47 protein-coding genes and 5 pseudogenes (1 of these 52 running past the window's edge) are annotated in these 57671 nt (G+C 71.8%); 26 read left to right on the top strand and 26 right to left on the bottom strand.

The features are described from left to right. On the bottom strand, nt 1-654 hold the 5' portion of the coding sequence (locus AMK21_RS08400; RefSeq protein ID WP_079181133.1) for a rod shape-determining protein. It extends 54 nt beyond the left edge of the window; only the first 654 of its 708 coding nucleotides appear in the window; its start codon is at nt 652-654; its stop codon lies off the left edge, out of view. Nucleotides 655-1069: 415 nt separating this feature from the next. After that, nucleotides 1070-3319 (bottom strand): NAD-dependent DNA ligase LigA, encoded by a 2250-nt coding sequence (gene ligA, locus AMK21_RS08395; RefSeq protein ID WP_073875789.1) that lies wholly within the window; start codon nt 3317-3319, stop codon nt 1070-1072. A 149-nt stretch (nt 3320-3468) separates the two neighbouring features. Between ligA and AMK21_RS08390 the strand changes: the two are divergent. Next, a pseudogene (locus AMK21_RS08390) lies at nt 3469-3707 on the top strand (LacI family DNA-binding transcriptional regulator); the annotation flags it as partial. 16 nt (nt 3708-3723) lie between these two features. Here the strand turns inward: AMK21_RS08390 and AMK21_RS08385 are convergent. Next, nucleotides 3724-5928, bottom strand: coding sequence for a phage holin family protein (locus tag AMK21_RS08385; RefSeq protein ID WP_073875787.1), 2205 nt, complete (start codon nt 5926-5928; stop codon nt 3724-3726). A gap of 273 nt (nt 5929-6201) precedes the next feature. Here AMK21_RS08385 and AMK21_RS08380 point away from each other — a divergent pair, with 273 nt between their 5' ends. After that, nucleotides 6202-6984, top strand: a complete 783-nt coding sequence (locus tag AMK21_RS08380) for an MBL fold metallo-hydrolase (protein ID WP_199863143.1) — start codon at nt 6202-6204, stop codon at nt 6982-6984. Then, nucleotides 6981-7631, top strand: coding sequence for a DedA family protein (locus AMK21_RS08375; RefSeq protein WP_073875784.1), 651 nt, complete (start codon nt 6981-6983; stop codon nt 7629-7631). Before AMK21_RS08380 ends, AMK21_RS08375 begins: the two co-directional genes overlap by 4 nt. Before the next feature lie 13 nt (nt 7632-7644). On the opposite strand, the gene AMK21_RS08370 is transcribed toward AMK21_RS08375, so the two are convergent. Next, nucleotides 7645-8850: an aminotransferase class I/II-fold pyridoxal phosphate-dependent enzyme gene (locus AMK21_RS08370; protein ID WP_073875783.1), complete on the bottom strand. Its 1206-nt coding sequence runs from the start codon at nt 8848-8850 to the stop codon at nt 7645-7647. A 210-nt stretch (nt 8851-9060) separates the two neighbouring features. Here AMK21_RS08370 and AMK21_RS08365 point away from each other — a divergent pair, with 210 nt between their 5' ends. After that, nucleotides 9061-10566, top strand: a complete 1506-nt coding sequence (locus tag AMK21_RS08365) for a bifunctional phosphatase PAP2/diacylglycerol kinase family protein (RefSeq protein WP_107429890.1) — start codon at nt 9061-9063, stop codon at nt 10564-10566. A gap of 107 nt (nt 10567-10673) precedes the next feature. Beyond that, nucleotides 10674-11483, top strand: a complete 810-nt coding sequence (locus tag AMK21_RS08360) for a class I SAM-dependent methyltransferase (protein WP_073875779.1) — start codon at nt 10674-10676, stop codon at nt 11481-11483. A gap of 30 nt (nt 11484-11513) precedes the next feature. Here the strand turns inward: AMK21_RS08360 and AMK21_RS08355 are convergent, their stop codons facing one another. Next, a complete protein-coding gene (locus AMK21_RS08355) occupies nt 11514-11987 on the bottom strand; it encodes a GNAT family N-acetyltransferase (protein ID WP_199863142.1) in 474 nt (157 codons plus the stop codon). Between the two features lie 132 nt (nt 11988-12119). Here AMK21_RS08355 and AMK21_RS08350 point away from each other — a divergent pair, with 132 nt between their 5' ends. Next, nucleotides 12120-12473 carry a VOC family protein gene (locus AMK21_RS08350; protein WP_073875775.1) on the top strand — a complete coding sequence of 118 codons (354 nt, stop codon included), beginning with the start codon at nt 12120-12122 and terminating at the stop codon, nt 12471-12473. A gap of 139 nt (nt 12474-12612) precedes the next feature. Here AMK21_RS08350 and AMK21_RS35855 read toward each other — a convergent pair. From AMK21_RS35855 to AMK21_RS08305, 9 genes and pseudogenes are all read right to left on the bottom strand, one after another. Then, nucleotides 12613-12839: pseudogene (locus tag AMK21_RS35855) on the bottom strand (arginase family protein); the annotation flags it as partial. Nucleotides 12840-12903: 64 nt separating this feature from the next. Further along, nucleotides 12904-13494, bottom strand: coding sequence for a GNAT family N-acetyltransferase (locus AMK21_RS08340; RefSeq protein WP_073875773.1), 591 nt, complete (start codon nt 13492-13494; stop codon nt 12904-12906). 62 nt (nt 13495-13556) lie between these two features. Next, nucleotides 13557-13796, bottom strand: a complete 240-nt coding sequence (locus AMK21_RS08335) for a LapA family protein (protein WP_073875771.1) — start codon at nt 13794-13796, stop codon at nt 13557-13559. Nucleotides 13797-13900: 104 nt separating this feature from the next. Next, on the bottom strand, nt 13901-15658 hold the full coding sequence (locus tag AMK21_RS08330) for a CocE/NonD family hydrolase (protein ID WP_073875769.1): 1758 nt from the start codon (nt 15656-15658) through the stop codon (nt 13901-13903). A gap of 177 nt (nt 15659-15835) precedes the next feature. Continuing rightward, nucleotides 15836-16765: a S66 peptidase family protein gene (locus AMK21_RS08325; protein ID WP_251074243.1), complete on the bottom strand. Its 930-nt coding sequence runs from the start codon at nt 16763-16765 to the stop codon at nt 15836-15838. Nucleotides 16766-16791: 26 nt separating this feature from the next. Next, entirely contained in the window at nt 16792-18807 is a 2016-nt protein-coding gene (locus tag AMK21_RS08320) for a prolyl oligopeptidase family serine peptidase (protein ID WP_073875765.1), read from the bottom strand. A gap of 53 nt (nt 18808-18860) precedes the next feature. Further along, nucleotides 18861-20204 carry a M20/M25/M40 family metallo-hydrolase gene (locus tag AMK21_RS08315; protein ID WP_073875763.1) on the bottom strand — a complete coding sequence of 448 codons (1344 nt, stop codon included), beginning with the start codon at nt 20202-20204 and terminating at the stop codon, nt 18861-18863. Next, complete coding sequence (locus tag AMK21_RS08310; RefSeq protein WP_073875761.1) at nt 20197-21030, bottom strand: M55 family metallopeptidase; 834 nt, start codon at nt 21028-21030, stop codon at nt 20197-20199. Before AMK21_RS08310 ends, AMK21_RS08315 begins: the two co-directional genes overlap by 8 nt. A 52-nt stretch (nt 21031-21082) precedes the next feature. After that, nucleotides 21083-21730, bottom strand: a complete 648-nt coding sequence (locus tag AMK21_RS08305) for a TetR/AcrR family transcriptional regulator (RefSeq protein ID WP_073875754.1) — start codon at nt 21728-21730, stop codon at nt 21083-21085. A 133-nt stretch (nt 21731-21863) separates the two neighbouring features. Between AMK21_RS08305 and AMK21_RS08300 the strand changes: the two genes are divergently transcribed. From AMK21_RS08300 to AMK21_RS08250, 11 genes are all read left to right on the top strand, one after another. Beyond that, complete coding sequence (locus AMK21_RS08300; protein ID WP_073875752.1) at nt 21864-22625, top strand: SDR family NAD(P)-dependent oxidoreductase; 762 nt, start codon at nt 21864-21866, stop codon at nt 22623-22625. Nucleotides 22626-22787: 162 nt separating this feature from the next. After that, nucleotides 22788-24257, top strand: a complete 1470-nt coding sequence (locus AMK21_RS08295; protein WP_234421871.1) for an MFS transporter — start codon at nt 22788-22790, stop codon at nt 24255-24257. 108 nt (nt 24258-24365) lie between these two features. Next, a complete protein-coding gene (locus tag AMK21_RS08290) occupies nt 24366-25862 on the top strand; it encodes an FAD-dependent monooxygenase (RefSeq protein ID WP_073875748.1) in 1497 nt (498 codons plus the stop codon). A 219-nt stretch (nt 25863-26081) separates the two neighbouring features. Beyond that, complete coding sequence (locus AMK21_RS08285; protein WP_073875746.1) at nt 26082-27749, top strand: FAD-binding oxidoreductase; 1668 nt, start codon at nt 26082-26084, stop codon at nt 27747-27749. A 101-nt stretch (nt 27750-27850) separates the two neighbouring features. Then, on the top strand, nt 27851-28306 hold the full coding sequence (locus AMK21_RS08280; RefSeq protein ID WP_079181113.1) for an AtaL-like protein: 456 nt from the start codon (nt 27851-27853) through the stop codon (nt 28304-28306). A gap of 96 nt (nt 28307-28402) precedes the next feature. After that, nucleotides 28403-30256, top strand: coding sequence for an asparagine synthase (glutamine-hydrolyzing) (gene asnB, locus AMK21_RS08275; RefSeq protein WP_073875743.1), 1854 nt, complete (start codon nt 28403-28405; stop codon nt 30254-30256). A gap of 131 nt (nt 30257-30387) precedes the next feature. Continuing rightward, nucleotides 30388-31560, top strand: a complete 1173-nt coding sequence (locus tag AMK21_RS08270; protein ID WP_073875741.1) for a 3-deoxy-7-phosphoheptulonate synthase — start codon at nt 30388-30390, stop codon at nt 31558-31560. 50 nt (nt 31561-31610) lie between these two features. Beyond that, nucleotides 31611-32381: a 2,3-dihydro-2,3-dihydroxybenzoate dehydrogenase gene (locus AMK21_RS08265; protein ID WP_073875739.1), complete on the top strand. Its 771-nt coding sequence runs from the start codon at nt 31611-31613 to the stop codon at nt 32379-32381. 22 nt (nt 32382-32403) lie between these two features. Then, nucleotides 32404-33060 (top strand): isochorismatase family protein, encoded by a 657-nt coding sequence (locus tag AMK21_RS08260; protein WP_073875737.1) that lies wholly within the window; start codon nt 32404-32406, stop codon nt 33058-33060. A gap of 26 nt (nt 33061-33086) precedes the next feature. Further along, nucleotides 33087-34973, top strand: coding sequence for an anthranilate synthase family protein (locus AMK21_RS08255; protein WP_073875735.1), 1887 nt, complete (start codon nt 33087-33089; stop codon nt 34971-34973). Continuing rightward, nucleotides 34961-35305 (top strand): hypothetical protein, encoded by a 345-nt coding sequence (locus tag AMK21_RS08250; RefSeq protein ID WP_073875733.1) that lies wholly within the window; start codon nt 34961-34963, stop codon nt 35303-35305. The genes AMK21_RS08255 and AMK21_RS08250 overlap by 13 nt, the downstream gene beginning before the upstream one ends. Nucleotides 35306-35443: 138 nt before the next feature. Here AMK21_RS08250 and AMK21_RS08245 read toward each other — a convergent pair whose 3' ends face one another. Beyond that, nucleotides 35444-35950, bottom strand: a complete 507-nt coding sequence (locus AMK21_RS08245) for a pyridoxal-phosphate dependent enzyme (protein ID WP_073875731.1) — start codon at nt 35948-35950, stop codon at nt 35444-35446. Between the two features lie 556 nt (nt 35951-36506). Between AMK21_RS08245 and AMK21_RS08240 the strand changes: the two genes are divergently transcribed. Beyond that, entirely contained in the window at nt 36507-37694 is a 1188-nt protein-coding gene (locus AMK21_RS08240) for a 3-hydroxybenzoate 6-monooxygenase (protein WP_073876727.1), read from the top strand. 237 nt (nt 37695-37931) lie between these two features. Continuing rightward, on the top strand, nt 37932-39167 hold the full coding sequence (locus tag AMK21_RS08235) for a transposase (RefSeq protein WP_073875729.1): 1236 nt from the start codon (nt 37932-37934) through the stop codon (nt 39165-39167). On the opposite strand, the gene AMK21_RS08230 is transcribed toward AMK21_RS08235, so the two are convergent. Then, on the bottom strand, nt 39128-41098 hold the full coding sequence (locus tag AMK21_RS08230; protein WP_073875727.1) for a helix-turn-helix domain-containing protein: 1971 nt from the start codon (nt 41096-41098) through the stop codon (nt 39128-39130). The genes AMK21_RS08235 and AMK21_RS08230 overlap by 40 nt on opposite strands. Before the next feature lie 252 nt (nt 41099-41350). Continuing rightward, nucleotides 41351-42124, bottom strand: coding sequence for an AfsR/SARP family transcriptional regulator (locus AMK21_RS08225; RefSeq protein WP_234421893.1), 774 nt, complete (start codon nt 42122-42124; stop codon nt 41351-41353). 247 nt (nt 42125-42371) lie between these two features. Between AMK21_RS08225 and AMK21_RS08220 the strand changes: the two genes are divergently transcribed. Beyond that, the gene (locus AMK21_RS08220) at nt 42372-42998 is read left to right on the top strand and encodes a TetR/AcrR family transcriptional regulator (RefSeq protein WP_234421870.1); all 627 of its coding nucleotides are present in this window, start codon (nt 42372-42374) and stop codon (nt 42996-42998) included. Nucleotides 42999-43068: 70 nt separating this feature from the next. Here AMK21_RS08220 and AMK21_RS08215 read toward each other — a convergent pair whose 3' ends face one another. Together AMK21_RS08215 and AMK21_RS08210 are read right to left on the bottom strand one after the other, a co-directional pair. Then, nucleotides 43069-43842: an SDR family NAD(P)-dependent oxidoreductase gene (locus AMK21_RS08215; RefSeq protein WP_073875723.1), complete on the bottom strand. Its 774-nt coding sequence runs from the start codon at nt 43840-43842 to the stop codon at nt 43069-43071. A 130-nt stretch (nt 43843-43972) separates the two neighbouring features. Beyond that, nucleotides 43973-44599, bottom strand: coding sequence for a ScbR family autoregulator-binding transcription factor (locus tag AMK21_RS08210; protein WP_073875721.1), 627 nt, complete (start codon nt 44597-44599; stop codon nt 43973-43975). A gap of 120 nt (nt 44600-44719) precedes the next feature. On the opposite strand from AMK21_RS08210, the gene AMK21_RS08205 reads away from it, so the two are divergent. Further along, nucleotides 44720-45661 (top strand): ScbA/BarX family gamma-butyrolactone biosynthesis protein, encoded by a 942-nt coding sequence (locus tag AMK21_RS08205; RefSeq protein ID WP_234421869.1) that lies wholly within the window; start codon nt 44720-44722, stop codon nt 45659-45661. 112 nt (nt 45662-45773) lie between these two features. Here the strand turns inward: AMK21_RS08205 and AMK21_RS08200 are convergent, their stop codons facing one another. After that, the gene (locus tag AMK21_RS08200) at nt 45774-46775 is read right to left on the bottom strand and encodes an aldo/keto reductase (protein ID WP_073875719.1); all 1002 of its coding nucleotides are present in this window, start codon (nt 46773-46775) and stop codon (nt 45774-45776) included. Between the two features lie 110 nt (nt 46776-46885). Between AMK21_RS08200 and AMK21_RS08195 the strand changes: the two genes are divergently transcribed. Then, complete coding sequence (locus tag AMK21_RS08195; protein ID WP_073875717.1) at nt 46886-47797, top strand: LysR family transcriptional regulator; 912 nt, start codon at nt 46886-46888, stop codon at nt 47795-47797. Nucleotides 47798-47830: 33 nt separating this feature from the next. On the opposite strand, the gene AMK21_RS08190 is transcribed toward AMK21_RS08195, so the two are convergent. Continuing rightward, on the bottom strand, nt 47831-50254 hold the full coding sequence (locus AMK21_RS08190) for an MFS transporter (RefSeq protein WP_073875715.1): 2424 nt from the start codon (nt 50252-50254) through the stop codon (nt 47831-47833). Between the two features lie 220 nt (nt 50255-50474). Beyond that, entirely contained in the window at nt 50475-50918 is a 444-nt protein-coding gene (locus AMK21_RS08185; protein ID WP_073875714.1) for an SRPBCC family protein, read from the bottom strand. Between the two features lie 149 nt (nt 50919-51067). Here AMK21_RS08185 and AMK21_RS08180 point away from each other — a divergent pair. Beyond that, nucleotides 51068-51292: pseudogene (locus AMK21_RS08180) on the top strand (radical SAM protein); the annotation flags it as partial. A gap of 626 nt (nt 51293-51918) precedes the next feature. On the opposite strand, the gene AMK21_RS08175 reads toward AMK21_RS08180, so the two are convergent. Beyond that, nucleotides 51919-52191 carry a hypothetical protein gene (locus AMK21_RS08175; RefSeq protein ID WP_199863171.1) on the bottom strand — a complete coding sequence of 91 codons (273 nt, stop codon included), beginning with the start codon at nt 52189-52191 and terminating at the stop codon, nt 51919-51921. Between the two features lie 57 nt (nt 52192-52248). Here AMK21_RS08175 and AMK21_RS08170 point away from each other — a divergent pair. Further along, a pseudogene (locus AMK21_RS08170) lies at nt 52249-52788 on the top strand (RHS repeat-associated core domain-containing protein); the annotation flags it as partial. Between the two features lie 743 nt (nt 52789-53531). Here the strand turns inward: AMK21_RS08170 and AMK21_RS08165 are convergent. Beyond that, nucleotides 53532-53864, bottom strand: coding sequence for an integrase core domain-containing protein (locus AMK21_RS08165; protein WP_158070706.1), 333 nt, complete (start codon nt 53862-53864; stop codon nt 53532-53534). A gap of 531 nt (nt 53865-54395) precedes the next feature. On the opposite strand from AMK21_RS08165, the gene AMK21_RS35045 reads away from it, so the two are divergent. Then, on the top strand, nt 54396-54842 hold the full coding sequence (locus AMK21_RS35045; protein WP_073875712.1) for a hypothetical protein: 447 nt from the start codon (nt 54396-54398) through the stop codon (nt 54840-54842). 555 nt (nt 54843-55397) lie between these two features. After that, nucleotides 55398-56333, top strand: a complete 936-nt coding sequence (locus tag AMK21_RS35040) for a hypothetical protein (protein ID WP_073875710.1) — start codon at nt 55398-55400, stop codon at nt 56331-56333. Nucleotides 56334-56620: 287 nt separating this feature from the next. Here AMK21_RS35040 and AMK21_RS08150 read toward each other — a convergent pair whose 3' ends face one another. Both AMK21_RS08150 and AMK21_RS08145 read right to left on the bottom strand, forming a co-directional pair. Further along, nucleotides 56621-56848 (bottom strand): hypothetical protein, encoded by a 228-nt coding sequence (locus AMK21_RS08150; protein ID WP_073875708.1) that lies wholly within the window; start codon nt 56846-56848, stop codon nt 56621-56623. A gap of 379 nt (nt 56849-57227) precedes the next feature. After that, nucleotides 57228-57527 (bottom strand): annotated as a pseudogene (locus AMK21_RS08145) (integrase core domain-containing protein); the annotation flags it as partial. Nucleotides 57528-57671 lie beyond the last annotated feature (144 nt).

Raw genomic sequence — 57671 nt, 5'->3', positions numbered from 1 at the left:
GCTGAGGATCTGTCCGGCGCCGCACACGACGGTGGTCGACGGATCCTCCGCCAGCCGCACGGGCGTGCCGAGGCACCGGGCGAGGCGTTCGGTGACATCAGGGCGCATCGCCCCGCCGCCGGCGAGCACCGGGCCCTTGCGGAGGGCGCCGCGGATCGCGCCGTGCCGGTCCTGCCGCCACATGGACTTCACCATGTCGAGGACCGCGGCCACGAGAGCGGTGGGCAGCGTCGCCGGGTCCAGGTCGCTGAGCCCGCTCTCGGCCTGCCGGGCGTCGGCGACCCGGCCGCCGACGAGGAGGGTGACCTCCGTGAGCTCGGCACCCATGTCGACGACGAGCAGCGGGCCGGCGTCGCGCGGCCCGGCGTACGCGGCGGCGGCCCGGGCGCTGCTGAGGACCAGGACGCGCGTCGTGCCGAGACCGGCGAGAAGCTCCCGCGCGGCGTTGCGGTGGACGGCACCGGCGAGGACGGGGTGGCTGAGGGCGATCACGCTGTCCGTGCGGTCGGGGCCCAGGGCGGCGTCGGCGATGCGGCCGAGCAGCCGCCCGCAGGACTCGGGGTCGACGATGCGCCCGCGCCGGACGGGCCGCTCGGCGTCCCCGTCGAGGGCGCGGCCGAGGTACAGGTCGGTGACCAGGCCGTGGCCGGGCATCCAGGCCCGGGTGCGGGAGCTGCCGAGGTCCAGGGCGAGTCCCCGGGCAGCCACGGTCCTGCCGCCGAGCCGGCGGTATCCGTGGCGCACCCGGAGCGCCCCGGGCTCACGCCCGGTTCCGGTCCCCTCGGCCCCGCTTCCGTCACGAAGCGGTCCGGGACCCTCGCCGGAGGGGCGGGGTCCCCCACCGAGCGGCCCGCGCCCTTCGCCGGACCGGCCCGGAGGCGGGACGGCACGACCGCGTCGCTGTCCGTCGTACGGAGAACGCATCGCCCCTCACCCCTGGCCGGCCGTCCGAAGCCGTCCACGCACCCATCGGCCCGCTGATAGCGAGGCATGGCCAAGCCCTCACTATGCAATACCGGTTGAGGGAAAGCCACTTCCCTCCCGATTCAAAGGCGCCCCCGAACCGGACTCAGACCTCGACGACCTCCCCGGCGTCCACGGCCTGCACGGCCTCAGCGACCTCCGCCGCGCGCACGGCCGCCGTCGGCTTCCCCTCCACCGCCGGGGCGGCCACGGCCGCCGTCTCCACACCAGCCACCGCAACGATCTCCACAGCCGCCTCGGCCTCGGGAACCTCCCCCGTCTCTCGCGTCAGGAAGTCGGCGATCAGCTCCGCGAACTCCTCCGGCGCCGCGATCCTGATGCCCAGCTCCTGCGCCTTGGTCCGCTTCGACCCGGCCTTCTCCCCCGCGACCAGCAGGCTGGTGCGCGCGGAGACGCTGGAGGAGGACTTCCCGCCCGCTCGCTCGATCAGCTCGTTCATCTGATTGCGCGACAGTTTTTCCAGGGCCCCGGTCATGGCCCCCGTGACCACCACCTTCATCCCTGCCAGCGGCAGCGTTGCACCGGTCCCGCCGTCCTCCTCCGTACCGGGCTCGGGCGGCGGGGTGGCCCCCGGCTCCGTCATCTTCACCCCGGCCCGGACGAGCTTCTCGATCACCGGGGCCAGCTCCACCAGCTCGGCGACGACCGCCGTGGCCTTCTCCTTGCCGATGCCGTCGACCCGCTGGAGCGACTCGGTGTCGGCGGCGACGATGTGGTCCATGGTCGCGAAGTACCGGGCGATCCTGCGGGACATGGAGCGCCCCGTCCCCCGTACACCCAGGGCGCAGAAGACCCGGGAGAGCGGGCGCGAGCGAGCGGTCTCGATGGCGGCGAGGAGATTGTCGGTGGAGGTCTCGCCCATCCGGTCCAGGGCGAGCAGCTGCTCCCGCTCCAGGGTGAACAGGTCGGCGAAGTCCGTGACGAGGCCCGCGTCGACGAGCTGGACGACCCGGGTGGTCCCGAGGCCCTCGATGTCGAGCTGGTCGCGGCCGGCGGCGTACGACACGGAGGCGACCAGACGGCAGTTACGGCCGCGGGTGCAGCGCCAGCGCTGCTCGCTCGTGTCGATCTCGGAACCGCACTGCGGGCAGCTCGCCGGGAATTCGATCGGCGTCTCGTCGCCGGTGCGCAGGTGCGCCACGGGGGCCTCGACGCGCGGGATGATGTCGCCCGCCTTGTAGACCATGACCTGGTCGCCCAGGCGCAGATCGCGGCGGGTGATGTCGGCCGGGTTGTGCAGGGTGGCGTAGCCGACGACGGATCCGTCGATCTCGACGGGCTCCAGGACGGCGCGCGGCGCGATGATCCCGGTGCGCCCCACGTTCCACTCGACGGAGAGCAGGCGGGTGATCTTCTCCACGGCGGGGAGCTTGTAGGCGATGGCCCAGCGCGGCGCCCGGGTGCCGGAACCGGCCTCACGCCGGTCGGCCGCGAGGTCCGCCTTGATCACGATGCCGTCGATGCCGAACGGCAACTCGGCGCGCAGCGAACCTATCTCGGCCACGCGCGCCTGCACCTCCGCCACGGTGGTCACCCGGGCCGGCGCCACCACCGTGGCCGCGGCCGTGTGCGCGCCGAGCCCGGCCACGTACGCGAGGAGCTCGCTGTGGGGCAGCTCGGTGAGGGTCTCGGCGAGCTCCCCGGAGCCGGCGAGCGGCAGGGCTCCGTAGGCGAAGAAGGTCGTCTCCACGCGGTACGCCCGGTCCTTGGCGCGCAGGGTGCCCGCCGCCCCGTTGCGCGGGTTGGCGAAGGGGGCGCCGCCGTGCTCCGTGCGGGTCGCGTTGCCCTGGTCGAACTGCTCGTTCGTCATGAGTATTTCGCCGCGCACCTCGATGGTGACCGGTGCGGCCAGCCGGTCGGGCAGTCCGACGACCGCCGGGGCCGCGTGCGAGACGTCCTCGCCCGCCGTGCCGTCGCCGCGGGTGATCAGCCGCTCCAGGCGGCCCTCCCGGTAACGGGCGGCGACCGCGAGGCCGTCGAGCTTCGGCTCCACGCTCCAGGCGGCGACCGGTCTGCCGATCCGCCGCTCCAGTGATGCCGTCCAGGTGGCGAACTGCTCGGCGGAGAACACGTTGTCCAGCGAGAGCATCGGCACCGTGTGCGGAACGTCCCCGACGGCGGCTCCGCCCGCCACCTTGCCGGTCGGTGATGACTCGTGTATCTCGTCGGGATGATCCGCCTCGTACGCGGCGATCCCCCGCGCCAGCCGGTCGTACGCGTCGTCGTCGAGCGTGCTCTCGCCCGTGGCGTAGTACGCGGCGGCGGCCTGGGAGGCCTCTTCGACCGCGGCGGCATAGGCGGCGGCATCGGCGAGCACGGCGGCTGAGTTCGTCATGGGGACCATCCTGCCGCCCACCACTGACATCGATGCTGATACTCGGGTACCGGTGGTCGAGGCCGCGCTCACCGAGCTGGAAACGCTCCCAGGGGCCGCGCGCGCCCTCTGCCGGCACACGCCCTGGGCTGCGGGTATGAAAGGGCTGCATGACAGCCGGAGTGGAGCCGCCCGTACGCCCGGTCCTGGAGGACGTGGCGGCCGTGGCCGGTGTCCCACGGGCCACCGTGTCCCGGGTGGTCAACGGAGCCACCACGGTGGACCCCGCCCTGCGCACCGTGGTCGGTGAGGCGGTGGCGACGACCGGGTACGTGCCCAACCGGGCGGCGCGTTCGCCGGTACCCGGCGCACCGAGCCGGTGGCCCTGGTACGGCGGCAGTCGGCCAGAGCCGGGGGTCGCGCACTCAGCCGGGTGTCTTTGGCAGCGGGATCTCGCGGAGCACCGGCGGGGTCCGCGCGTCCGGAGCCGGAACACCGACCCGCCCCTGACCGTCGACGGCCCCCTCCGCCGGGAACGGCTCGTCCGCCCGGGTGGCCCCCGTGAAGCCCTCCGTGCGCACCGGCACCTGGGGCCCGGAGAACTCCAGCAGCCAGCGGTTGAGCACCCGGTGCACCGCCTCCGCGCCCACCAGCCCGCCACCCGGCGGTGTCGGCGCGCCTTCGGCGCTCTCCGCGGCCACGATGTCCAGCGGGTCCGTCATCCCGCGCGGCCAGAGCAGGAACGGCCGGGTCTGCTCACCGCCGAGACCGCCGTGCGAGCCGATCTGCTCCTCGAAGGCGTGCACGGTGCCGGTGCCGGGGTCGTACATGGAGTTGACCATGATGTCGGCGACGTGCGGGAACGTGTCGGTGCGCCGTACGGCGGCGGCCGCACCGGTGCCGAAGACCGCGAGCGGGCCCTCGCCGTCGGCCAGTTCGGCGACGGGGATCTCGGTCCCGCCCGGCCCGAGCACCACGGAGCCGTGTCCCTCACTGCGTACGAGGAGGAAGCCGATCCCCGGATGGTTGGCCAGCGTGGAGAGCAGCGCCGGGTTGCGGCGGTCGATCTGTTCGCGCGATGCGCGCCCTTCGATGTCGGGGAAGGAGATCAGGCCGAGGTTGCCGGAGGCCAGCACGATCGGTTCGGAGCGCCTGGCCGCCTGCTCCGCCTCCGGTTCCACCTCCACAGGCGGGCGGTGCAGGGCGATCCGTACCGCGTCACGTGCCTCGGACGCGCTGTGCGTGCCGCGGGCCCGGCGGGGCACGGGGAGCCCGCACCCCGCCCGCACCAGGTCCTTGAGCGTCAGCCCGTACCTCCCGGCGAACGTCTCGCCGGGGCTCTGGCCGTGGTCGGAGAGGAGCACGATCCTGTACGTACGGGGGGTGTGGTCGGCGATCTTGGCGATGAGGGCGAGTGAGCGGTCGAGGCGCTGGAGGACCTTCTCGGCGTCGCGGCTGTGCGGGCCGGAGTGGTGGGCGACCTCGTCGTAGGCGACCAGGTCGGCGTAGACGGCGGTGCGTCCGGCGAACATGTCGCCGAGGACGGCGGCGACGACCACATCGCGCTCCACGACGGTGGCGAAGGCCCGGATGAAGGGGTAGAGGCCGCCGCGCTTGACCCGCGGGGCGGTCTTCCGGGCGCGGGCCCGGGTCGACTGGCCGATCTCGCGGCCGACCTCGGCGGCGAACGAGAGGGCGGTGCGGACGGCGTTGGCCGGGTCGGAGAAGTAGGCGAAGTACCCGGAGCGGGAGCGGCGGCCCTTGCCGCGCCGGGCGGCCATGGACAGGACCAGGGCGAGTTGTCCTGCGCCCCCGCTGAAGAGGTTGCCGCGGCTCGCGCCGTCGATGGTGAGCAGGCCGCCGTCCCGGGTGCGGGCGATGGCCCGGCGCTGCATCTCCAGCGCGCTGGCGGGACGGCTGGAGACCATGACGGTGCCGGTCTCCTTCTCGTACCAGCGGAAGGCGGGGACGTCGTGGTTGGAGCCGTGCAGGATGGCGAGCTGGCTGGCGCCGGTCTGGCTGGACCAGTCGGTGCGCCAGGGTGTGAGGCGGTGTCCGGAGGAGTCGCCGAGCCATCCGGCGACGGTCGGCATGAGCCCGTCGGCGGCCGCCTTCACCAGGACGTCGTGGCCGACGCCGTCGAGCTGGAGGAAGACGGTGCCGGGCGGCCCGTCGCGGTCGGGTCCCAGGACGTCCGGGGAGCCGCGCCGGCGGCGCCGGTCGGCGAGGCGGGAGAGCCTGCGGCGGTAGGCCTCGTCGTCGCGTACGGCGAGCGCGGTGGAGGTGGCGGAGGCGACGGCGGACATCACGGCGGCGACGACGACGGCGGTCTCCGGGGCGGCGTCCCCGCGCCCGTCCGGGATGAGGCGCAGCGCGATCAGCAGCAGCGAACCGTTGAGGAAGAAGACGAGTGCGCCGAGGACGAGCGCGGGGACGATGAGCAGGGACCGGACGAGGACGGGCCACACCAGCGCGGAGAGCAGGCCGAACGCGCCCGCGCCCCAGGCCGCCGTGAAGGCGGTACGGGTGATGGTGTCACCGTCGTCGGACTGGAGCTGGAAGTCGGGCAGGAGGCCGGCGAGGGCGAGCATGGTGAGGCTGGAGACCGCCCAGACCGCGACGACCCGCATCAGCGCGCCGCCCGCCCTACGCCATCGCGCCGTACCCCACCCCGGCGCACGCCGTCTCCGCTCGTCCACGCCGGTCCACCTCACGCCTTCTCCGCTGCGGACCCGCCCGTCAGGAGCCCGCTCCCCAGCTTTTCACAGCGTCGGGCCCGGTCAGGGGCCGTCGTGGGGAAGCGCCCGGGGCGCATAGGCTCGTAACGGCGGCGCTTGCCCCCGCGGGTGTGGGCGGGCCGCTCCGGGGCATGGGGTCGCGGAGGCCGAGCGAGGAGGCGGGACGTGCCGGTGGAGGTCACCTGGTGGGGTCATGCCACCTGCACCATCGAGGACTCCGGGGTACGGGTGTTGACCGACCCCCTGTTCGTACGGCGCTTCGCGCATCTGCGCCGCCGCCGGGGCGAGGTGCCGCCGCCGCAGGCCGCGCTCGCCGAGGTGGTGCTGGTCTCGCATCTGCACTCCGACCATCTGCATCTGCCCTCGCTCTCCCGGCTGGCCCCCGGCACCCGGCTGGTCGTGCCGAGCGGCGCGGTCGCGGCCGTACCCGGGCTGCGCACGCTGCTCCGGAAGCGCCGGCTGACCGTCACCGAGGTGCGGGCGGGCGAAGAGGTCCGGGTGGGCGAGGTGCGGGTGCGGGCGGTTCCGGCGCTCCACGACGGGCGGAGGCTGCCGGTCGGGCCGCGCAAGGTGCCCGCGCTGGGTTACGTGGTGGAGGGCGAGGCACGGACGTACTTCGCCGGGGACACCGGGCTCTACGACGAGATGGCGGAGGCGGTGGGCGCGGTGGACGTGGCGCTGCTGCCGGTGGGCGGCTGGGGCCCCTACCTCGGGCACGGCCATCTGGACCCGTCCCGCGCCGCCGAGGCGCTGACCCTCCTGGAGCCGCGCTCGGCGGTGCCGGTGCACTTCGGCACGTACTGGCCGATCGGTCTGGACGGGGTGCGGCCTCACGAGTTCCACGGGCCGGGCGACGAGTTCGTCCGGCAGGCGGGCATACGGGCGCCCGAGGTGGCGGTGCACCTGCTGTCGCACGGCGAGCGGGTCCGGCCGGAGGCCGGCCGGTGATCCCGGAGATCGAATCCGTGGTGGGGGCGCTGCCCACCGAGTCGACCCAGCAGGCCGTGGGCTACCCGACGCTGTTCCTCCTGGTGGCGCTGGGGTCGTTGGTGCCGGTGATCCCGACGGGGGCGCTGGTGAGTTCGGCGGCGGTGGTGGCGCTGCACCAGTCGTCACCGTTCTCGCTGCTCTTCGTCTTCGCGGTGGCCTCGGGGGCGGCGTTCCTGGGCGATGTCTGTCTCTACTGGCTGGGGCAGCGGGGGGTGCGCTCGAATCACGGGTCGAGGTGGCTGGAGGCGCTCACCCGCCGGGCCGCGCCGGAGCGGCTCGCGCAGGCGCAGGAGAAGCTGGACGAGCACGGCGGGACGGTGCTGGTCCTGTCCCGGCTGGTGCCGGCCGGGCGGATCCCGGTGATGCTGGCCTGTCTGCTGGGGAACATGCCGCTCAGGACCTTCGCCCGGGGCGATGTGCCGGCGTGCCTGGCGTGGGCGGCGACCTACCAGCTGATCGGGATCCTGGGCGGTTCGCTCTTCCCGGAGCCGTGGCAGGGCGTGGTGGCGGCGGTGGCGCTGACCGTGGTGATCAGCGGGGCTCCGGCGGTGTGGCGGAAGCTGCGCGCGTGGTTCGGCCGCGGGACGGGCGACGCGACGGGCTGATGCCGACGCGGGTTCACCGCAGCTCGCCGAAGGCTGCCGCGAACGTGCTCAGCGCCCGCTCGACATGCGGCAGCTCCAGCGGCTCCGCCGCCGTCAGGGACTCCCGCTGCTCCTCGGGCGTCGCCCCGAGCAGCGGTCCGGTGCCGAGGCGTACGCGCAGGGCTCCCAGCTCGTCACCGAAGCGATGGCCGCCCGGCGTCGGGGCGCCGAGCCGGTCGGTGAGGTACTCCTCCAGCTCCATGGAGTCCGTGACGTCAAGCTCCGCCAGCCGGGAGCGGAGCGGGCCGAGGTCCGCGTAGAGGTGGCGGCCCGCCTGCGGGGGGCGGGCCAGGGCGCCGGAGGAGAGGACCGCGCGGTGGGCGGCGGCGGCCACGTGGGCCTGGAGCCCGGCGGCCCGCCGGATCCGCTCGCGTACGGCCTCCGGCTCGCCGAGGGCGTGGGCGGCGGCGGGCGCGAGCGGACCGGCGACCAGGGCGCCCAGCGCGGTCAGGATGTCCAGCGTGCGGGCCCTGCGTACAGCTCCTCGCGCGGTCTCCGGGAAGCGGGCTACGGCGACCGGCCAGGCGGCGGGGGTGAAGGCGCCGCAGAGGTCGCTGATGACGGTGACGTCGTCGGGGCACATCTCGGCGGGGCTGAGCAGGACGGTGTCGCGGGGCCGGTGCACGGTGTCGCGCCAGGTCTCGTCGCTGATGATGTGCATGCCCTCGCCGACCGCCGCCTCGCAGGCCTCCCGCACCAGCTCGGGCGGGGCGACGGTGGCGGTGGGGTCGTCGGCGACGGAGAGCACCAGCAGTTTCGGCCGGCCGCCCTCGGCCCGTACCCGACGCACGGTCTCCAGCAGGGCGTACGGGTCGGGTACTCCCCCGCACTCGGCGGGCGTCGGCACCTGGTAGGCGGGCCGGCCGAGCAGCCGGGCCTGTGGCATCCAGGTGGCCGGGCAGGGGCGGGGCATGAGGACGTCGCCCCCGTGCGCGGCGATCAGCGCGAGGAGGAGCGGCTGGTCGCCGGGGGCGGCGACGATGTTCTCCGGGTCTCCGTTCAGCCCGCGCCGGGCCCAGTAGGCGCAGGCCGCCTCGCGCAGGCCGCGGCCGCCGCCGGGCGGGTCGGGGCGGGTGCGGTCCGCCGCGGCGGCGAGGACGGCGGCCAGTTCGGGGAGGACCGGGAGGTTTGGGTCGGGGGCGGGCGGCCCGTAGCGGACCGGCCCGTGGTCCTCGTGCATTCCGGCCTCCTCCGCCGCCACCGCCGCTTCTACGGCTCCGGGGCACGTCCTGGGCCCTTTATACGGAGGTTCGGAGCGGGCCGCGCGCCCAGTTGTGCAGCCGGGCGAGCCTGGGCCGTTGTGCCGGTGGTCGGCACCGCGTGGTGAGGCTCTCAGCGCGCCTGCTGGTTCATCGGCGGACGGCCGGGTATTCGCTGAGCCATGTCGCCCATGTCGTCACCGAACATCTCATCCGCCTCCCCCGCCGTCGGCCGGGTGCGGAACTGGCTGCAAGGACGGGACCTCGCCGTCTTCCACAGCGTCGCGGGCCGGCACTGGCCGGGCGCCGATCCCCTGCTGCCCCAGCTGAGCCGGAGCGCCAACCACGGGCTCCTCTGGTTCGGGACGGCGATCGGTATCGCGGCCCTCGGCTCCAGCGCGCGGTCCCGCAGGGCCGCCCTGCGCGGGGTCGCGTCGCTGGTCGTGGCCTCGGCGGCGATCAACACCGTCGGCAAGGGCGCGGTCCGCCGGCAGCGGCCGATACTCGATCATGTTCCGGCCATGCGGCAGCTGAAGCGGCAGCCGGTGACCACGTCCTTCCCTTCCGGCCACGCGGCCTCCGCCGCGGCCTTCGCCACCGGGGTCGCACTGGAGTCGAAGGGCTGGGGCGCGGTCGTCGCCCCCGTGGCGGTGGCGGTGGCCGCTTCCCGCGTCTACACGGGGGTCCACTATCCGAGCGATGTCCTGGCCGGGGCCGCCCTCGGCATAGGAGCCGCGTTCGCCCTGCGCGGGGTCGTCCCGACCCGGGGCCAGCTCCCGGCGCCCGGCCGCCCGCCCGCTGAGGCGCCCGCGCTGCCCGGTGGCAGAGGGCTCGTGGTGGTGGTGAACCAGGCCTCCGGCACGGCCACGGCGACCGCGTCGATGGTGCGCGAGGCGCTGCCGCAGGCGGAGGTCGTCGTGTGCGCGCCCGCCGACCTGTCCACCGCCATGGAGAAGGCGGCGGGCCGGGGCCAGGCGCTGGGGGTCTGCGGGGGCGACGGCACGGTGAATCTGGCGGCCTCCGTCGCGGCGACGCACGGGATGCCGCTGGCCGTCTTCCCCGGCGGGACGCTCAACCACTTCGCCTACGACCTGGGCATCGAGACGGTCCAGGAGGCGGCGGTGGCGCTCACGGCGGGCGACGCCATCCGGGTCGACCTGGGGCGGTTCCGCCCCGGCCCGAAGGGACCCGAGGGGGCGGACGGCTACTTCCTCAACGCCTTCAGCCTGGGCGCCTATCCGGAGCTCGTACGGACCCGGGAGCACTGGTCGCCCCGGATCGGCGGCTGGCCGGCCGGGGTGCTCGCCGCCCTCCACGTACTGCGCGGCCAGCGCCCCCTGGAGGCCGAACTCCAGGGCCGCAGACGCCCGTTGTGGCTGCTCTTCATCGGCAACGGCCTCTTCCAGCGGGTCGGCCCGGCGCCCGGCCGGCGCCACAACCTGGCGGACGGGCTGCTGGACGTGAGGGTGGTGCACGGTGGCCGGGGCCCGGGGCTGCGGATGCTGGCGGCGGCGGTGGCCGGGCCCCTGACCCGCTCCCCCGCGCACGCGGCGGTGCGGCGGCGCCGGGTGCGGATCGCCGGGCTGGCGCCGGGGACCCCGTACGCGTACGACGGAGAGGTGGCCCACTCCGGAACCGAGTTGCTGATCGACAAGCTGCCGGAGGCGCTGACGGTCTACTGCCCGATGCCCGTGTAGCACCAGGGCCAGATTTGCCCACATAACAAGACGCCCATCTCACCATCCGGCAGGGCGGCGTACGGTGGTCGCAGCGCGCGACCAGCGCACCGAGAGAGGACGCCGCCATGCCGAAGGAGACCGCCGTCTACACCCACGGCCACCACGAGTCGGTGCTGCGCTCGCACCGCTGGCGGACCGCCGCCAACTCGGCGGGCTACCTGGTGGGAGAACTCCGGCCCGGCATGGCGGTATTGGATGTCGGCTGCGGTCCGGGCACCATCACCGCCGACCTGGCCGCCCTGGTCGCGCCGGGCCGGGTGACGGCCGTCGACACCGGCCCCGGCATCCTGGAGCAGGCCGCCGCGGTGGCGGCCGAACGCGGGCTGGACAACGTCGGGTTCGCGGTCGCCGACGTCCACGCGCTGGACTTCCCCGACGACTCCTTCGACGTCGTCCACGCCCACCAGGTCCTCCAGCATGTGGGCGACCCGGTCCAGGCGCTGCGCGAGATGCGGCGCGTCTGCCGGCCCGGCGGGGTGGTCGCGGCGCGCGACAGCGACTACGCGGCGATGGCCTGGTACCCCGAGACGCCGGGGCTGTCGGAGTGGCAGGAGGTGTACCGCCGGGTGGCCCGCGCCAACGGGGGCGAGCCGGACGCCGGGCGGATGCTGGTCTCCTGGGCGCGGCAGGCCGGGTTCACCGACGTCACCCCTACCGCCGCGGCCTGGTGTTTCGCCACCCCGGAGACCCGCGCCTGGTGGAGCGGGCTGTGGGCGGACCGTACGACGGCCTCGGTCTACGCCGAACTGGCGGTACAGGGCGGCCACGCGAGCACCGAACAGCTGACGGCCATCGCGGCCACGTGGCGCGGCTGGGGCGAGGAGGGCGACGGCTGGTTCATGGTCCCGCACGGCGAGGTGCTCTGCCGGGGGTGACGGGCGTTGTGCTGCGGCGGTACGGCGATCTCAGGGCCGGTGCCACTCCATGACATGCCCGGTCGCCGCGAAACGTTCGTTCCCGGCGAGCTTCCCGGCCTTCGTCTCGACGACCACGAAGCCTGCGCTCTCATAGAGGGCGCGGGCGCTGTCGTTCCCGGCCAGGACTGTGCACTCGATCCGGGCCGGGTCGTCGGCTTCCAGCACATGGCGCAGCAGGGCCCGCCCGATGCCCTGCCGGTAGCGGGCGGGATCGACGTACAGCCAGGTCAGCTCGGCGTCCGCGACGGCGGCGAAACCGGCAACCACCGGCTGTGAGCACGCCCCGTCGGCCACCTCGGCCACCCACAGCCCACCGTCGAACAGTCCCTCCTCCTCATGCGTCTCCGCGAGCGTGAGGAAGGCCTCCACACCGACCGAACCACGCAACTCGTCCAGGCGCGCGGTGTCGTGGATGCGGGCGATGGCGTCCCAGTCCTCGGGCCCGTAGGGCCGCACGGACACTGCCGATGGCGTACGACGTCCCATGGGCGCGACCCTCGCACCGCCGCCCCCGCCCCGGCAACCGAATTCCGGCGGACCGGAGCGGGCCCGAATCGATCACACGCGCGGCGGACGCCAACTACCCTCGTAAGCATGGAGATCCTCGGAACCACGCTGCGTGTCTGCGTCGACGACCTGGAGGCCTCGGTCGCCTTCTACCAGGGGCTGACGGGCACCCCGGCCCAGCGCTTCGAGCGCGGTGGGGTGTCGGTCGCCGCGATCGGCTGCTTCCTGCTGATGAGCGGGCCCGAGTCGGAGCTGGAGGTGCTGCGGAAGGTGAGCGCGACCATCGCCGTGAAGGACGTCGACGAGGCGAACGCGGCGCTGACGCGAGCGGGCGCCCGGATCGTGGCGGGGCCGGTGCCGACCCCGGCGGGCCGCAATCTGATCGCGCTCCACCCGGACGGCTCGGTCTTCGAGTACGTCGACCGGAACGTGACGGCCTGACGTACCGGCGGGGACAGCCGCGTCAGGCCGGTGCGAGTGCTCCGACGACCAGGTCGGCGAGCAGGGCGCCCGCGGTACCGTCCGGGTCGGGGTCCGGGTCGTAGATGGTCACGTTGAGCCCGACGCAGCGCGGCGATGGGGTGGAGCGGGCGGTGGCGGCGGCGTTGAAGACCCCGTCGCCCTCCTGCCAGTCCCCGAGGTCGTAGCGGGGCGGCACCACGACCCCGCCTTCCAGCGCGCCGACGCGCCGCACGATCCGCTGCTCGCGCAGGGCGCCCGCCAGCTTGTGGCAGCCCGGGACGGCGCCGGGGGCGGGAGGCCGAAGGCCCAGGTTGGAGGGGCGTCGAGGACCACGATGGTACGCATGCGCGCCATCCTCGCCGCGGCTCCGCGCGGCCTCAAGGGGGTTTCGGCGGTTCTCGGAAAGGGGTCACGAGGCCGGTGCGGTGATCGCCCAGCGTTCGTGGTCGCGCCAGGCGCCGTCGATGTGGAGGAAATCGGGCGAGAACCCCTCCAGCCGGAATCCGGCCCGCCGGACCAGGGCGATGGAGGCCGCGTTGCCGGGCTGGATGTTGGCCTCCAGGCGGTGCAGGCCGAGCGGCCCGAAGGCCAGGTCCATGACGAGGCCGAGCGCCTCGCCCATCAGGCCGCGCCCGGCCGCGTGGGCGAAGGCCCCGTAACCGAGGGCGCCGCAGCGGAAGCCGCCGAGGACGATGTTGTTGATGTTGATGAACCCGGCGATGGCCCCGCCCGCCTCGCCTTGACCACCCGGGCCGCCCTCGCCGCGCTCGCAGACGAGGAACCCCTCGCGGCCCGGGTCGCGGGCGAGGACGTCGGCGTAGGCGGCGTAGGTGTCGGTCCGCTCCGGCGGGAAGAGCCAGGGACGGTGGTGGGCGCGGCTCTCCCGGGCGCGAGCCGTGAACTCCTCCGCGTCGGCCTCGGTGAAGCGGCGCAGGGCCGTTCGATGGCCTTCGGCGAGGTACGGGGCGGTCGGCGTCGGGTGATCGTTCGGATCGGGCATCGTCCCAGCGTACGACGGGTACGGGTGGCCGACGGGGAGACGGCCCCGCCCGCCCTCCGGCGTCACTTGCCCTTGCGGCGGAACAGGTAACCGCCGCAGACCAGCCCGATCAGGAACATCGCGAGCAGGGCCAGCCAGAGGGGCATGGTCACCTCGGGGATCAGCACCCGGATGGTGACCTTCTGGGTGTTCACACAGATGAACACGATGACCAGGGCGACCAGCACCGCGACGGCGATGCGCCCCGGGGTCCACAGTCCGGTGCCGCGGCCGCCGTCGCTCGTCACGTCCTTGGGACTCATGGTCCGGTCCTTCCGCCGCCCCCCGGGGTTCCCCAGCATGACGCGGCGCGGGGTCCGGGGGGCGGCGGTGCTGGACCGTTCGGGTGAACGCGGGCGCGGGACGGTCAGCCGGCCGGGACCACCGGGAGCTCCAGCACACCGGTGTCCTCGGGGGCGCTGACCACGGTGACGGGCTTGATGCCCCGGTTGCCGAAGTACGCGGTGTCGCTGGCGGCGATCACGAACTCCAGGCGGTGCCCCTTCTCGTACCGGTGGACGATGCCGGGCAGCTCGACCGTGAAGGGCCGGGTGACATCGGGGACCCTGACCGGCGAGACGAGGCGGTTCACCAGCTTCCTGGTGCCGTCGGGGGCCACGTCGTACACCTTGGCGAAGAGGACGAGCTTGTCGGAGGCGTCACCGCTGTCCTGGACCCGCTCCGCCTTCGGCGAGAGGACCTTCAGGGTGGCCTTCGGGGCGCCGACCACGTCGACGGGCGCGGTGAGCGGGGCGCTGCGCCAGCCGAGGTAGGTGCCCTTGGTGTCGTACGGCTTCGGGTCGGGCAGTCCGATCAGCGGGGCGATCGAGCTCTCCGAATGGCTTGTCGGCACCAGCCAGTTGGTGTACTGGCGGCTGCCGCGGACCACCTTGGAGCGGTTGTCCACGAGCTTGCCGTCGCCGGAGAGGTACATCTTCTGCGACAGGGCGGGCACGGCCGCGGCGGTCCCGTAACCGCTCTGCCAGGAGCGGTAGTAGGCGAACTCGGGTCCGGTCTCGGTCTCCGCCTTCTTCTGGAGGTACCGGTCGAACCAGGCGAGCACCCGTTGCCCGACGTAGCTGTTCTCCAGATCGCCTTCGCTCAGGTCGAGTTCGCCGGGGGCCTGGCCGCCGCTGTGGCCCCAGGACTGCCAGATCATCTTGGCGGTGGTGCCCTGCGCCTTGAGGGTCTTGTAGGTGGCGGTGGCCTCGTTGAGGTTGAAGAGGCTGTCGGCCTGACCCTGGACGATCAGGGTGGGGGCCTTGACCCGGTCGAGATAGGAGACGGGCGAGACGCTGCGGGCGTAGGTGAGCATCGCCCCGGCCTTGTCGGCCGGGTAGCGGCCGGAGTTGAGCAGGCGGATGGTCTCGCAGGCCTGGGCGGCGAAGTGCAGGCAGTCCAACCGGTTGAAGCGGGAGGGGTCCAGGCTCGGGTTGAGGAGCGGCTGGCCCTCGCCGATGAGGTAGAAGCCGTTGGTCCACTGCCACTTGAAGACGCCGGGGGTGTCGGAGGTGACGCCGGCGGCCGCCCCGGTGTTGTTGGGGGCGAGCGCGTAGGCGAGGTCGTTCCAGGTGATGAGGGGGACGAGGGCGTCGACGCGGGGGTCGGTGGAGGCGGTGGCGAGCTGGATGGCGCCGCCGTAGGAGCCGCCGATCATGCCGACCCGCGGGTCGCCCGCGCCGTCCTGGACGACGTAGTCCGCGCGGGTGCCGTCGTCCGCCGCGCGGGTGCCGCCGAGGAAGTCGAGGAGCCCGCTCGCGGCCCTTCCGTCGATGGCGGGGGCGTCCAGGGTGATCAGGCAGCCGGACTTGCCGAAGCCCAGGCCGGAGTAGACGAGGCCGACGTAGCCGCGGGCGGCGACGGCCTTGCCGATGGCGTCGGTCGACCCGTCGGACTTGCTGCCGCCGAAGCCGTTGGTGGCGAGGACGGCGGGGGCGGGGCTCTCCGCGTCGACGCCGGCGGGGCGGTAGAGGTCGGCGTCGACCACGCAGGAGCGGCCGCCCGCCTGGACGGTGAACTTCAGCGGGGTGACGGTGTACGGGGCGGCTTCGGCGTGGGCCGGGCCGGAGAGGACGAGGGGGGCAGCGAGGGAAGCGCCCGCGACCGCGACGAGCGGGTGGCGCAAACGGAAAACAGCACCTGACACGAAGACCTCCACACCGAGGACACCTTACCGACCGGTAAGTATTGGGCCGCGCTCATGCTGTGACACGTGTCATAGCCGTGTCCACGCTCAGGACAGCGGTTGTTGACGGACCTTCACATAGGGATGCCCGGGGTGAGAGGCCTGAAGTTCCCGGACCTAGAGGAGCGCGGGGGTCCCGACGGTCAGCGTGCAACGGCCGCCGTCCGCAGGTGCGTCGAGCACCGCGGGCACCCCCAGCGGGACCGTCAGCGCGGTCGGACCGTGACCGAACCCCAGCTCCTCGATCACGGGTATCCCCAGCGGGCCGAACCGGTCTGCCAGCACCGCGCGGATCCTCCCGTACGGTCCGCACTCCTGCCAGGAGCCGCAGACCACCCCGGACAGCCCCTCCAGGGCGCCGGAGCGCAGCAGCCGGGTGAGGATGCCGTCGAGGCGGTAGGGCTCCTCCCCGGTGTCCTCGATGACGAGCAGGCCGCCCCGGGCGCCGGTCCGGGCGTGCGGAGTGCCGGCGGTGGCCGCGAGCAGGCTGACGCAGCCCCCGTACAGAATCCCGCGCGCCCGCCCCGGGACCAGAGCGGCGGCCGTGTCCAGGCCGAGGGTCAGGACCGTCTCCGGCTCGAAGAGGGTGGCGCGCAGGTGTTCACGGGTGGCCGCGTCCTTCAGGAACGCCTCGGTGGCCACCATCGGGCCGTGCAGGGTGGAGAATCCGGCCCGCAGGGCGAACGCCTCGTGCAGCACGGTGATGTCGCTGTAGCCGACGAACACCTTGGGCCCGGTCGCCCTGATCGCCGCCCAGTCGAGCAGATCCACCATCCGGTGCGCCCCGTACCCGCCCCGGGCACAGAACACCGCGTCCACGGACGGATCGCACCAGGCCGCCTGGAGGTCGGCCGCCCGGCCCGCGTCGGCCCCCGCCAGGTAGTCCAACTCCGGGTGCACGTCGCGGACATGGGGGAACACGACGGGTTCCAGGCCCCAGTCGCGCAGCACCCCGAGCCCCGCCTCCAGCCGGTCGGCGGGGACCGGGCCGCTGGGGGCGACGACGGCGACGCGCGCGCCGGGGCGCAGCCGGGGCGGCCGGGTCAAGGGGGCCACCTGCGAGGGAACCACTGTCACTTCTTCAGCTCCAGCGGCGGCACATCGCTCCGGTCGATACCGAATGTCTGTACGTAGAGGGAGAGTTCGGCCTCCAGCGCCCGGATCAGGGTCTCCGCCCGCCGGAACCCGTGCCCCTCCCCCTCGAAGGCGATGTACGCGTGCGGCACGCCCCGCCCCGCGACGGCGGCCAGGAACCGGTCGCACTGGGAGGGAGGGCAGACCTGGTCGTCCAGCCCCTGGAGCAGCAGGAACGGGGCGGTGAGCCGGTCGGTGCCGTTGATCGGCGCGCGTTCGCGGTAGCGCTCGGGCACCTCGGCGGCCGGTCCGATCAGGGACTCCAGGTACTGCGACTCGAAGTCGTGCGTGCCCTCCGTCGACCAGCCCTCCAGGTCCAGGACCGGGTAGAGGATCGTGCCGCAGGCGTAGCGGTCGGTGCCGATGAGCGAGGCCGCGGTGGTCCAGCCGCCCGCGCTGCCGCCCCGGACCGCGAGCCGGCGGGGGTCGGCCGCGCCCTCGGCGACCAGGGCGTCGGCGACGGCCGCGCAGTCCGCCACGTCGACGACTCCCCACTGTTCGCGGAGCCGTTCGCGGTAGCGGCGGCCGTAGCCGGTGGAGCCGCCGTAGTTGACGACGGCGACCCCGATGCCGCGCGAGGTGAAGTAGGCGATCTCCAGGTCGAGGACGAGCGGCGCGTGGCCGGTGGGTCCGCCGTGCGCCGCGACGACATACGGGGGCAGTTCGCCCTCGGGCCCGGTGCGTTCGGGGCTGTGCGGCGGATAGATGTGGGCATGGATCTCGCGGCCGTCGGAGCCCGTGAACGTCCGGTCCTGCGGTGCGGGGAGGTAGGCCGGGTCGACGGCGTCGTGGTGGGCCGATCCGATGACGCGGGTGCGTCCGGTCGCCGTGTCCAGCTCCACGACCTCGTAGCCGGTGCGGGGGCTCGCCGCGATGCCGACGACCCGGCTGCCGTGCACGGCGAGGGTGTCGGCCCAGGTGGCCCAATGTCCGGGGACGTCGGCGAGTTCGCCGGTCTCCGGGTCGAGGATGCCGAGACGCTGGGAACCCCGGCCGTGCAGGACGGCGATCAGCCCGTTCTCCAGCGGGTGGAACCAGCGCAGCCCGATCTTCCACAGCGGCCCGCCGAACTCCTCGCCCCGGGGCGGCAGAAGACGGCTGCTGGGCACCACTCCCCCGGCGACGGCGTCGGGGCGGATGCGCTGGAGTTCCCACCAGTCGGCGAGGTCGGAGACGAACAGGAGGCTGCCGTCGCGGTCCCACTCGATCTGGCACACCGACTCGTCGACCTCGCCCACCAGGGGCCGTGCACCGGTGAATTCACCGGCCTCCGTGACCTCCGCCAGCATCACCACCGTGCCGTCCCACGGCATCCGGGGGTGGTCCCAGGCGATCCAGGCGGCCCGCCGCCCGTCGTGCGAGACGCGGGGTCCGGTGACGAACCGGTGGCTGCCGTCGGAGAGTTCCCGTACGGCGGAGCGGTCCTCGGCGGCGGAGCCGTCCAGCGGTACGGCCGCGATCACCCGGCGTACGTCGGTCGGCCGGGGGCCGGTGAACTCCTCCAGCACGCACCACACTTCGCCCTGCTCGCCGCGGTCCAGGCGCACCTGCGGGTCCACCCAGCGCAGCCCGCCGCCGACGTCCGAGAGCGGGGTGAGCGGCCGGGGCGCGTCCGGCCCGTCGGGGGCGTAGGCGTACAGCCGCTGGTCCGGGAAGTGGACGAAGACGACGAGCGGCCCGCCCTCCTCGCGCACCGCGCCGGCCCAGGGCTGTCCGCCGTACTCGATCACCCGGCTGCGCGGGTTCCACGGGGCGGGCAGCACGGGCTCCGTGGTGCCGTCCGGGCGGCGGCGCACCAGGGCGCGGCGGCCGCCCTCGGCCGGGCGCGGCTCGGTCCACCACACCTCGTCGCCGACGGTGGAGAGGTGGTCGGGGCGGCCGTCGTGCGAGGCGGCGAGGGCCGCGTCGATGGGCGAGGGCCAGGAGCCGTACGGGGCTTCGGGCACGGTGCTCACGGTGGAGGTCCCCCCAGGGTCCGGTCGAACGATACGGGTCAGAACACTGCTGGTCAGGCGGTGCGCAGGTAGTGGTCGAGGACGCGGACGCCGAAGTGGAGGGCGTCGACGGGGACGCGCTCGTCGACGCCGTGGAAGAGCGCCTGGTAGTCGAAGCCCGGGGGCAGCTTGAGCGGCGAGAAGCCGTAGCCGGTGATGCCGAGCCGGGAGAACTGCTTGGCGTCGGTGCCGCCCGACATGCAGTACGGGACGGTGTGCCCGTCGGGGTCGAACTTCTCGATGGCCGCGCGGAGTTTGGCGTACGTGGGTGAGTCGACCGGGGCCTGGAGGGCGACCTCGCGGTGGTCGTACTCCCAGGAGACGTCGGGGCCCGTCAGCCGGTCCAGGGTCTCGCGGAACTCGTCCTCGCCGCCGGGCACCGTACGTCCGTCGATGTAGGCGGTGGCGTGGCCGGGGATCACGTTGACCTTGTAACCGGCTTCCAGCATCGTCGGGTTGCTGCTGTTGCGGATGGTGTTCTCGACGAGGGCGGCGGCCGGGCCGAGCTTGGCCAGGAGCTGGGCGACATCGAAGCCGGGCTCGTCCAGGTCGGCGGTGATGCCGTGCAGGGCGGCGATCTCGGTGATCGCGGCGCGTACGGTCGGGGTGATCCGGATGGGCCACTCGTGCTGGCCGATGCGGGCGACGGCGGCGGCGAGCGCGCTCACCGCGTTGGCCCGGTTGACCTTGGACCCGTGCCCGGCCCGGCCCTCGGCGGTCAGCTTCAGCCAGCCGGTGCCGCGCTCGCCGGCCGCGATCGGGTAGAGGGAGAGGCCGTGCCCGGCGTGGAAGGTGAAGGCGCCGGACTCGCTGATGCCCTCCGTACACCCCTCGAAGAGGTCCGCGTGCCGCTCGGTGAGGAAGCCGGAGCCGTCCTCGGCGCTGGCCTCCTCGTCGGCGGTGTACGCGATGACGATGTCGCGCCGCGGCCGGAAGCCCTCGCGCGCCCATCCCCGGACGACGGCGAGGACCATCGCGTCCATGTTCTTCATGTCGACGGCCCCGCGGCCCCACACCACCCCGTCGCGGACCTCGCCGGAGAAGGGGTGCACGGACCAGTCGGAGGGCTCGGCGGGCACCACGTCCAGGTGGCCGTGGACGAGCAGCGCGTCGGCCGACGGGTCGGTGCCGGGGATCCGGGCGACGACGTTGGTCCGGCCGGGGGTGCGCTCCAGCATGACCGGTTCGAGACCGGCCCCGGCCAGCCGCTCGGCGGTGTACTCGGCGGCCGGGCGTTCCCGGCAGTCGCCGCCACCCCGGTTGGTGGTGTCGATCCGGATCAGTTCGGACGTGAACGTGACCACTTCGTCGAGGGCCTGCTCGTCCACGGGGCCGAGCGGGCCGGGGGCGTCAGCCATATTGTTCCTCCATGGCGGACGACACGATGGTCGTCACCGCCTTGAACGTGCGGATACCTTCGTACATCGTCCCGCTGGTGTAGGCGACGCGCCTCTCACCGCTGGGCGCGACGCCGGGCACCACGGTCGCCGCGGCCGCCAGATGCTCGGCGTCGAACTCCAGCTCCACGGTGTACGTCCCGCCGGTTACGGGGGTCTGGCGGACGGCGAGCGCGGTGGCGTCCCGCGCGGCCGTCCGGATGTCTGCCGCGGTACGGGCGGGGGTGCGGCACACCGCCGCGTACCGCGATACGTGGTCCTTGACGGCGACCTTGCGGGCCTCGGGGGCGTACCCCTCGGCGTCCACGCACGTCAGGTCGTCGCCGGTGACGAGGACGACGGGGACGCCGTACTCGGCAGTGACCTGGGCGTTCAGGAGGCCCTCACTGGCGCGGGCCCCGTTGAGCCAGACGCCGGTGATGGAGTTGGCGAGGTAGGTGTGGGCGAGGACCCCCTCCGTACCGGCCCCGGTGTGGTAGCCGACGAAGGCGATGCCGTCCACGTCTCCGTGCTGGATGCCCTCCACCATCGAGAGCGACTTGTGCCTGCCGGTGAGCATCTGGACCCGGTCGTCCAGCTGCTCCAGGAGCAGGTTCCGCATCGACCAGTGGGCCTCGTTGATGAGGACCTCGTCGGCGCCGCCGTCGTAGAAGCCGAGGGCGGCCGCGTTCACGTCGGAGGTGAACATCGGCCGGCAGCGCTCCCACTGCGGGGTGCCCGGCAGCACGTCGGCCGGCCAGGTCACTCCGGTGGCGCCTTCCATGTCGGCGCTGATGAGGATCTTCATGCCGCCACACCGTACGCCCCGGCGGCGGGCTGAGCCAGGGAGGGTGCCCTTGTCACCGCTCCGGTTCGCCGAAGGTCCCTCCGGTGGGCTTGTCGTCGGGGGCGGCCAGGCTGTCCCAGGCGGCCATGGCGCCGGCCACCGTCTGCTGGAGTCCGGGCAGGGCGACGCCGTCGCGGGACTGGATGGACAGACCGTTGAGCACGGCGCTGTAGAAGAGCGCGATGGCCGGTGCGTCCGCGTCGGGCCGTACGTCACCGTCCTCGATGCCCCGTTCCACGCGTTGGCGGATCAGGTCCCGGACCTCCGCGCGCATCCGGGCGAGGTGCAAGGCGACCGAGGAGTTCTCCCGTACGGGGATGGGGGCGGCGAGCACCGTGAGGCAGCCCGCCGGGGTGGCCGGGTCGGCGTAGGCGGCGGCGTTCTCCTGGAGCATCACGGTCACGGCCGCGCGGGCGGTGGGCTGCTCGTCGAGGGCACGGCGGGTGTACCGGCCCTCGGTCGCCGTGTAGAGGGTGACGGCCTCCCTGAACAGCTTCTCCTTGGATCCGTAGGCCGCGTAGATGCTGGGCGAGTTGATGCCCATGGCGGCGGTCAGATCGCTCATGGAGGTGGCCTGGTAGCCGCGTTCCCAGAACACCCCGAGCGCCTTGCGCAGTGCTTCGTCGCGGTCGAAGGCGCGTGGTCTGCCTCTGCCTGCCATGCCCGGCCACCTTTCTGTGTCGTGCATCAAATATATCCCTTGACCTGCCGAAGAGGCCCGTGCATTATTTATGTGTCAGGCGGCACAGAAACATCGGTGCTCCGCCCTCCCCTTCTGCGTCAGGAGACTTCGCATGTCCGCAACGTTCCACGGCAAGGTCGCGCTCGTCACCGGAGCCGGCTCCGGCATCGGCCGCCGCAGCGCCCGTGCCTTCGCCGAGCGCGGCGCCACGGTCGTCGTCGCCGATCTCAACGCCGAGAACGCCGCGCACACCGTCAAGCTGATCGAGCAGGAGGGTGGCACCGCGAGCGCCGTCACGGTCGACGTGACCGACTCCGACTCCGTGCGGGCGATGGTCGACGCCACGGTCGCCCGCCACGGCGGCCTGCACATCGCTCACAACAACGCCGGCATCTTCGCCGCGCTCGGCCCCGCCGGCGACATCGACGAGAAGCAGTGGCACACCCAGCTCGCGGTCAACCTCACCGGCGTCATGCTGTCGATGAAGTACGAGATCCAGCACATGCGCGAGCACGGCGGCGGCGCCATCGTGAACGCCGCCTCCAACATCGGCTACCACCTGCGCTACCCCGGCACCGGCGCGTACGCGGCCTCCAAGGCCGCCGTGTCGACCCTCACCCGGGCCGCCGCGCTCGACCACATCAAGGACGGCATCCGCATCAACGCGGTCAGCCCCGGCGCCTCCAACACCCCGATGACCTTCATGCCCGGCGAGAGCGAGGCCGACCGCGCTGCCCGGCTGAACGGCACCATCCCGCTCGGCCGCCTCGCCGAGACCGACGAGATCGTCGCCTCCGTGCTCTGGCTGGCCTCGGACGACTCCAGCTTCGTCGTCGGCCACGACCTGGTGACCGACGGCGGGGCCAGCGCCTGAGCCGTGCGGCTCCGCCCGCCCCTGCTCCGCAGCTGAGGCCGGCTCCGTCCCGTGGCAGCCCCGACGCCGTCCCGGCCCGCCGTTCCTGGCGGGCCGGGACGGCCGTGTCCACCCGACCAACGGGCCGGTAACCACGCCGCCCCACTCAGAGCAAGGCGTTCGATGCCTGTCGCAGACGATTCCCTCTCCGCCACCAGCACGGTTGCGCCGCCTCCCTCACCGGGCCGTTCGCAGGACGCGTTCGTGCTGCTGGCCGCCGTCCAGGTGGTCCTGGTGCTGGCGATCACCATGCTGTCCGTGGCCCTGCCCACGGTCAGGACCGAACTGGGCCTCTCCGTCGCCCAGCTGACGCTGGTCAGCGCGGCCTACGGACTGTCCTTCGGCGGTCTGCTGCTCCTCGGCGGCCGCATCGCCGACCTGTACGGACGCCGCCGCGTCTTCGTCGCCGGCACCGCGCTGTTCGGCCTGGCCTCCGCCGTCGGCGGTTTCGCCCCGGACGTGACGACCCTGCTGACGGCCCGCCTCGTCCAGGGCGCCGGCGCGGCTTTCGCCGCCCCCGCCGCCATGGCACTCGCCGTCTCGCTCCATCAGGCGCCGCGAGCCCGCGCCCGGGCCATGGGCATCTGGGGTGCGCTCGCCCCCCTGGGTGCCGCGGTCGGCACGCTCGTCTCCGGGGCCGCGATCGTGTGGTTCTCCTGGCGCTGGACCTTCCTCGTCCCCACCCTGGTGGCGGTGGTCGCCGTGCTGATGGCGCCCCGCCTGCTGCCCCGCGACACCGGCACACCGGCCGAGGGCAAGGTCGACGTGCTCGGCGCCGTCCTGGCCACGGCCGGCCTCTCTCTGCTCAGTTACGGCCTGGTCCACGCGGCCGAAACCTCCTGGACCTCGGCCGCCGTGACGGTACCGAGCGTTCTCGGCGTCGTCCTGCTCGCCGCCTTCGCGCTCGTCGAACGGCGGGCCCCCGACCCGCTGCTCCCGCCGGGCTTCCTCGTGTCGCGGCGCCGGGCGACCGCGTTGTGGGCGGTACTCATCGCCTCGGCCGGCACGGCGACCATGTTCTTCCTGCTCTCCCTCTACTTCCAGCAGGTGGCAGGCCTCTCTCCGCTGCGCACATCGGCGGCGTTCCTGCCGTTCACCGTGGTCCTGCTGGCCGTCGGACCGCTCGGCGGCCGCCTGGTCGCACGGCTCGGCTCCCGGACGGTCATCGCCACCGGGCTGCTGCTGGCCGCCGCCGGTCTCCTCCTCCTCGGCCGCCTCACCGACCACAGCCCGTACGCGGGCCCGGTCCTCGCCGGACTGCTGCTGCTGCCGGCCGGCATCGCCCTGGTCTTCTCCGCCGCCACCATCACCATGCTCAACGACGTTCCGGCGGAGCAGTCGGGTCTGGCCGGGGGTGTCGTCAACACCGCGCTGGAGACCGGACCGACGATCGGCCTCGCCGTACTGGCCTCACTAGCCGCCTCGCACACCGCCGGCCTCACCGGCGGGGCCACCGCCCGTACCGCGGCGGAGGCATCGGGCTACGCCTTCGCCTTCACCACCGCGGGCGTCGTCTTCGCGGTCTCCGCACTCGCCGCCGTCCTGCTCCTGCGCGGGCAGAGCAGGCACGACCTTCCCGCCGACCGTGCGTGAGCCGGCGCCGAGGAAGAGCAGCCGGCACCTCCCGCGGTCCCGATGACCGGCGGTCCGTCCAACCACGCGCGTCCGGCGTCAGCGACGCCCGTCGAAAGGGGAACGAAGATGGTCCGGGACACCGATGTCGCGGTGGTGGGCGGAGGCCCCGTGGGCATGCTGCTCGCGGCGGAGCTGGCCCTGCACGGGGTACGCACCACGGTGCTGGAGCGCCTGCCCACGCCGACCGGTGAGTCGAAGGCCGGAACCCTGCACGCCCGTACCGCCCAGACGCTGAACCGGCGCGGTCTGCTGGAGGCCGTCCAGCCCGGCCCGCACCGGGCTTCGGCACACCGGCACCGGCAGGTGCCCTTCCACTTCGGCGGCATCTTCGGCCTGGACCTCGCCCCTGTGGTGGAGGAGTTCCCCGCCATGCTGGGCAGCCCGCAGGCGTACGCGGAGAACGTCTTCGCCCGGCGCGCACAGCAGCTCGGCGCGGAGATCCGGCGGGGCCAGGACGTCACCGCCGTCGAGGACACGGGCGACGAGGTCAGGCTGACGGTGCGCGGTGTCGACGGCGAGTCGGTGCTGCGCGCGGGATGGGTGGTGGGCTGCGACGGGGTGCGCAGCACCGTACGGAAACAGGCGGGCATCCCGTTCTCCGGGACGCTGCCGACGATCTCCTGCCTGATGGGCGAGGTGGAGCTGGCGGAGCCGCACCGGGTACCCGCCGGCTGGCAGCGTACGGAACGCGGATGGACCATCTTCTGGGTCAACCCGTACGGGCGCAGCCGGATCGGAACGTACGACTTCCGCGGCCCGCACCCCGACCGGCACTCCCCGGTCACCCTCGACGAGTTGCGGGGTGAGGCGGAGCGGATCACCGGCGAGCGCGTGGCGATGTCCTCCCCGAAGTGGCTGACGCGGTTCAGCGATGCGGCGCTGCAGGCGGAGGAGTACCGCCGGGGCCGGATCCTGGTGGCCGGGGACGCCACGCATGTGCATTTCCCCGCCGGGGGCCAGGGGCTGAACACGGGTCTGCAGGACGCGGTCAACCTCGGCTGGAAGCTGGCCGCCGAGGTGAACGGCTGGGCGCCCGCAGGGCTGCTGGACACGTATCACAGCGAGCGGCACCCGGTGGCGGCCGAGGTGCTGTACAACGTGCGGGCCCAGGTGGCGCTGATGAACCCGGACCCTTCGGCCGACGCGCTGAGGCAGCTCTTCGGCGAACTCATGGAGATGAAGGAGGTCAACGCCTACCTCGCCGGGATGGTGAGCGGTACCCGTACCGTCTACGGCGTGGGGCGGCCCGACGACCCGATGGCCGGCCGGTTCGTCCATGACCTGGGCCTCAGGACCGAGCGGGGCCCGGTCCCCCTGTCCTCGCTGCTGCACGCGGGGCGCGGACTCCTGCTCGATACGGCGGGGCGCCCGGATCTGCGTGAGGTGGCGCGCCCCTGGGCGGACCGGGTGGATGTGGTCCCGGCCGCCGCCGAGGGCGAGGAGCTTCCCGCGGAGGCGGTCCTGCTGCGGCCGGACGGCTACGCGGCGTGGAGCGCTCAGGGCGGGACGGCGGATGCGCGGGACCTCGAAGCCGCGCTGCTGCGCTGGTTCGGAACCGTATAGATCCCGCTCGGACAATCCTCGACAGCACAGTTCGTCACGTGTGCTGCCCGTCACTTTCGACGACTTGACTAAGTATCCGGTCGAGATTGGCCGCCCCTTCCTGGGCGGATGCAACATGAGCGTGCGTTCTCACCCGGAGAACGGAGAGTTCACGGCCCGTCGCCCCCCACTTAACAGACTGCGCTCGTGCACGAAACCGCTCTTTCTCAAAGGATCAGCATGAAGTCTGTCAAGCGACGTGTCGTTCTTTCCGGTGCCGCAACCGTCGCGGCAGGAGCGGGAATCGCGGCGGCGACCGGTATCACCCGAGCACCGAACGCCGCCGCGGCGTCCGCCGCCGCCACCTTCAACGCGGTGACCGTCAAACCGGCCGACATCCAGTATCCGGAACTGATCAGCGGAATGAACCAGCGCTGGGTCAGCGCCCCCGACTACATTCGTGTCGTTTCCACCACCGAGCAGGTGACCGCCGCGGTTCAGGAGGCGGTGGACGCGGGGAAGCGCATATCGATCCAGGGGGGCGGCCACTGCTACACGGACTTCGTGCACAATCCCGAAGTCAAGGTCGTCATCAACATGACGGAGATGAGTGAGGTCTATTTCGACACGGCGCGCAACGCGTACGCCGTGGAGGCCGGTGCGACGCTCACCGAGGTCTACGAGACGCTGTTCAAGGTCTACGGGGTCACCGTTCCCGGCGGCATGTGCTTCTCCGTCGGTGTGGGCGGCCATGTGAGCGGCGGCGGCTACGGCCTGCTGTCCCGCAAGCTCGGTTCGATCATCGACTACCTGCACGCGGTCGAGGTCGTCACCGTGAACGCCGCCGGCAAGGCCCAGGCGGTGATCGCGACGCGCGCCGACAACGACCCCAACCGCGACCTGTGGTGGGCCCACACCGGCGGCGGAGGCGGCAACTTCGGCGTCGTCACCCGCTACTGGTTCCGCGACCCGAAGCCGACCAACAGCCGCCTGACGGTGCTGCCCAAGCCGCCGAAGACGGTCCTGGTCAACGCGGTGTCGATCCCCTGGAGCCAGCTCGACAAGGCCGGCTTCACCCGGCTGATCAAGAACTACGGCGCCTGGCACGAGGCGAACATGTCGCCCACCTCCCCCAACAAGGGCCTGTGCAGCTTCCTGCTGGCCAACCACAAGGTCAACGGGAACATCGGTCTGCTCACCGTCGTCGACGGCACGGAGCCGAACGCCGAGCAGATGCTCCAGGACTATCTGGCGGCCATCACGGCGGGCGTCGGTGCCACGGCCCGGCCGGTGAACGAGCCCATCGGCGAGCACATCGCCATGCCGGACCTCTTCCACCCCGTACGGCTGCCCTGGTTCACCGCGGTCCGGCTGCTGGGCACGAGCAACCCGACGCTGACCAACCCCACCCTGCGCGGCGAGTACAAGTCGGCGTACATGAAGAAGAACTTCACGGACGCGCAGGTCGGCTCGATGTGGACGCACCTGACGCGCACGGACTACGTCAACGACCAGGCGCTCATGGTGCTGCTGTCCTACGGCGGGCAGATCAACGCCGTCGCGTCGGACGCCACCGCGTCGGCGCAGCGCGACTCCGCCTTCAAGGTGCTCTTCGAGACGTTCTGGTCGGACGCCTCGGAGGACGCCCAGCACATCGGCTGGTGCCGTGACATCTACACCACCGTCTTCTCCTCGACCGGCGGCTATCCGGTGCCGGGGGCGCAGACCGACGGCTGCTATATCAACTACCCGGACGCCGACATCCGCAACCCGCAGGTGAACCAGTCCGGAGTGGCCTGGTCGACGCTCTACTACAAGGCCAACTACCCGCGTCTGCGGCAGATCAAGGCCAAGTACGACCCGAAGAACATCTTCCGGCACTCGCAGTCGATCGAACTGCCCGCCTGACGGCGCCGGCCGCTCGACCCTCGCATCCCGGGAAGGCCCGGTGCCGGCGCTGCGCGCGAGCACCGGGCCTTCCCCCCTTCTCCGACCTTGAGGAAATCACGATGACCACGCTCAGCTGGACCGTCCCGATGTACCTGCCGGAAACCCCGTCGGGAATACAGGTGAACAACGAGGAACTGTGGCATGCCATGGTCCACAAAGCGCAGGACCCGGCGAAGTACGTGCCGTACATCACGGGCTGTGAGGTCCTTGAGGTGTACGAGGACGGCCTGCTCCGGGAAATCACCTACGCGGACGGCAGGAGGGTCAGCGAGCGCGTCGTCTACGAGCCGCCCACGCGGATGACTTTCCAGGCGCACAACGATCCCGATGTCGCGGAAATCGTCAATGAGATCGGCACGGACGGCGACGGCCGGCCGACGTTCACGCTGCGGTTGACCTTGACCGGAGACGGTCAGCTCAAGGGGCAGAAGGATCCGGAATTTCTGCCGCACATCTCGAAGACGTTCTCCAGCTCGCTGCTGCCCATCGTCCACGGCGCGGTAAACGGAACCTGACGTATTCCCCTGAGCGGCATTGCCGCACCCGTCCCCCGGGACAGATAGTCACAGACGTCTCGACATTACGCGTTCTCAGCGAGAGGAAACCCCTTTATGTGCGGCCTGGCCGGATGGGTGAGTTACGGGCGTGACCTTCGGGAGTACACCCGGACCGCGTCGACCATGACGGAGACCATGGTGTGCCGTGGCCCGGACGCCGGCGGCCTGTGGAGCTCGCAGCACGCCGTTCTCGGCCACCGCCGCCTCTCGATCATCGATCTGGAGGGCGGCCGGCAGCCGATGGCCGTCGCCGAGGGCTCCGACGACCTGCCCGTCATCACGTACACCGGGGAGGTGTACAACTTCCAGGAACTGCGGCAGGAACTGCGCGGCCTGGGACACGAGTTCCGCACGTCGAGCGACACCGAGGTGGTCCTGCGCGCCTACCTCCAGTGGGGTGCCGGCTTCGCCGAGCGGCTCAACGGCATCTACGCCTTCGCCATCTGGGACCCGCGCTCCGAGGAACTGCTGCTGGTCCGCGACCGGATGGGCGTCAAACCGCTCTACTACCACCCCACCGAGGACGGGGTCATCTTCGGGTCCGAGCTCAAGGCGATCCTCGCCCACGAGGACGTCGAGGCGGTCATCGACGGCGAGGGCCTCCGGGAGATCTTCTCGATCGTCAAGACGCCCGGACACGGGGTGCTCAAGGGCATGTACGAGGTCCTGCCCGCCACGGTCATGCGGTTCTCCAAGGACGGCTCCTCCTCCCACCGGTACTGGGAACTGACGGCACGGGAGCACACCGACGACCTCGACACCACCATCGACACGGTCCGCGAGCTGCTCGAGGACATCGTGGAGCGTCAGCTGATCGCGGACGTCACGGTGGGCACGCTCCTCTCCGGCGGCCTCGACTCCAGCGCCATCACGGCGATCGCCGCCAAAGCGCTGGCGGACAAGGGCGTCACCGAGCCGATCCGGGCCTTCTCCGTCAACTTCACCGGCCACGAGGAGCGTTTCGAGGCGAACGTCCAGTGGGCCGACCCGGACACCCCGTACGCCATCGAGGTCGCCGAGCACGTCGGGGCCGAACACATCATCGTCGAGCTCGACAGCAACGACGTCCTGAACGACGAGGTGCGCCAGCAGGTGCTGCGCGCCCAGGACCTCCCGGTGTCCACGGGTGACATGGAGTACTCGCTGCTGCTGCTGTGCCGCGCGCTGAAGGAGCGTATGACGGTCGCTCTGTCCGGCGAGGCAGCCGACGAACTCTTCGGCGGGTACACCTGGTTCCACGACGAGGAGGCCGTCTCCCTCGACAGCTTCCCCTGGCACCACCCCTTCGAGAAGGCCGGCGGCATCGGCGCGCTGCACGACATCGGCCTGTGGGACCGGCTCGGGCTGACCGAGTACATCAAGCAGCGCTACACCGAGGCCCTCCAGCAGGTTCCCCGGCTGGCCGGGGAGACGGGCCACGAGGCCCGGATGCGTGAGCTGACCTTCCTGAACCTCACCCGCTGGGAGAACTTCCTGCTGGACCGCAAGGACCGCGTCAGCATGGCCGCGAGCCTGGAGGTGCGCGTTCCCTTCACCGACCACCGGCTGGTGGAGTACGTCTACAACACCCCGTGGGCGATGAAGAGCTTCGACGGCCGCGAGAAGAGCCTGCTGCGGGCGGCCATGCGGGGCGTCCTGCCCGACTCGGTCCTGGACCGCAAGAAGAACCCGTACCCCTCCACCCAGGACCTCACCTACGAGCTGGAGCTGCGCAAGCGCGTCGAGGCCATCATCACCGAGGGCGCCCCCGTCCTCGACCTGGTCGGCGAGGCGGACATCCGCAGGCTGCTCGACCGTCCCGAGGGCTCCTACGCCGTCGGGGGCCCGTGGAGTGCCCGCGCCGTCCTGGAGCGCCTGGTCGAGTTCAACACCTGGGTGAGCGACTACGACGTGAGGGTCGTGCTGTAACGCTCCGGCCGGCCGCCCGGCACGAGCCGGGACGTACGGACCGTCGGCCCGCACCTCCCACGTGCCGCATCACTCCTCACCGCGCCCGCCCGCAGCCGGACCCGTTCCGGCACGCCCTGCTGAGGGAACCGATGATTGACATTCAGTCCTCCATCCGATCCATACCCGCGCTGCAACAGCCCGACTGGAGCGCCCATCCCCGTCTCGGGGACGTACAGGCAGACCTCGAGCGGATGCCGGCCCTGGTGGATGCCGAGGCGGTACGCCGTCTGCGCTCCCTGCTCGCGGAAGCCGCCGCGGGTCATCTCCGGGTGATCCAGACCGGTGACTGCGCCGAGGACCCGGCCGAGGCCACCCCCGAGGACGTCACGCGCAAGAGCGCCCTGCTGGACCTGCTGGCCGGGGCGATGAAGCTCGCCTCGGGGAACTCGGTCGTACGGGTGGGGCGGCTGGCCGGCCAGTTCGGCAAGCCCCGCTCGTCCCCCACCGAGCTGGTGGACGGCGTCGAACTGCCGGTCTACCGCGGCCACATGGTCAACCGTCCGGAGCCCGACGCGGAGCTGCGCCACCCCGATCCGCGGCATCTGCTGACCGGCTACCGGGCCGCCAGCGACATCATGCACTACCTCGGCTGGCGCGGCACGGCGAGCCGCTCGGTGCTCGACGTCCCCGTGTGGACCAGCCACGAAGCACTGCTGCTCGACTACGAACTGCCGCTGCTGCGCCGCGAGCCCGACGGCTCTCTGCTGCTCACCTCGACCCACTGGCCGTGGGTCGGCGAGCGCACCCGGCAGCTGGACGGCGCCCACATCGCGCTGCTCGCCGCCGTCTCCAATCCCGTCGCGGTCAAGGTCGGGCCCACCATGACGCCGGACGAGCTGCTCGCCCTCTGCGACCGTCTCGACCCCCGGCGACACCCCGGCCGGCTCACGCTCATCGCGCGCATGGGCGCCGACAACGTGGCCGAGAGGCTGCCCGCCCTGGTCCGTGCGGTCCACCAGGCCGGCCACCCGGTGCTCTGGCTGTCGGACCCGATGCACGGCAACACCGTCACCAGCCCCGACGGTCTCAAGACCCGCATGGTGTCGACGGTGGTGCGTGAGGTCGAGAACTTCCAGAACGCCGTGTGCGCGAACGGCGGTGTCGCCGCCGGTCTCCACCTGGAGACCACCCCGGAGAAGGTCACCGAGTGTGTCCTGGACGCCTCGGAACTCCGCCGGGTCGGCGACAAGTACCTCAGCTTCTGCGATCCCCGCCTCAATCCCCAGCAGGCCATCGAGGTCGTCTCGGCGTGGCGGGGCTGAGTCCGGACCCGTCCGGCGACGCGCATCCATCACTTGTAGGAGGTACGAACGTGGAAGGCAGAGTTGCCCTGGTCACCGGGGCCGCCGGCGGCATCGGCGAGGCGGTCGTCCGGCTGCTGGCGGACCGCGGGGTGAAGGTCGCCGCCGTGGACCTGGTCCCCGAACGGCTGGCGGAGTCCGTGGAGAAGCTGCGGGCCGACGGGCTGGCCGTGACGGGTTTCGCAGCCGATGTCGCCTCCAGCGCCGAGGTGGAGGCCCTGGCGGAGCGGGTCGAACGTGACCTGGGCCCGGTGGACTATCTCGTCAACGCCGCGGGCGTGCTGCGTCTGGGCGCGGCACGGGACCTCACCGACCAGGACTGGACGGCCACCCTGGCGGTGAACACCAACGGTGTCTTCTTCACCTCCCGCGCCCTCGTCAACCGCATGATCCCCCGCCGGCGCGGCGCCATTGTGACCGTCGCCTCGAACGCGGCGGGCACCGCGCGTACGGAGATGGCCGCCTACGCGGCGTCCAAGGCTGCGGCGACAGCCTTCACCAAGTGCCTCGGTCTCGAGGTCGCCCAGTACAACATCCGCTGCAACCTGGTCGCTCCCGGTTCGACCGACACGCCCATGCTGCGCGGGATGCACACCGCCCAGACCGCGGCCAAGGCCTCCGTCGCGGGCAATCCCGACGCCTACCGGGTCGGCATTCCGCTGGGCAAGGTCGCCCGTCCCGAGGACGTGGCGCAGGCCGTGCTGTTCCTCCTGTCCGACCAGGCGGGCCACATCACCATGCACGACATGACCGTGGACGGCGGAGCCACCCTCGGTGTCTGACCACGAAAGGACCCCCAGCGCCATGCCCGGCATACCCCCTGTTGAGCCCTACCCCATGCCCGAAGCCGCGGATCTGCCGGTCAACACGGTGGACTGGCAGGTGGACCCCGAGCGGGCGGTGCTGCTGCTGCACGACATGCAGGAGTACTTCCTCCGGCCGTTCCCGCGCTCCGCCGCGCCGGGGGCCACGCTGGTGGGCAACGCCGTGCTGCTGCGCGAGCGGTGTGCCGCGCTGGGCATCCCGGTCGCCTACACCGCGCAGCCCGGCGGTATGACCCCGCAGGAGCGCGGCCTGCTGAAGGACTTCTGGGGCCCGGGGATGCGTCCCACCCCCGAGCACAAGCAGGTCGTGCGTCCCTTGGAGCCCGCCGAGGGCGACTGGGTCTTCACCAAGTGGCGCTACAGCGCCTTCTTCAAGTCCGATCTGCTGGAGCGCATGCGGTCCCACGGCCGTGACCAGCTCATCATCTGTGGCGTGTACGCACACGTCGGTGTGCTGATGACCGCGGTCGACGCGTTCACGAACGACATCCAGCCGTTCCTGGTGGCCGACGCGGTCGCCGACTTCTCGGCGGACTACCACCGCCTCGCCCTCGACTACGCGGCGCAGCGCGCCGCCCGGGTCGTGACCACCAAGTCCGTCCTGGTCGAACTCGATACGAACGAGTCAGCGCGTTGAGTACGGCCTCGGTGAAAGGAACCCCCATGGCCGGTCAGGACGCCGTGTCCGATGTCCTGTCGCGGATCCTCGACGGATCCGCGGGCGCGTTCGCCCTTCTGCACCGGCCCGAGTCGGCCGGACCCGACGTCCTGGAGCTGCTCCGGGGGGAGGTGGGACAGGCCGCAAACCTCGCCGACCTGCCCCTGGACGAGGACTCGGCGCCGGGTCAGGAGCTGCTCGCCCTCATTCCGTACCAGCAGATCACCGAGCGGGGTTACGCCGCGCACACCGACGACGCGCCCCTGCTGGCGATGAGGGTGCGTGAGCAGACCGTCCTGCCGCTCGGCGAGACCCTGCCGCTGCTGCCCGACGATCCGGTCAAGCTGGCCGACGGCCACTTCGACGTCGACGACGACGCCTATGCCGACATCGTGCGACGGGTGATCGCGGACGAGATCGGCACCGGTGAGGGCGCCAACTTCGTCATCAAGCGCTCCTTCACCGCGCAGCTGCCCGGTTTCGGTCCGCGCGCGGCGCTGTCGTTCTTCCGCCGACTCCTCGAGCGGGAGGCCGGGGCGTACTGGACCTTCCTCGTCCATACGGGCGACCGGACGTTCATCGGCGCCACCCCGGAGCGGCACATCAGCCTGCACGACGGTACGGCGGTGATGAATCCGATCAGCGGCACCTACCGCTACCCCGCGAACGGGCCGACGCTCGACGGCGTGCTGAAGTTCCTGGACGACCAGAAGGAAGCCGACGAGCTGTACATGGTCGTCGACGAGGAACTGAAGATGATGGGCCGGCTCTGCCCCGCGGGGGGTCGGGTGGCGGGCCCGTACCTCAAGGAAATGGCCCACCTGGCCCACACGGAGTACTTCATCGAGGGCCGTACGGAACGGGACGTGCGCGAGATCCTGCGCGAAACGCTCTTCGCACCGACCGTCACCGGCTCACCGCTGGAGAGCGCGGCCAAGGTGATCAGCCGTTACGAGCCCACCGGCCGGGGCTACTACAGCGGGGTCGTGGCCCTGATCGGGCGCGACGCCTCGGGCGGGCGCACCCTGGACTCCTCGATCCTGATCCGCACCGCCGAGATCGACGGTGCCGGGCAGATGAAGATCGGCGTCGGCGCGACCCTGGTACGCCACTCCGACCCGGTCTCCGAGGTGCACGAGACCCGCGCCAAGGCGGCCGGGCTGCTGGCCGCGCTGGGTGAGCAGGAGTCCAGCCGGTTCGGGGCGCACCCGGCCGTACTCGAAGCCCTCGGCGAGCGCAACGGCACCATCGCCGGCTTCTGGCTCAAGGGCGTCGTGGACCGGGACCGTGTGAAGAGCGCCCTGGCCGGGCGCAGCGTACTGGTGATCGACGCCGAGGACACCTTCACCTCGATGATCGCCCACCAGGTCCGCTCGCTGGGCTGTGAGGTGACGGTACGCCGCTTCGACGAGCCGTACGACATCGACGGCTACGACCTCCTCATCATGGGGCCGGGACCGGGAGATCCGCGGGAGACCAGCCACCCGAAGATCGCGCATCTGCGGGCGGCGGTCGCCCAGGTGCTGGACGAGCGGCGGCCGTTCCTCGCCGTGTGCCTGAGCCACCAGGTGCTGAGCACTCTGCTCGGCCTGCCTCTGGTGCGGCGCCTGGTCCCGAACCAGGGGGCCCAGCACGAGATCGATCTGTTCGGCCGGCGTGAGCGGGTGGGCTTCTACAACGCCTACGCCGCGCGCGCCGACCAGGACAGCTTCGAGCATCCGGTGCACGGGCGCATCGAGGTCAGCCGCAGCAGCTCGACCGGTGAGGTGCACGCCCTGCGCGCCGAACGCTTCGCGTCCATGCAGTTCCACGCCGAATCCGTGCTGACCCAGAACGGTCTGCGGATCTTCGGCACCCTGCTCGAGTCCTTGGCCGCCTCATGCGTGCGGTGATCGTGTGGTGGGACCTGGCGGCCTCCCGGCAGACCATCGAGTCCCTGCGCGACTTCCTTCGGGACGAGGCGGTGGAGAGGTTCTCGAAGATCCCCGGCCTTCGACTGAAGTTCTGGATCTCGGACGCGGACACCGGGCGCTGGGGGGCGGTGCTGCTGTGGGAGTCGGCCGAGGCCGCCTCCCGGCCGCTGCCGTCCCGGGCCGCCGAGCTCATCGGCTATCCGCCCACCGAGCGTCACGCCTTCGACGTGGAGGCCACCGTGGAGGGTGGGTTCACGCTCGCCGCCCTGGCCGGCCGCGGCCTGGCCCTCGACGACACGGCTCCGGGCTGAACCGCTGACACCGGGTCCCGCCCCGGCCGCGAGCAGGCGCGGTCGGGGCGGAACCGGGTTCCTGCCGGGGCCGGGGCCGGACAGGCGGTGCGTCCCGGGTGAATGCGGTCACCCGTCGTGAGCGCGCCGCTTGCTGGGCTATGCCGGGAACCTCTCCAGTGCACTGCCGAAACGGTCGACGGCCTCTGTGCGTCCGAAGAGTCCGGGCAGGCCGCCCGTGTGCCAGCAGACTGTCGTCCGACCGGGTGTGACGGTGCCGTCCTCGACCGCCGCGATGAGTCCGGCCATGGTCCTTGCGGTGTAGACAGGGTCCAGCGCGACACCTTCCGTGCGGGCCGCGAGCCGCGGAGCCTCCGCAGCGGATTCGGTGAGCCGGCCGTAGCCGGCACCGACCTGGTCGGAACGGATGCGAAGCCGGTCCCGCAGCCCGGAGCCGGTGAGTTCGCCGACCATGGCGGCCACAGCCGCGGCGGGCTCATCCATCGCACCGGTATCCACACCCAGGACACGGTCGGCGCCCAGCGCGGCGACCAACCCGGCCATGGTGCCGCCCGAGCCCAGCGCCACGACGGCCAGGTCCAGTGAGGGAACCTGGGAAAGCAGTTCCCTGCCGGCCTGCTCGTACCCCAGCGGTCCGCCTCGCATGGTTGGACTGGGGAGCCCCGACCGTGACCAGGGTATCGGCTCCGGCAGCCAGGGCTGTGCCGATCGTGTACTCGAGCTTGCGGACCTTGTGGGCCAACTCGCGAGAGAGACGGACGAGTCAGGGGTCACGCGAATCCTCCAACTGGCATCGTCCAAATGATCACAAGGATCACTCAGGGCAGATCGTACGGTGGCGCCACCGCCGACCTGACAAGCTCGTCCGCCTGCCGTGGCCACCTCCGGCGCGGAGAGGAAAGCTGGGGCGAGGACGCATCGCGACCACGGTCACCGGCAGCCTGTCCGGCGGCTTCGGCGTGGACATGGGCGAGATCTCGGACACCTTCATGACCCTCGCGGTGATCGCTCCGCTCGCCGACGGCCCCATCAGCATCCGCGGCACTCGACGACCCCGGCTGCGTCGCCAAGACCTGCCCCGGCTTCCACCAGGAACTGAACCGGCTCTTCCCGCAGCACGGCCCGGCAGCGACCGCAGGCCCGGCCGCCGGATGAGCAGGCGTCACCACCCGAACGAGAAAAGAGAGGGCAGATGAGCGACATGGCTCAGATAGTGGTCGCCGGCGGCGGCATCGGAGGGCTCGCCACGGCGCTGTCACTGGCCGGGCGAGGACACCGGGTGACGGTGCTGGAGCGCAGTGACACCTTCGCCGAGATCGGCGCGGGCATCCAGCTCGGCCCGAACGCCTTCCACGCCCTGGGCCGGCTGGGCGTGGCCGAGGGCGTACGCGACCGTGCGGTCTTCATCGACGAGTTGCGGTTCATGGACGGCACGACGGATCGGAAGATCGCCGCCATGTCGCTCACCGGCGCCTACCGCGAGCGGTTCGGCAACCCGTACGCGGTGGTGCACCGGGGCGACCTGTACCAGCCGCTGCTGGCCGGCTGCCAGGCGCTGGACGACGTCGAGCTGGTCGCCGGTGCCTCGGTCGCCCGGTACGAGCAGGACGCCTCGACCGTCACCGTGCACACCACGGACGGACGGACGTTCACGGGTGCGGCGCTGATCGGCGCCGACGGCATCCGCTCCACGGTGCGGGCGCAGATGCTCGGCGACGGCGAACCGCGCGTCTCGGGCCACACGATCTACCGTTCGGTCATCCCGATCGAGCGGGTGCCCGAGGAGCTCCGCTGGAACACCGTGACCCTGTGGGCCGGTCCTCGGTGGCACTTCGTGCACTACATCATCGGTGACGGCAAGTACCTCAACCTCGCCGTCACCCGGGACGACGGTGCCCGCGAGGCCGTGGCGGGCCGCCCCGCCGAACGCGACCATGTGCTGGGCCGGTTCCCCGGCCTCGGCAGCACGGCCCGACGCCTTCTGGAGCTCGGTGAGGGATGGCGCGAGTGGGTGCTGTGCGACCGCGATCCGGTCGACGACTGGACCGATGCCCGGGTCGCGCTGACGGGCGATGCCGCCCACCCGATGCTCCAGTACGCGGCCCAGGGGGCGTGCCAGGCTCTTGAGGACGCCGTGGTGCTGGGAGACCTGCTCGCCGATGCCGGCGGTGACGACATCGTGCAGCGCCTGGAGAAGTTCAACGCCGAACGCCGCGAGCGGACCGGCCGGGCCCAGCTGGTCGCCCGGGAGATGGGCACGCAGCTCTACCACCCGGCGGGCGACGCCGCCGCCGCGCGCAACACCATGCTCTCCTCGCTCTCCCAGGACGAGCTGCGGGACAAGGTGTCCTGGCTGCACGGGGAGCAGGACTTCGTCCGGTCACGCTGAGGCCGGCCGGGCCCGGGGGCACGTCACCGTCCGGGCCCGGCCGCCAGGTGCTCCGGCCACCTCTGTGACGGCCCGCCCGGACGGCCGGGCGACCGGCACGGCGGCGCGGCCGGGGCGGTGGTCGCAGGCGCATCCGCAGGTCCCGACGGGTGGCCTGTGCACCTCCTGCGGAGCCCGGCCGGACGGCGATGGTGTGCGGGTAGCCGCAGATGGCTGCCCGACCATGGTTGGAGCGTTGTGAACACGTCTGTCATCAAGGAACGAGACACCTTTGTCACGGTCCCGTTCGGTGAGCGGGCCCACCTGCCGTCCGGTGCCGCGCTGTCCGACGATGTCGTACGGGAACTGTGTGAGGCGCTGTTCTCGGCCTTTCACCGCAAGGACCAACGGCGAAGAGCCGAGCAGTACCTGCGGGGGCTGCTCACCGCGCAGGGCCGCAAGTCGATTCGCAACATCGCCGCGCAGGTGGGCGGCCAGGCCGCGGAGCAGAGCCTGCACCACTTCATCTCCAGTTCCACCTGGGACTGGCGGCCGATGCGGCGGGCGCTCGCCGCCTACCTGGAGCGGACCGCCTCTCCCCAGGCCCTGGTGGTGCGCTCGATGGACATACCGAAGGCGGGCGAGCACTCGGTGGGGGTGGACCGGCTGTTCGCCCCGCAGCTGGGTCATATGTTCCGTGGGCAGCAGGCGTTCGGCGTGTGGTTCGCCTCCGAGGAGGTCAGTGCCCCGGTCAACTGGCGTCTGCTGCTGCCCCACCAGTGGACCAGCGATCCCGCGCGTCGTGACCGCGCGGAAGTGCCGGAGGCCGCCCCGGCCGAAAGCGCGGAGGAGTGCGCCGTCGCCGTCGCGCTGGACAGCGCGCAGTACGGGGGCGGGCCGCGCCGGCCCGTCCTGCTCGACCTGCGGCGCGGCAGTCCGCAGGAGGCGATGGGCCGGCTCTTCGCGGTGGGGGCGCCCGTCCTGGCCCGCGTGAGCGCCTCCGCCCGGGTGAGCGTGGCCAACCGGGCGCTGCCCGGCTACGGGGCCGGTCCCCTGCCCGCCCAGCGGATCGTCGAGATGGTCACGGGGATGCGCCGACCGGTCCGGTGGCTGGACACGGCCGGGCAGTGGGCCGGGCGGACCTCGCTCGCCACGGCGGTCCCGGTCTCGTTCCCCGTACGGCCCGGTGTCCGCCCACGGCCCATGCTGCTGCTCGGGGAGTGGCAGGACCCGGCCCGGCCGCCCGTCCAGTTGTGGCTCACCGACATGACGCACCTGCCCACCGCGCAGCTGCTGCGCACCACCAAGCTGACCCGCCGGGTCGATCAGGATTTCGCCCGGATCGGCGTTCCGGCGGGGCTGCGCGATTTCGTCGGCAGGTCCTTCCGGGGGTGGCACCGCCACATCACCCTCGCCTCCGCGGCCCACGCGGCGGTGGCGCTGACGGCCGGAGACTACCCGATGGACCGCGCGGCCGGCCCGGCGTCCGCCTGACCCGCCGCGGTGTTCGGCTGCTGCTGGAGTACGTCCCGGGCCCGCAGCACCCGCAGGGCGAGCTGGACCTCGAGGGTACGGTCCGGCTGCGCCCACTCGGGGCCGAGGAGTTCGGAGATCCGCTCCAGCCGGCGCGAGACGGTGTTGGGGTGCACATGCAGGGCCTCGGCGGCATTGGTCGGGCTGCTGCCCGCCGCGAAGAACGCCTCCAGGGTGGCGACGAGGTCCGTCTGACGTTCCTGGTCGTGGCCGAGGACCGGGCCGATGGCCGACTCGATGAAGCTGTCCACGTCGTGGTCGTCGGACAGGAGCAGGCCGAGGAAGCCCAGGTCCCGCGCGGAGGCCACACTGCCCGCGCCGTTCAGAGCGGTCAGCACGTCCAGGCAGCGCACGGCCTCCTGGTGCATCCGGCGGATCTCCGCCGGACCTCGGCCGGGGCCCGCGGCACCGACCGAGACGGGGTGGCCGAGCAGCGGGGAGAGCTCGTCGGCGACCGCCCGGGCCACGGCGGAGGCGTCGTCGCCGGGCAGGAGCAGCAGGATGCAGCCGTCGTGCGCCGTCTTGAGACCGGACATCCGGTGGGCGTAGGAGGAGGCCCAGACCAGGGCACGGCCGTGCTCTCCGCCCTCCGGGCGTCCGACCACCAGGACATGGGGCGCGTCCAGGTCGAGGCCGATCCGGTGAGCGCGCTTCGCGAGGTGCCGCAGGCGGTGCGCGGAGCGGCTGGACGTGGCGAGCAGGTCGTCGAAGAGTTCGTCGCGTACGGGCCCCTCGGCCAGTGCCGTGCTGTGCTGGAGCAGGAGCTGGATCGCGAAGGCCTGGGCCGTGAGGTGCAGCAGGCGTTCGTCCTCGCCGACCAGTGCCGTGGCGGGGCGCAGGATCAGGAAGCCCAGGTCCTCCGCGCCGGCGATGACCGGGGCGACCCAGATGTTGCCGGAGGCGGCCACCGCGGTGCGCCGTGTGTGGGCGTCCAGAGCGGTCCTGGCCACGGCTTCCTCGTCGAGGTCCGGTATCTCCCCGCCGCCGGCCAGGAGGCGGCCGGCGGGATCGCGTAGCTGGAGGGTGCCGTCCAGCGCGTCCCCCGCCGCCTTGGCCACGGTGGTGAGGTCGGCTCCGGCGAGCAGCAGGCTCATGGTCCGGCTGTGGGCCTCGTTGAGCTGCTGGAGTCTGACCAGGCTGGTGCGGGTACGCAGACCGTCCAGTTCGAGCTCGTCGACCTCGCCCCGGGCCTGTTCGAGCCGTTCGGCCCGCTCGATGGCCACGGCGGCGAGCATGGCCAGTGAGCAGACCAGCCCGATCTCGTCGGGGCTGAAGTGGCGTATCGCGCGGGTGGCGCCGTACAGCACGCCGACGGGGCTGTTCCCGTTCAGCAGCGGTACGGCCATGAGGGCGTGCAGCCCCTCGGCGCGCACGACATCGGTCTCCTCGCGGGCCTCGATGCCGTCGCCGCCTGGATAGTCGGCCGTCCAGACGGGGGCGCCGGTGGTCAGGGCCCGGTGGCCGAGACCGCGACCGGGGCCGATGCGGAACTCGTTCGCGAGGGCGGTGGTCGACCCTTCCGACGTACGGGCGTACAGCGTGCCGTCCGCGTCCGTCAGCGCGACGCAGGTCATGTCGAAGTTGAGGAGCCGCTTGACCCTCCGGGTGATGACCCGCAGCAGCGCGTCGAGTTCGTAGGGGAAGGTCAGGTCGCGGGCGGTGTCGACCAGGTCGGCGAGGCCGTCCTCGCGCTGGCGGCGTCTTCCCTGTAACGCGTGGACACCGCGGGCCAGCGAGACGGCGCGTTCGAGGCGGGCGATGTCGTCCGGCGCTTCACCGGCCCGGCGCGCGCTCTGCAGTAGCTCCTCGAACCGGCTGGGCGGAGCCTCTTCGGCGAGCAGTTCCAGGACGGTGAGCAGATCCGCTCCACCGGTCCGCGCATTCGTCGTCACGTGCCGATCCCCCCGGTGGCCCCAGTCCCCTTGCCTGGCCGAAACTAGTTTGCCGATGAACTGCCAGTCAATCGGTTACCGGCGGTGATGGCGTCAGGTGGTGGCCGGGCCACCACGGCGGGATGTCGAACGGTGGCTGGAGACCGTACCCGGCCACGGTGGGTGTGTGGTCGGGGAGGGGGCATGCCCCCGAGACAGGACGTCCGGACGCCTCGGCGTCCGGACGTCCGGACATGTGCCGGGCCGGAGTCGTCAGACGGGGCTGGCACTCAGCCCGAACGGCTGCGGCATGCGGACGGGTGCCGCCGCAGGGCGGGGCACACGCGGCTGCGGTGTGCCCCGCCGCAGCCGCTTGTAGGCCTGGAGCACGCGGAAGGGATCGCCCGTACGGCGCAGTTCCGCCATGAGCCCTTCGTACAGCGGCTGACGGGCGCGGAACCGGGACAGGAGCAGCGACAGGTCGGCGTGCAGGGTGTGGTGCCGGCCGAGTTGCATCTCGGTGGCGATCCACTGGTCGAGGGCGCGCCGCCAGGACTGTTCGAGCTGCTCGGCGTGGCCGCGCAGGTGCGGTCCGTGCAGGACACCGGCGTACGGCCCGGCGGTCCACAGGCCCAGCGCGTCGCGCAGCCGGCCGGCCGCGGTCTCGAAGTCCTCGGTCTCCATGGCCCGGTAGCCCGCTCCCGCTGCCCGGGCGAACATCCAGGCGTCGCTCGTGCCGCCGCCGCTGTCGAGGCGGTAGCCGCCCGACCGGCCGGCCAGCACGGTGTCGGCGCTGCGTGGCTCCCGGTGGGTGGAGCCGTGGGGCACCTCCAGCGCGGCGCGGGAGAGGGCGGCGGAGATGAGGTCCCGCAGCTGGCGGATGTGGCGTTCCACGATGTCGGTGGCGTGCTGGGGCGGGTCGACGGGCCAGAGCTCCTCGACGAGGACGACCGTCGGGACCGTGTGGTCGGCCTGGGCCGCCAGCAGCGCGAGGACCTGCCGGACCTGCGCCTCCATCGGTGTGATCGGTATGCCTCCCTCTTCCACGGACAAGATCCCCAGCACCTTCATGTCCATTTTGCCCCCTGTGTACGACCGTCAGGGCATACGGCAGTACACCGCCGTTCCCCACGGCGCTGGTGCACTCCCCTGGCCCCCCACTACAGTTAATAATAGTGGTTTTTTTGTTTTTTGGTGAGGCTCAACCGCTGCTGGAGGACAAGGATCACCGGTACGGCCAGGTTCCTCGTGGCGATGAAGCCACGGAGTCGTGTTCCATCAGCAAAGGGGAATTGTGAAGCAGGCAAGGAGCGCGCGGACGCGCCAGGCTCTGATCGAAGCGGCGGCCGGGGAGTTCGACCGCCACGGGTACGCGGGCTCCTCGCTCGCCCAGATCAGCAAGGCGGCCGGCATCTCCATGGGCGCACTGACGTTCCACTTCTCGTCGAAGGAGGAGCTGGCGGCGACCGTCAGGAGCCGGGGGCACCACGCCACCACCGCGGTGGTGCACCAGGTGTCCGCCACCGAGGCCGCCCCCGCGCAAGCCGTGGTGCAGCTGACCCTGGCCCTGGCCAGGCTGCTGGAGGACGAGGCCGTGGTACGGGCTGCCGCGCGCCTGACGCAGGAGCAGCCGGGTGCCGCCACGGACTGGGACAGCGCCTGGGCACCGACGATCAGCGACTGGCTGCACGCACCGGGCGCGGGGGGCTCCGATCCCGGGGCGTTCTCGAGCCTCGCCACGCTGTTGGTGCTGGGCACGGAGGCCGAGATGCGGCGGCGCGCGACCGCTCCCGCGGCCGGGCACAGCCCGGTCCAACAGCTCTCCCGGGTATGGGAGTTGTCCCTGTCCGGCGCGGTCGCGCCGCACGGCGCGGGGACCGGTGACGGTGTGCCGGGCCGGCCCGCGTGCGGGCACGGCTGAGCGCGGCAAGCCGCCGGCACGCGTTGTGCCGCCGTCGCGCGACGGCGGCACAACGCGTCTTCCGTGAGGCTCAGATGGCGCTGCAACCCCCGTCGACAGCCATGGCGCTGCCGGTGATGAACGAGGCACGTGCGCTGAGGAGGAAAGCGGCCGCCTGGGCGACTTCGGCGGGGTCGGCCAGCCGGTGCTGGATGGCGCGTGCGGCAGCCGCCTGCTCCAGCTGCGGAACCTCCCGCATCACCGTCTCCATCAACTCGGTGCGCGTGCTCCCCACCATGAGGGCGTTCACCCTGATGCCGCGCTCTCCGTACTCCGCCGCCGCGGCCCGGGTCAAGCCCAGGACGGCGTGCTTGGCCGCGACGTAGGGAGCGATCGCGCCGGTGGCGAACAGGCCCGCAATGCTCGACGTGTTCACGATCGCGCCGCCGCCCTCCTGCCCCAGCATCACCGGTATCTGGTACTTGAGGCAGTTCCACACACCGCGGACGTTCGTATCCATGATGCGGTCGTAGACCGCGTCATCCGTTTCGTGCAGCGGGGTGCCGATCGAGCCCCATCCGGCGTTGTTGAAGGCCGCATCGAGCCGGCCGAAGGCGTCCACCGCACCGGCGACGGCCCGCTCGACGTCGCCGGCCGTCGTGACGTCGCCGGCCGTCACCAGCGCCCGGCCGCCACCGGCCTCGATCTCCTCGGCGAGCGCCGACAGCTTGTCCTTGCGGCGCGCCATCAGCACCACCGACGCACCCTCGGCGGCGAAAAGCCGGGCGGCCGCCGCACCTATGCCGCTGGAAGCTCCCGTGATCATGACGGTCCTGCCGTGCAGCAGGCCCTGCGTATCTCCCATTGACGTCCCCTTGCTCTCCATCAACCCCCCCGATCACGTAGCTGATCAGGAAATACGTGGGACACCGTAGCCGCGCCGCATGCCGTGCCGACCGGTCAGGACGGGCTGCGACCCGTACCGGCGCACGGCGTCACCGGCCCCTCCCCCGGTCCTCGCCGAACTCCAGCTTCTTCGCGGCGCTCGGCACGGCGATGCCGGGGAGCAGGACCCGCCACATCTCCTCGACGCGGTGCGGAAGGTCCGCGCGTCCCGACTCCATCTGGGCGTGCATCTGCGCGCCCGTACAGGTACTGACGACGAGACGGGCGATCGCCTCGATGTCGGCTCCGGCCCGCAGTTCACGCCTGCGCTCGGCGACCTGGAAGTCCGTGAGCAGTATCTGCGTCCACTGCTGGTGGGAGTTCTCCTCCGGCGGGACGAACTGCTCCTGGTCCATCACCAGCCGCGCTCCCGCGATCAGCACCGGGTCGTCCAGCAACTGGTAGGCCCAGGTCAGGGTCACATCGACAGCATGCTGCAGGCCCTGCGAGGCCTGCGGCGGAACGACGAGCTTCGGCTGCTCGGCGACGATCAGCCGGGCCAGCTCCTCCTTGGACTTGAAGTGGAAGTACACGGCACCCAGGGTCAGACCGGCCCGGTCGGCGATCTTCGTGACGCTGGCCCCGGCGAACCCGCACTCTCCGAAGACCTCCGCACCCGCGCGGATGAGGGCTGCACGGGTACGTACCGCTCTGTCCTGCTTCACGGTCCGCGTCACTTAGGCCCGCTCCCTCCATCGGTCTCGACAAGAAAAAAAGTATTCTCTACTTTATAGCTCTCAGGTGATGCGGCCGCACCTCCTGCAGTCCGTACGAAGTTCCAGGGGAGAGAACTCGTCATGGCACTCTGCACAGTCACCGAGAGACGCGGCACCACCGACGCACCGACCGGGGGGTTCGACCAGGGGTTGGCGCGCAAGACGGACTCCACGGAGGCTCTCGTCACCTCGTGGCGGAGAATCTCCGACACTACTCAGACGGTCACCGTACGGTGGCCCCAGCAGCACAGCTTCTACACAGAATCTGCGCACTACAGCCCTCTGTTGGTCATAGAGAGCCTGCGCCAGGCGCTGGCCGTGCTGACCCACACGGTGCACGACATCCCGCTCAGCCACCGGCTCGGGTGGGAGCACATACGCTCCACCGTCGACCCCGACGCCCTGGGGGTCGGTCCGACGTCCCCCTCCGTGGAACTCACCATCACCCACACCAAGGTGAAGCGGCGCCCCGGCGGCTCCGTCCACCTGGCCTCCCATGTCGAGGCCACCCGCGACGGCGTCGCGCTGGGGGAGGCCGAGCTGCTCTACACCACGCATCCGCCCGCCATCTACAACCGTCTGCGGGGGCGCTACGCGGACGCGCGACAGGCCTTCGCCCAGGCGCTCCCCCTCACACCGCCGGTGGCGCCCGCCCATGTGGGGCGCAGCAGTGCGCGGGATGTGGTGCTGTCCCCGACGAGCACCGCCCATCAATGGCAGCTGCGGGTCGACACCACGCACACCGTGCTGTTCGACCACCCGCACGACCACGTCCCCGGCATGGTGCTGCTGGAGGCGGCCGACCAGATCGCACGCGCCGAGGCCCAGCCGCAGGCCGCGATCCCGGTGGCCTTCGATACCACCTTCCACCGCTACGTCGAGTTCGACCGGCCCTGCATCCTCACGGCCGAGCCCGTCGAACCCGACGCCCAGGGCCGTGCGCGCGCCCTGGTCAGCGCTTCCCAGGCCGACCAGGTGGTCTTCCGGACCACCGTGACCACCGAGCCCAGCGGCACGCACTAGACAGCCGACGGCACCACCCCGAGCAGCCGCTTGCCGGCCGGTGTCCCCGGCGGGCAGGCGGCTGTCGCCACGCACACGCCTCGCCGTGAGCCATGGCCGTCGCCCGAGGACGTCAGCCGGTCCTGGCCTCGGCCAGCAGCTCCTCGATCCGGGTCAGCTCCTCCTCGGTGAACTCCAGGTTCCGCACGGCCTCCACGCTGTTCTCCAGCTGGGTGACGCTGCTCGCGCCGACCACGGCCGAGGTGAGGCGGCCGCCGCGCAGCACCCACGCCAGGGCCAGCTGGGCGAGGGACTGCCCGCGCTCCTTCGCCAGGGCGTCCAGGGCGCGCAGCCGCCCCACCAGCTGGGGCGTGAGGGCGTCGGACGTCAGGAAGGGGCTGTCGCCCGCCGCCCGGGAGCCGGCCGGGATGCCGTTCAGGTAGCGGTCGGTGAGGATGCCCTGCTCCAGCGGGGAGTAGGCGATGGAGCCGACGCCCAGCTCGTCCAGCGCGGTGAGCAGCCCGCCCTCGGGGCGGCGGTCGAGCATCGAGTAGCGCGGCTGGTGGATGAGCAGGGGCGTGCCCAGATCCTTGAGGATCGCGGCGGCCTCCCGGGTCTCCTCGGCGGAGTAGTTGGAGAGGCCGACGTAGAGGGCCTTGCCCTGGCGTACGGCGGTGTCGAGCGCGCCCATCGTCTCTTCGAGCGGGGTGTCGGGGTCGGGACGGTGGGAGTAGAAGATGTCGACGTACTCGACGCCCAGGCGCTTCAGGCTCTGGTCCAGGGAGGAGCGCAGGTACTTCCGCGAGCCCCACTCCCCGTACGGGCCGTCCCACATGTGGTAGCCGGCCTTGGTGGAGATGACGAGCTCGTCGCGCAGCTTCGCGAAGTCACCGGCGAGCGCACGACCCAGGGCGAGTTCGGCGGAGCCGGGCGGCGGGCCGTAGTTGTTGGCCAGGTCGAAGTGGGTGATGCCCAGGTCGAAGGCGCGGCGCAGGATGCGGCCCTGCTCGTCGGGGGTACGGTCCCCTCCGAAGTTGTGCCAGAGGCCGAGGGAGAGCGCGGGCAGCAGGAGGCCGCTGCGGCCGGTGCGCCGGTAGGGCATGGCGGAGTAGCGGTCGGCGGACGGCAGGTACATACGAGGGCTCCGCGGGGAGAGGGCCGGGGGACGGCCTCCAGGCTTCCGCAGATCGATCCAGCAGTCCAACAGGAGATTCCTCTCGGATTCATCACCTAGAGTCCTCAATCATGGAACTGCGTCAGCTGGAACACTTCGTCGCCGTCGCCGAGGAGCAGCACTTCACCCGCGCCGCCGAGCGCCTCGCCGTCTCCCAGTCCGGGCTCTCCGCCTCCGTACGGGCCCTGGAGCAGGAGCTGCGGACCCCGCTGTTCTCCCGCACCACGCGGACGGTCCGGCTCACCGAGGCGGGGCGGGCGCTGCTGGTGGAGGCGGAGCGAACGCTGGCGGGAGCGCGGGCGGCGCGGGACGCGGTCGATGCCGTACGGGGGCTGCTGCGCGGGACGCTGACCCTGGGCGTCGAGCAGTGCGTGGCGGGGGTGAGCCCGGCCCGGCTGCTGGCCGCGTTCCACCGGGAGCACCCGCAGATGGAGCTGCGGCTGCGCCAGGAGGGGACGAGCAGTCTGCTGGGCGGGGTGGCCGGGGGGCGCCTGGACCTCGCGTTCGCCGCCACGGTCAGCCCGGCGGAGTGGCGCGGGGAGCTGATGCCGCTGGCGCGGGAGGAGATGGTGGTGCTGTGCGCGGCGGGCCACCGGTTCGCCGGGCGGGCCCGGGTGGGGTGGGAGGAGCTGCCGGGTGAGTCGTTCATCGACTTCCACCCGGACTGGGGGCCCCGGCGTGCGGCGGACGAGGCGTTCGCGGCGGCGGGGGCCCGGCGGACGGTGGGCCTGGAGGTGAACGACGTGCACAGCCTGCTGGAGCTGGTGCAGGAGGGGCTGGGGATCGCGGTGGTGCCGCACCACTTCTCCCGCAAGCCGGAGGCGGCCCGGCTGACCGCGGTGGAGGTGGCGCCGGCGGGTGGCCGGCAGGCGGTGTACGAGAGCGTGGTGGTGCTTCCGGCGGCGCGGAGCCTGAGCCCGGGGGCGCGGGCGCTGATGCGGCTGGTGCGGGAGGACGCGGTGCGGGAGGCGGGGGTGGGCTGATCCCTTCGGAGGCTCAGCTCACCCCCGTACGCCTCAGTCCTCGTGGCCCAGTTGGAGGTCCCGTTCCGTGCGGCCGCCGCCCGCCACCTGGAGCACGGTCGCGACCGGCGGATACCCGGCGGCGATCACCGTGTACTCCCCGGACGACAGGTCCACGAACCGGAACGAACCGTCGGGCCCGGTGGTGAGGGTGTCCACCACGTTGCCCGCCGCGTCCAGCAGCGTGACCCGGGCGTCCTCGACCGGCCGGCCGCCGGTGGCCCGGACGACGCCGCGCAGCACGGCCCCGCCCGCCAGCTCGATGTCCTGCCGGGTCTCGCGGGCCGCCTGGACGCTGACCGGGAGGGCGGCGGGGCGGTAGGCGGGGGCGCTGGCGGCGAGGGTGTACTCGCCGGCGACCAGCTCGCTGATGACGTAGCCGCCCTCGCGCCCGGCGCGGGTGGAGGCGACGACCTCGCCGCGTACGTCGGTGAGGGTGACGGCCGCGTCCCGGACCGGCACCCCGTCGGCCGTCAGGACGGACCCGGCGAGCCGTCCGGCCCCACCGAGGACCACGTCCAGTTCTACGGGGCGGTCGCCCACGGTGACGCTGACGGCCTGTGGCTGGTGGCCGCCCGCCGCGGCGATGAGGACGTACCCTGCGGCGCCCGGGACGCTCAGCGCGTACCGCCCGTCCTCGCCGCTGGCCCCGCGCCCGACCTGCCGCCCCTGGACGTCGATGAGTGGGAGGGCGGCCCGCGCCACCTTCGTACCGTCCGGGTGCTGGACGCTGCCGCAGACGGGCACGCCGGAGAGGTAACCCACGCCGGGCTGGGCGGAGTTGGTGCGGGCGGCGGGGATCGGTGAGGGCTCGGTGGCCGCTTCGGGGCTGTGGTGGGACACCAGCGGTTTCTCCTTGAGGAAGAAGGCGAGGATCAGGCCGAGGACGAGCACCGGCACGAGGTAGAGGAAGATGCGCGGCATCGCGTCCACGTACGCCTGGATGTAGGCGTCGCGCAGCGCGGGCTCCATCGCGTGGACGATCTGCGGGGTGATCGACTCGGGCGCGGGCAGCGTGACGCCGCTGGGCAGCCGGAGGTCGAGGGCGTCGGAGAGCCGCCCGGCGAAGAGCGTGCCGAAGATGGCGGCGCCGACGCTGCCGCCGATCTGCCGGAAGTAGTTGTTGGCGCTGGTGGCGGTGCCGAGGTCGGCGGGGCGTACGGAGTTCTGCACGGCGAGCACGAGGACCGACAGGACCAGGCCGATGCCGGTGCCGAGGACGGCCTGCCAGAGGCTGTACTCCAGCCGGGAGGTGCCCCGCTCAAGACCCGAGAGCAGCCACATGCCGACGACGGAGACGGCGCTGCCCACGATGGGATAGACGCGGTAGCGGCCGGTACGGGTGATGAGCTGGCCGGAGACGATCGAGCCGCCGACGATGCCCAGCATCATCGGGAGCATCAGCAGCCCGGACTCGGTGGCGCTGGCCCCGTCCACCATCTGGAGATAGGTCGGCAGATAGCTGGCGGCACCGAAGAGCGCGATGCCGACGACGGCGCCGACCAGGCCGGTGATGTTGAAGACCGAATCGCGGAACAGCCGCAGCGGGATGATCGGTTCGGCCGCGCGGTGCTCGACGGCGACGAAGAGCAGCGTCGTGACGACGGCCCCCGCCGACAGGCCCAGGATGGTGCGCGAGCCCCAGGCGTACTCCGTTCCGCCCCAACTGGTCACCAGGACCAGGCAGGTGGAGGCGACGGCCAGCAACACGGCGCCCAGGACGTCGAGTCGGGGGCGTACGGCGGGCTTGGGGAGCTTCAGCACGACGGCGATCACGGCGAACGTGACCAGCCCGAACGGCACGTTGATGTAGAAGCACCAGCGCCAGGAGGCGTGGTCGGTGAAGAAGCCGCCGAGCAGCGGCCCGGCCACCGAGGCGAGGCCGAAGACCGCGCCGATGAGGCCCATGTAGCGGCCGCGCTCCCGGGTCGGGACGATGTCCGCGATGATCGCCTGGACGCCGATCATGAGACCGCCGCCACCGATGCCCTGGATCGCGCGGAAGGCGATCAGCTCGTCCATGGTCCGCGACCAGCCGGCCAGCGCGGAGCCGATGACGAAGACCACGATCGCGAACTGGAAGACGCCCTTGCGGCCGAAGAGGTCGCCGAGCTTTCCGTAGAGCGGCAGGACGATGGTGGAGGCGAGGAGGTAGGCGGTGACCGCCCAGGACATCTTCTCCAGGCCGTGCAGCTCACCGACGATCTTCGGCAGGGCGGTGGCGACGATCATCTGGTCGAGCGCCGCGAGCAGCAGGGTGAGCATCAGCCCGAGGAAGACCATGCGCACCCGGCGGGGGCTGATCTCCTCGGCCGCCGGGAGCGGGCCCAGGCCGGCAGGTGGCGGTGGTGGCGGCTCTCCCCCGAGAGCCGCCGTACCGTCCGGCTCGTCCTTCACCAGCGTGATACCGCCCACCACGTAACGCTCCCCTTCGTCGCACCTGCGCCGCCCTTTCTCGCATCGCGTGGCAAGGCGGGGCAAACGGGATGAGGGAGGCGCAGGGCGCGTACGAAGGGGTTATGGGCCGGTGGGAGCCGCTACGGCGCACAACCGGCCGCCCCGGAAAACCACCCGTTCCGGTGAGGCCGGCGGACCGGCGGGAGCCGGGCCGTTCGAGGGCCCGGCGTACGAGCGGGACCTACTTCTCGACCTCGGTGGCGAGGTTCTGGAGCAGCTCGTCGTAGATCCGGCCGAGCCCCTTGGGGGCGAAGGTGCGCTCGAAGAAGCCGCCGATGCCGCCCGCGCCGTCCCAGACGGAGGTGACGACGGCCTTGGACCTGCCCTCACCGGCGGGGGTGACGATCCAGGTGGTGACCATGGAGGAGTTGCGGTCCTTCTCGACGAGCTGGCCGTCGGTCGGCTCGGTGACCTCCAGCAGGCAGTCGCGGACGCGCTTGCTGGTCGCCTGGAGCCTCCAGTGGACGAGGGTGCCCTCGCCGTCGCCGCCCTCCCGGACCTCGTACTCGCTGAAGTGCGCGGTCAGCACCTTGCCGCGGACGTCCTTGTAGTCGGCCAGCGCGTCGAACACCGCCTCTGCGTCCGCCGCGATGATCCGCTCCGTGGTGGCCTCGACCTGCGCCATGGCTGTTCCTCCAGCAGTCCGTAATTCCGGGGGGTGAGCTGAGCCAACCACCTCGGGTGCGCCGTTCAAAATCGGGGTCGGCGGACCGGTCCGCACGATCAAGGGAACAAGTGTTCTATTCTGTGGCCAGTGCTACCGAGGAGGCGTCCATGCGCTGGGACAATCTGGTCGAAAACAGCCCCATGACCGGCAACAGCGCGCTCTTCGCCGCGGACGCGGTGACCACGCGCACCTTCGACACCCCGGAATTCCGGGGCATCACGTTCCACGAGATCCGGGCCCGTTCGATCCTGAACCGGGTGCCCGGGGCCTCGCGGATGCCGTTCGAATGGACGGTGAACCCCTACCGGGGCTGCTCGCACGCCTGCTTGTACTTCACTGCATGACCCTATTGAGCCCGGGAGGGCCGATGCTCAGCACTCCGAAAGCGGACAGGGCCTGGAAAGCCATGACAAAGTCATTCCCGGCTCCGGAGGCGCCAGGCCAGCATGCCGCCCCGAGCGAGGCGGAGAGGACGGCTTACACCGTGCTGCTGCGTGAACCGACTGCGCGCTCAGGCGGCGCCGACGCGAGTCAGTGGCTGCTGCTGCGCGACCGCACAGCGAAGCGCCTGTAACGACGCACCAGCAGCAGCCACTTCGGGAACACGTCAGTCGCCCAAGACGCCGTCGAGGCGGTCCTGCACCGGCCTGTACAGGCCGGTGCCGAACCAGCCCGCGGACCATCGCCCCGCGAGCCCCGGACAGCCCCTGCGGCTCCCGTGATGCTCACCGCGGCGCCTCCGTGTGGACGCTCAGGTCAGCGTTGGCCGCCTGTGTCGTCGTGCTCTTCGTCGACTGGGAGTGGCCGCCGGTCGCCCCCGGGGTTCTCGCTACAGATGACCGCGGAGGATGCTTCTCGGAAGTTGCACCTGAGCCGCTGTTCTGACGGCGCATCATATCGTGGGAAGGCCGGGTGACCGGCCCTCCCACCCGCAGATACGTCGGCGTCGCCGGCGGGGTCAGCCCATCCCCGGGAGCGGCTCGATCCGTACCGATCGCGGATCGAACGGCGCCCTGCCCGGACGGCCGGGCAGGAGCGTTACCGTGGCCAGCGTTACGACGACCGCGCGCTGCCGGTCCAGCGTCAGATCCTTCCAGGCCTTGATGGGATCTTCGGCGGTCACGATGTCCACCAGGATGCGCGACCGCTGCGGGTGCGCCATCTGCGTCTCGACGTCAGCCAGCCGGGCCTTGTTGAATGCCTTCCAGATCGCCTTCGAAGGCCGGCTCACCCCGGCCGCCCACTGACCCCTTACAAGAACTGGATCAGCCCTCTACTGGACACACCCCTTGGCAGCAAGCAGCGTTCCACGGAGACGGTGACGGGCGACGTGCTGATGGGCGTACGCCTGTATAACCCGTCGACCGGACGATTCCTGCAGTCGGACCCCGTGTACGGCGGCTCGGCGACGGCCTACGACTACGTCAACCAGGATCCGGTCAACAGCTACGACCTCAACGGGCAGCGACGCTGGGTGCGCAAGTGCGGCACCGATTGGGGCTGGAGGGGGTACTCCTTCTGGTGCAAGTTCTACGTCACCCGTTACCACACGGAGATCCTCAAGGACGACATCAGCACCATGGGGGCTGCGGGCGCAGCCGTCGCCGAGGCGTACATGTGCTCCAAGCTCATACACCCCGTGGCTGCCGGGGCATGCACGGCCTACGCCTGGGCTTACACCTGGTGGTCAGTCAACAACATCAACGCGGCTGTCAAGCGGGGAGGTTGTTTCACCTGGAAGTTCGGAGCCACCTTGGGCCACGGAGTCTACGGTTGGGCACGTCCCGGCAACGTGAGCAAGAAAAACAAGTACTGCAAGCGCAAGTAGCGAGTCGGTGACTTCCCAGCATTGACTTGACGGGTGCCGGTGGTGTCCACGACACCACCGGCACCCGACCCAACTGTCCACTGAATCGAAGGCGTCATGCTGAATCGTCCAGGCCTCCCTGCTGTTCCGCGCTCACCGGGCGCCGAGGTCACTTTCCGGCTGGGTACTCTCCAGATCGCGCTCCCCGTCCTTGTCGGCACGTTGGTCGGCAGCGGCCTGGTCTACGCGGCCTCGGCGGCAACTTCATCACCGATGCAACCCACCGAGCTCATCCAATGCCTTGTGGCTGCTGCGATTGCCACCGTGGTGATTCCTCTGCTGTCACGCCGCTACGGAGTGACAATCACTCGGGATGTCCTCATCGTCCTCGGAGACCGCCGCTCCCAGATAGCACGCGAGGACGTCCACGGAATCGAAGTACGAAGCACCCTGGGCGTACGGCAAGTATCGATAATTCTCAAGAGCGGTGGGCGAGCATCGCTGCGTGCTCCCATGTCACTCGCTGACCGACGCTTCGAGGAAAAAGTACGGATTCTCGATGACTGGTGCAGTGAGGGGCCCATAGCGGGCACTGATGAACCTCGGTGATCCCAAAAGGCATCGACCCCCGGCACTGCCCCCCGTTATGGTTTTCGCGGTCCTGCAATGGGGCCGCTGGCCTCCGGGCCCGGTATGACTGTGTCCCCTCTGTCGAACGGATGACCTGGGGGGTGAAGTTCCCCGTGATCCTGGACACTCGTTCGTTATCCCACGAGGGCGTGTTGATGCCGCTGCCTGGTCTCGGCCGGGGTGAGGTACCCGAAGATCTTGTGCTTGCGCAGGCGGCGGCGGTTGTAGAAGGTCTCGATGAAGGTGAAGACCTCGGCGCGGGCGGTGGCCCGGTCGGGCCAGGTCCGGATTCCGATCTCTTCCTTGAGCAGGGCCCAGAAACTCTCCGCAGCTGCGTTGTCGAAACACGATCCGGTGCGTCCGCAGCTCTGCCGCAGCCCCAACTCCTTTATTCGATAACTTAATTGCGCCGATGTGTACTCAACTGCCCCGAACAGTCGGCTGACCGACGCCACCTGCCCGCCCACGATCCGAAGGACCCCGGAGAACCCGGCAGTAGCGCCGGGACTCCGCCGCGCCCTGACAGCGAAAGCGTCCCGCCCGCCCAACAGTTGATGATCACGGACGCCGCATCGTCACAACCGAAAGAGTGAGACTGACAGCCCGTCGGCCGACTGGGCGCCGGGAACCCCGGGCTCGGGGTTCCCGGTCCCTGCCCGGACGGCCTCGAGCGGGGGTGTTAAGGCCAAATTTTGACCATAAGGTCTGTTTCAAGCTATTGGATCATTGTGCGACGTATGAGGTGGTCTGTTCTTGTGTAGGTTGCGGGTGTGTCGGTCGTGGAGCATCTGCGGTCGCGCACTTCGAGAGGCTTCCTCATGCGCTTCATGCGCACCCCTGCTCTTTCCCGGACTCTCCTGGTCTCCGTGATCGCTGTGGCCGGTCTCACCGCCGCCCCTGCCCTGGCTTCCGCGTCGGCCCGTGCCGAGACGGGCAGCGTCCGGGCTGTGGGCGGGTTCAGCCTCCTGGGTCTTCCGGGAGGTAATGGGGCTAACGGTGTGGGCACCGGTGGTGGGATCGGTGGTCTGGGCGGTACCGGTGGCGCGGCCGGTGCCAACGGGAACGGTGGCACCGGGGGTGACGGCGGCAACGCGAGCGGCAGCGCCAGTGTCGGTGGCGCGGGCGGTGCCGGCGGCGCCGGGGGTGCCAACGGCAATGGCGGTATCGGCGGTTCCGGGGGCGGGGCCGCCCTGGGCGGTACCGGGGGTAAGGGCGGTGTGGGCGGTGTGGGCAACGCGGGTTCCGGTATCGCCGGCGGCAAGGGCGGCGACGGGGGAGCGTCCACGGTCGGCGGCGGTCACAAGGGCGGTGCCGGCGGTGCGGGTGGCGCGGCCAGCCCGGTGTGTCCCGGCAAGCCCGGCGGCAACGGCACTGCCGCCACGTTCACTGCGGACGGCACCACCGGTGCCACCGGCGCCGCCGGAAACTCCACCCTTCCCTGCTGAACCGACCCTCACGGGGATTGCCGAGCCAGCTCCCGCAGGACGACACGCATCCCTCGGCGCCGCCCCGCCCCTGCAGACGCTGTAAGGGCGGGGCGGTTCCGTTCTGACGGCCCGGCCCGGAGGCTTGCCCGCCCGCACGGTATGCCTGACAACGAGATGCCTGGGTGCCGCGAAGTTTCGTCTCCCAGGGCCGGGATGGCGGCACTCCCCGCAGGGGCCGGTGTCCTGCGCATCCACCGCCGAGCCACGCATCTCGTAGGCGACGGCCGGCCCGATTCATGTTTCCCTGGCTCGGCAACGTGCCGGGGGAACCGCCCCCACCGTTCAGAGAAGACTGCCCTGCTCGCAGCCCTGCCCGGCGCCGTGACCTGGCCGCCTATGACGAGCTGAAAAGGGCTGTCCCACTGGAAACAGTCCGGAATTTCGCCGACTGCCTCCGGCCGTGTGGCACGGAAACCGGTTCGGGAAACGGATGTTCCCCATTTGGTTCCGCACCGGCCTGATGCAGTGACCCGCACTAACCCGCGCTTTACCCAAGTCTGAGGAAACCCCGTCATGAACAGGAACCAGACCACAGCGCTCCTCGCCCTGCCCACGCTCTTCGCCGGCGCAGCACTCCTGCTCGGCTCTCCCGCCGCGGCCTCCGCTCTCGCCTGCACTGCCGGGACCGCGGGCGTTGCCGGAGCCAACGGCAACTCCTCCCATCCCAACGGCTTTCCCGGCACCGCGGGCGGCCCCGCGACCGGAACCGGGGACTGCGCCGGCGGTGCGGGGGGTCCCGGCGGCAACGGTGTCCTGGGCGGGGCCGGCGGTAGGGGCGGCAACGGCGGTGCCGGCCTCGGCAGCGGTTCCGGTGGGGCAGGTGCTCTCGGCGGCAACGCCGGCCCCAACGGCGCCGCGGGTGGCAACGGCGGCACCGGCGCGGCCGGGGGCCTGACTGGCGCCGGCGGCGCGGGCGGAGCAGGCGGAGCGGGCACCCACGGGGGTGCGGGTGGCATCGGCGGCATCGGCGGCAACTCCGGGGCCAACGCCGGCGCAGGTGGCCGCGGCGGCCTCGGCGGCGCCGGGGGATCAGACGGGGGTGCGGGCGGCAACGCGGGCGACGGCGGCATCGGCCACGGCGGCGGTGCGGGCGGTAACGGTGGCCGCGGCGGCATCAACAGTTCTGGCAACGGCGGCAAGGCCGGCAAGGCCGGAAACGGCGGCAACGGCGGCAACGGCAGCTCCGGCGGTGCCTACCCGGGCGGTGCCGCGGGCATCGGCGGGGCGGGGGGCCTGAGCTCCGGAGGCATCCTCAACTTCGGCGGCAAGGGCGGCAACGGGGGCAACGGCGGCGCCAAGTCGGGCGCCAGCGCCGATGGCGCCTGCGGCAACGGCGGCGCCGGCGGCAACGCCACCGGGGGCCTCCTCTTCCGCGGCGGGACCGGCGGAACCGGCGGAACCTCCGGCCTGGGCAGCCCCTGCGCGAACGGGGCCAACGGAACACCGTGACCCGCCGCGACCGGTGCCCCGCGCCATCCCTCGGCCAAGGACACCCCGTGCGGGTCCCAGGGTGTAACGGCCGGGACCCGCACCACCTCGCCGCTGAGAGCCAGCTCGCCGGCTCTCAGCGGCGAAGCGTACCCAGATCTGGCATGCGCACGGACCGGGGCCAACGCTGAGAAGCGACGCCTGCTCCTCGACATCTCCGGCTGCACAGTTCCCGTCCCCGGCGCCGAAGCCCATCAGGACGTACGTGACGGTCGTCGGCCCGGCATCGCCCAACCGGTGCACTTGGGTCAGGCAGTGTCACCGATCCACAGGAACGGTCCTTCGCCATCAGCCTCGATGGGGCTGTAGAGCGCCCGGCCGCCGGCTCCGCACAAGCCCCGGTCCGTGATCAGGAGTGCACCTTCCGCCCGCTGCTCGCCGGACCAGCCGGTGACGTCGAGAAGCCGCCCGTCGAGGGGGCCGCCCACCAGGTCCACGAACGCCTGCCCCCGGGGTCGGCCCGCACTGCTCGTCATCGTATGCCGTACACCCGTCGTACATTCTTCCCGCTCATCCCCTAGCCTGGCCCCCCGCCCCAGCTACCCAGCAAACGAGTGCACGAGCGCAAGCTGGTGACGGAGCTCGGAGAGTGCGTGCCCGCGGGTGTGGCCCTGTACGAGCCGAGCCCCGGCGAGCGGCGCCGCCGGGACTGGTCGCCATCGTTTAGCGGATCGGCTCTGGGCCGACTGATGGTTTTCGCCGTCACGCCGTGGCCTTGTTCGTGACCGGATTCACCATCAGGAGGGCGGCGTGCACGACGGCCGCGATAGAAGCTGCCGGGTTGGGGGCTGCCGCGCGGTGTCCCGGGCGGGCACCCAGCCGACCAGGGGCCTTGACCCCGGATTTTGAACACGTCTATGCGGCTTGGGTCAGGGTAGTTGCAGCTGGCTGGAGGTCGTTCTCGTAGGCGATCGGGGACTGGTGGCCGAGGCGGGAGTGCCGGCGGCGGGTGTTGTATCGGGTCAGCCAGCGGAACGCGTCGAGCCTGGCCTCGCGCTCGCTCGACCAGGCTTTGCGGCCTTTGAGCGTCTCCCTCTTGAAGGCGGCGTTGAAGCTTTCTGCGGCGGCGTTGTCGGCGCTGGATCCGATCGCGCCCATGCTCTGCCGGACCCCGGCTGACCTGCAGATTTCAGCGAAGGCCCTGCTCGAATATTGACCGGATTCAACCGGTCGTTGCAACACCAGCTTGTTGAAGCAATTGTAGCTGGTCGTTGAACGCCTCGGCGGGTGTCTTCCAACCGAGCGTCTTGCGGGGTCTGTTGTTGAGAGTGTGAGCCACGGCCTCGACTTCCTCGGCGG

The sequence above is a fragment of the Streptomyces sp. CB00316 genome (genome assembly GCF_001905595.1).
GTDB lineage: Bacteria > Actinomycetota > Actinomycetes > Streptomycetales > Streptomycetaceae > Streptomyces.
This window is presented reverse-complemented; position numbering and strand designations above follow the sequence as displayed.

Bases quoted from the DNA above. Each gene is read 5' to 3' on its own strand.
- ligA (WP_073875789.1), bottom strand. From the start codon at position 3,319: ATGACGAACTCAGCCGCCGTGCTCGCCGATGCCGCCGCCTATGCCGCC.
- AMK21_RS08385 (WP_073875787.1), bottom strand. From the start codon at position 5,928: ATGCGGGTCGTCGCGGTCTGGGCGGTCTCCAGCCTCACCATGCTCGCC.
- AMK21_RS08370 (WP_073875783.1), bottom strand. From the start codon at position 8,850: ATGCACGAGGACCACGGGCCGGTCCGCTACGGGCCGCCCGCCCCCGAC.
- AMK21_RS08365 (WP_107429890.1), top strand. From the start codon at position 9,061: ATGTCGTCACCGAACATCTCATCCGCCTCCCCCGCCGTCGGCCGGGTG.
- AMK21_RS08360 (WP_073875779.1), top strand. From the start codon at position 10,674: ATGCCGAAGGAGACCGCCGTCTACACCCACGGCCACCACGAGTCGGTG.
- AMK21_RS08350 (WP_073875775.1), top strand. From the start codon at position 12,120: ATGGAGATCCTCGGAACCACGCTGCGTGTCTGCGTCGACGACCTGGAG.
- AMK21_RS08340 (WP_073875773.1), bottom strand. From the start codon at position 13,494: ATGCCCGATCCGAACGATCACCCGACGCCGACCGCCCCGTACCTCGCC.
- AMK21_RS08335 (WP_073875771.1), bottom strand. From the start codon at position 13,796: ATGAGTCCCAAGGACGTGACGAGCGACGGCGGCCGCGGCACCGGACTG.
- AMK21_RS08315 (WP_073875763.1), bottom strand. From the start codon at position 20,204: ATGGCTGACGCCCCCGGCCCGCTCGGCCCCGTGGACGAGCAGGCCCTC.
- AMK21_RS08310 (WP_073875761.1), bottom strand. From the start codon at position 21,030: ATGAAGATCCTCATCAGCGCCGACATGGAAGGCGCCACCGGAGTGACC.
- AMK21_RS08305 (WP_073875754.1), bottom strand. From the start codon at position 21,730: ATGGCAGGCAGAGGCAGACCACGCGCCTTCGACCGCGACGAAGCACTG.
- AMK21_RS08300 (WP_073875752.1), top strand. From the start codon at position 21,864: ATGTCCGCAACGTTCCACGGCAAGGTCGCGCTCGTCACCGGAGCCGGC.
- AMK21_RS08295 (WP_234421871.1), top strand. From the start codon at position 22,788: ATGCCTGTCGCAGACGATTCCCTCTCCGCCACCAGCACGGTTGCGCCG.
- AMK21_RS08290 (WP_073875748.1), top strand. From the start codon at position 24,366: ATGGTCCGGGACACCGATGTCGCGGTGGTGGGCGGAGGCCCCGTGGGC.
- AMK21_RS08285 (WP_073875746.1), top strand. From the start codon at position 26,082: ATGAAGTCTGTCAAGCGACGTGTCGTTCTTTCCGGTGCCGCAACCGTC.
- AMK21_RS08280 (WP_079181113.1), top strand. From the start codon at position 27,851: ATGACCACGCTCAGCTGGACCGTCCCGATGTACCTGCCGGAAACCCCG.
- asnB (WP_073875743.1), top strand. From the start codon at position 28,403: ATGTGCGGCCTGGCCGGATGGGTGAGTTACGGGCGTGACCTTCGGGAG.
- AMK21_RS08270 (WP_073875741.1), top strand. From the start codon at position 30,388: ATGATTGACATTCAGTCCTCCATCCGATCCATACCCGCGCTGCAACAG.
- AMK21_RS08260 (WP_073875737.1), top strand. From the start codon at position 32,404: ATGCCCGGCATACCCCCTGTTGAGCCCTACCCCATGCCCGAAGCCGCG.
- AMK21_RS08255 (WP_073875735.1), top strand. From the start codon at position 33,087: ATGGCCGGTCAGGACGCCGTGTCCGATGTCCTGTCGCGGATCCTCGAC.
- AMK21_RS08250 (WP_073875733.1), top strand. From the start codon at position 34,961: ATGCGTGCGGTGATCGTGTGGTGGGACCTGGCGGCCTCCCGGCAGACC.
- AMK21_RS08245 (WP_073875731.1), bottom strand. From the start codon at position 35,950: ATGCGAGGCGGACCGCTGGGGTACGAGCAGGCCGGCAGGGAACTGCTT.
- AMK21_RS08240 (WP_073876727.1), top strand. From the start codon at position 36,507: ATGGCTCAGATAGTGGTCGCCGGCGGCGGCATCGGAGGGCTCGCCACG.
- AMK21_RS08215 (WP_073875723.1), bottom strand. From the start codon at position 43,842: ATGGGAGATACGCAGGGCCTGCTGCACGGCAGGACCGTCATGATCACG.
- AMK21_RS08205 (WP_234421869.1), top strand. From the start codon at position 44,720: ATGGCACTCTGCACAGTCACCGAGAGACGCGGCACCACCGACGCACCG.
- AMK21_RS08200 (WP_073875719.1), bottom strand. From the start codon at position 46,775: ATGTACCTGCCGTCCGCCGACCGCTACTCCGCCATGCCCTACCGGCGC.
- AMK21_RS08195 (WP_073875717.1), top strand. From the start codon at position 46,886: ATGGAACTGCGTCAGCTGGAACACTTCGTCGCCGTCGCCGAGGAGCAG.
- AMK21_RS08185 (WP_073875714.1), bottom strand. From the start codon at position 50,918: ATGGCGCAGGTCGAGGCCACCACGGAGCGGATCATCGCGGCGGACGCA.
- AMK21_RS35040 (WP_073875710.1), top strand. From the start codon at position 55,398: ATGAACAGGAACCAGACCACAGCGCTCCTCGCCCTGCCCACGCTCTTC.
- AMK21_RS08150 (WP_073875708.1), bottom strand. From the start codon at position 56,848: ATGACGAGCAGTGCGGGCCGACCCCGGGGGCAGGCGTTCGTGGACCTG.